Here is a 57,024-nt window from a genome sequence, read left to right as displayed (position 1 = left end):
CTTCGTCGACGGCCGCAAATCCTATGACGTGATGAAGCCGTTCGAAGGCGTCATCGGCAATCTCGATCGCCGCATGATCGCCACCGAAAGCGCATGGATGCGCGAGGAATTGTCCAAATATCAGAGCGCGGCCCCGTGCGAGGTGTGCCACGGCGCCCGCCTCAAGCCCGAGGCGCTGGCGGTCAAGATCGCCGGCGAGGACATCAGCATGTCCACCCGCCGCGCGGTCGGCCCCGCGCTCGCCTTCTTCCGCGCGATGCCCGACAAGCTGAACGAGCAGCAGACCCAGATCGCCACCCCGATCCTGAAGGAGATCGTCGAGCGGCTCGGCTTCCTCGACAATGTCGGGCTCGATTATCTCAACCTCGATCGCACCTCGGGCACGCTGAGCGGCGGCGAGAGCCAGCGCATCCGCCTCGCCTCGCAGATCGGCAGCGGCCTGTCGGGCGTCCTCTACGTCCTCGATGAGCCGTCGATCGGCCTGCACCAGCGCGACAATGATCGCCTCCTCGTCACCCTCCGTCGCCTGCGCGATCTCGGCAACACCGTGATCGTGGTGGAGCATGATGAGGATGCGATCCGCACCGCCGATCATATCGTCGATATGGGGCCGGGCGCGGGCGTCCACGGCGGGCAGATCATCGCGCAAGGCAGCCTCGACGACATTCTCGCCAACGAAGAAAGCCTGACCGGCGACTATCTCTCCGGCCGCCGCGCGGTCGCGGTGCCCGCCAAGCGCCGCAAGGGATCGGGCAAGAAGGTCACCGTCCACGGCGCGAAAGCGAACAATTTGAAGGACGTGACGGCCAGCATCCCGCTCGGCACCTTCACCTGCATCACCGGCGTTTCCGGGTCGGGCAAGTCGAGCTTCACGATCGACACGCTCTATGCGTCGGCCGCGCGCCAGCTCAACGGCGCCCGCGTCATCGCCGGTGCGCATGAAAAGGTCAGCGGGCTGCAGCATTGCGACAAGGTGATCGACATCGATCAGTCGCCGATCGGCCGCACCCCGCGCTCCAACCCCGCCACCTATACCGGCGCCTTCACCCAGATCCGCGACTGGTTTGCGGGCCTCCCCGAAAGCCAGGCGCGCGGCTACAAGCCCGGCCGTTTTTCTTTCAACGTCAAGGGCGGCCGCTGCGAAGCGTGCCAGGGCGATGGCGTCCTCAAGATCGAGATGCACTTCCTGCCCGACGTCTATGTGACATGCGACGTCTGCCACGGCGCCCGCTACAACCGCGAAACGCTCGAGGTGAAGTTCAAGGATAAGTCGATCGCCGACGTCCTCGACATGACGGTCGAGGATGCGGTCGAGTTCTTCAAGGCCGTCCCCCCGATCCGCGACAAGATGGCGATGCTGGCGGAGGTCGGCCTCGGCTACGTCAAGGTCGGCCAGCAGGCGACGACCCTGTCGGGCGGCGAGGCCCAGCGCGTCAAACTCGCCAAGGAATTGTCGCGTCGCGCGACCGGCAACACCCTCTACATCCTCGACGAACCCACGACCGGCCTGCATTTCGAGGATGTCCGCAAACTCCTCGAAGTCCTCCACGCCCTCGTCGAACAGGGCAATACGGTGGTCGTGATCGAGCATAATCTGGAGGTCATCAAGACCGCCGACTGGATCCTCGACCTCGGCCCCGACGGCGGCGTCCGCGGCGGCGAGATTGTCGCCGAGGGCACGCCGGAGACGGTGGCGAAGGAGCCGCGCAGTTATACGGGGCGGTATCTGGCGCCGTTGCTGGGGCTGGGGGATCGGGTAGCGGCGGAATGAGCGTTTATTTTGTGGCGCATACATTCACGGACTTGAGTCAGTTCGGTGTACCGGATCCCGTTTAGAACCACATTGTGGGCGATATGCTAATCGCCCACCTCTGCAGTGCCATCTTTTTGACCTTCTTTCGGCATCCAGCGAGATAGATTGGCAATTCCGCTAGGTAGTATTGTCTCCGGTAGAGATGGCTTGAAGTCCGTTGAAAGATATTCCTTAAGATGATCTTTCATCATATCCATCTTTAGATTCAGACGCCTATAATATCTTTCGTCTTTAGACATAAGAATATCACTATCAATAGACAGGGATATATCTTTAGCAATAATGCTGATTTTTGTCAGTGACAATCTTTGACGACTTATTCTGACCATTTCTAAAATAAGCATCTTAGCCACGTAGTAGCTTGCTGCAATAATTGCTCCCGCAATCGCTACATATGGCGCACGCGACACTGCGAGAGCGAGTAAATTTATATCTTCAGAACCTGTAATTTTCGTTGTCAAATCCGCCGATCCACGAACCAGCAATATGAACATTACAGCGATCAAAATTACAGGGATGACGCTTAGAAGCGCGAACATTTTAAAATCTTTTGACCCTTGCTTTGAAAAGCTTGACAACTCGCTAGGAAAAAGATCGATATTTGCTTCTAACTCGGAAAGTACCTTTTCTTTCTTGGTAATACTCATCGCTAGATCTGATCTAATTTTTGTGGATCGTGTAATATAAGATTTCATTTCCTCCACACGCGACTCGCTATCCGATATCGCTCTCTCTATTTCTCCAGATTTCGCTATGAGTTCGGTGCGTTGAGATTCTAGACTCTTTACCTTTACCTGTTCTCGCGAAACTGCTGATTTGAACAAGGTGATATCCTGCGTCAGAGCACCACGCTGCGCCTCTAAAGCAGCGACTGACTTTCGCTTTTCCTCCAAATCGGCCTTTTGCTTATCAATACTCGCAATTGCATTATCTTTAATTTCTTCCACTCGCTCGATATATCGAACGAAATCACCCGCCATCTTCAATTCAAATCCGTAAATTCCAACAGATTTGATGTGAGGGGTAGTAAAATAGGCCTTTGGTGGCTTGAATGCGACCAAACTCGCTACACCATATACCGGTATATTCAGCGACTGGTCTTTTACTGATGCCTTGCCCTCGTGCCTCACACCATCAACACCATCCCAGAAATACTCAAATTCCGAGCTCTCTATAAATCCTTCTACAATTATATAGATATCAAATATAAAAAGACTCTCTTCGAATTTGAAATGAAAAAACTTATTTTGGCTTTTAACTGCCTGCTGATCTACGGCATTTTGAAGTAACTTTGCTGTCTTTCGCTCTGGTCGCGAAATCAGGCGGAAGGGCACCTCCTCTACGGGCGGCATCGGTAAATCCGATATTGCCTGCGTACCCTTAGAGGGAGGTTGAGTTGTTGCCATCAAGGTATCCTCACCTAGCTTGTCTAGAACGTAACTAACACGAAACTAGCAAATCATAGCGCAGAGGACGATCCCTTTTTGTTCTTGACAGCACAATGGTTCGATACAGATCGGTGTTACCGGCAACTAGGGAGATCGATTTAGGGAAATCAATTGCGCCACTTACCGCAGCAATTCCCCCACTAACGACGGCTTCTTCGCGATCATCGCCAGCAGCACCTGAGCAGGACCGGTCGGGCGGCGGCGGCCATGTTCCCAGTTGAGCAAGGTGCCCTTGGCGACCCCGATGCTCTTGGCGAACGCGCCTTGCGACAGGCCGGTGCTGGCGCGGATCGCGGCGACATCGACACTGGGCACCGCGATCTCGCGCACCTGCGCGCCCGCCTCGCGCCCCTCGGCGAAGGCCAGAGCCTCGGTCAGCCCCTGCTTGATGCTGTCAAAGCCACTCATCGTCATACTCCATAATACGCCAGCAGCGCCTTGCCGAGCAGCACAAGCTCGGCCTGTTCGGCGCGGTTCAGATTGTCCTTCTCATTCTTGGCGAACACCGTGACGAGAAAGATCGGCATATGCGTGCCGCCGAACACATAGACCGTGCGATAACCGCCGCTCTTGCCACCGCCTTCGCGCGCGATGCGGATCTTGCGCAATCCGCCGCCCAGCGAGACGCCCGCCTCGGGATTGGCCGCGATGATATCGACCAGAGCCGCCCGATCCTCGTCGGACATGATCGCCTTCGCGCGCCGCAGAAACTCGGGCAATTCCACGACGGTCTGCAGGGTCGTCATATCACCTAAATATATGTCATTGGCATATACGTCAATGGCGCATATATGATGTTCCTTATTTGTTCTTGACATTAAGAACCAAATAGGTTATTCATCCTCACATGACCATACATCCGCACATTGCCGTCGATGCATCTGCTCCGGCTGAGCCGCCCGCCGATCTCACCGATTTCGTGCCGGTCCCTGTGTCCGAACGGCATGACGGGTGGACGCCCGACAAGCAGCGCACGTTCATCGAGGTGCTGGCCGATACGGGATCGGTGCCGGCGGCCGCGAAGGCTGTCGGGATGGGGGTGGAGGGGGCGTATCGGCTGCGCAGGCGCGCCGATGCGGCCGGCTTCGCCGAAGCCTGGGATGCGGCCTATGGCATGATGACCCGGCGGCTGACCGACGCCGCCTTCGCCCGCGCGATCCACGGCGTCACTAACCCGGTCTATCATGCGGGCGAAGTGGTGGGGGAGCGCGTCCAATATGACGAGCGGCTCACCCGCTTCCTCCTCGAGCGCCACGATCCGCATGGCTATGGCCGGTTGATGGGTTGCGATCCGCGCTGGGTGGAGGCGCGCGACGTGCTGCAACCGCGCATCCGCAAGCTGCCCCACCTCCTCGCCCGCCTGTTCGGCCTTGCTGGCGATCCCCGGCCCGAGGATGCCGCCCCGCTCGGCCTCGCGCCCCCGCCGAAGACGCGCCGCCGCTGATCCGAAAAGACCCCGCTCCTCCCTTTGATCTTGGGCGGGGTCCGGGGTGGGGTCAGCCAGAAGCCCCACCCCAAACCCCTCATTTTCCACCGAAAAAGCAAAGGCCACAAAAGCCACAACCATTGTGGCCTTCGCCCTAAAACCCTCTCCCGCTCAGGGAGAGGGGGGACCGCCGCGAAGCGGTGGTGGGTGAGGGCACGCTAGAGGCGCACGCTACCCCCGCACCTCACCGCATCGCATAATATTCGTAATGCGTTTCCTCGCCCTGGACCCAGCCGAAGCCCAGCGCGACCACTTCGTTGAGCCACGCATTCGGCCCGTCGACCGGCGCTTCGAACATCGCGGTGGTGCGCCAGCTGCGGTCGATATCGGGGGAGGGATCGAGCAGGGTGCGGCTGTTGGTGCCGATATATTGCTGGACGATCATGTCGCCGTTGTCCGCGACCATTTCGGCCTTCATGTCGATGTGGAAGGGGAAGCCCATCGGCCCCTTCCCCATCCGGTGCGCGCCCCATGCGAAGCCGACCGGCCATTCGGCGGTGAGCGGCCCCTCCGTCCGGCACCCGGCCTCGGCGATCGAGAGGTAGCGTTTGGCGACTTGGCTCTCGATCTTGATCCGCTCGCCCAGCGTCCCTGATGCGACCATGTGATAGACCGGGTCGACCGCGATCGCATCGCCGTCCGGCGCGGTCTTGCGGCCCAGCAGTTCGTGGACGGTATAGACCAGGTCGTCGCCGCGCACCTCCACCGTCGCGGCCGCGACCACGTCGTTCAGCCAGTCGTGCGCGCCGTCCTCGCCGCCCGCATCGGCTTCGAAGCCCACCCCGATCCGCCACGCGCCCTCGCCATAACGCTTCGCGCGCCGCCCGATATATTTCATCAGGATCGGGGTGCCCCCTGCGGTCCGCAGCGTGATCAGTCCTTCGACCCAGGCGAGGCCCGGCTGCCTGTCGCTCTCCACCTGCCATTCGGTCGCGAGGCCGGGGACGATATCGGCGGTCAGCCGATCCCCCGCCGCCCCGCCGCCGATCGGCCGCGCGACGCTGCGCCGCCCCATCGGCCCGTCATGCGCCAACGTCTCGCGCGCCATGCCCTTCGCCGTCAGCACGAACAAAGGCCGCGCCGGAAAGCTGTTCCCCATCCCAGTCATCACTCTCTCCACGTTCTTGTTTTAAATCTCGCGCGCGACCGGCCTTTCCGGATCGGCGATCCATTCGCTCCACGACCCCGGATAGAGCCGCGCTCCGCCCAAGTCCGCGACCTCCATCGCCAGCAGATTGTGGCACGCGGTCACGCCCGACCCGCACTGCATCACGCTGTCCGCCGGGGCGGCATCGCCCAGCACCGCGCCCCATTCCGCGGCGAGTTGCTCCGCCGGCTTGAACCGCCCGTCGGGCAGGAGATTGTCCTTGAAGAACCGATTGGCCGATCCCGGAATATGCCCCGCCACCGGATCCAGCGGATTCGCTTCCCCCCGCCACCGCTCAGGAGTGCGCGCATCGACGACGAGGAACTTTGGCGCCGCGATGTTGGCCAGCACCGTGTCCGCATCGACGGTCGCCAGCGCCGGCCCCTTCGCCACGAAATCGCCCGGCGCGGCATCGCCGGTCCCGCTCTCCAGCGGCCCGGTCCACGCCTGCAGCCCGCCGTTCAGCACCGCCACCTTGTCATGCCCCGCCCAGCGCAGCAGCCACCACAGCCGCGCCGCATAAGGCCCGCCCTGCGCATCATACGCCATGACCTGCTGTCCGTTATGGAGACCGATCCCCCGCATCGTCGCGGCGAACACCTCCGGATCGGGCAGCGGATGCCGCCCGTTTGTCCCGCTAGGCGGTCCGGACAGATCGGCGTCGAGGTGCAGATAATGCGCGCCGGGGATATGCCCCTGCGCAAAGGCGCGCCGCCCCGCCCCGGGATCGCCAAGGTCGAACGAGCAATCGACGATCAGCATGTCCGGCGTGATCGCATCCGCCTCGATCAGCTTGGTAAAACTCATGCGTCGCGCCCCCGCGATCCGTGCGCTTTGCGTGGGTAGGGCGGCTCGCCGATATAGGGGCGCGGGAACGGCCCTTCGTGGAACTGACGCGTGGCCTTGCGGCGGATGATCCGCCAGTCGTCCCCGACGCGGATCAGATCGTCCTGATAGCGCAGGCCCAGCAGCAGGCTGTCGATCGGGCTGTCCGCCGCCTCGCGATGATAGCCCAGCACCCAGCTTTCGACGAAGGCGGTGTCGCCCGCCATCTCGACATATTGGTTGCCCTTGAAATGCATCGTCGCCTCATAAGCGGGCAGGCTTTCGACGAGGCCCTGGATGTAATCCTCGAGCCCCCCCTCCTCCATCGTGCCGACGATCACGCAATCGGGGTGGAAGACAGTGCGCAGCAGATCGACGTCGATCGCGTCCACCGCATAGGCATAGCGGCTGTAGATATCCTTGATCAGCTCGCGATCGCGCAGCCAGGCGACCGTGGCGGCGATGTCATCGGCGGGGGGTGGGGGGCTGCTCCGGAACTGCATCGCCTGCCGGATGCGGTTTCTCTCCATCGCGCTCCCCTCCCCCTCCGCCGGGCGTCAGCCCTTATAGTCTTTCAGCTCGTTGCCCGTCAGGCGTACCACATGGATCATATTCGTCGAGCCCGGCGTACCGAAGGGTACGCCCGCGACCAGGACGATGCGCTCGCCCGCCTTGGCGAGGCCGTGGCGCAGCGCCATGCGCTTGGCCTTCGCCACCATCTCTTCAAAGCTCGCGACATCGCGGGTGCGGACGGCGTGGCTGCCCCAGAGCAGGCCCATGCGCCGCGCGGTGGCGAGCTTGGGCGTCAGCACCATCAGCGGCACCGACGGGCGTTCGCGCGAGATGCGGCGTGCGGTGGAGCCGGACAAGGTGAAGCACAGGATCGCGGCGGCCGACACGGTGTCGACAATCTTCGCCGCCGCTTCGGCCAGCGCGTCGGCGGTGGTGGCGTCGGGCTGGGTATCGGTGAAGTGGAGGCGCGCGGCATAGCCGGGATCGCTTTCGACCGACATCGCGATCGCGTTCATCATCGAAACCGCTTCTTCGGGCCACGCGCCGCTCGCGGACTCGGCCGACAGCATCACCGCGTCGGCGCCGTCATAGATGGCGGTCGCGACGTCGGAAACTTCGGCGCGCGTGGGGCTGGGCGACACGATCATCGATTCGAGCATCTGCGTCGCGACGACCACGGGGCGGCCGATCCGGCGCGCGGTCTCGACGATGCGCTTCTGCATCGGGGGCACGCGTTCTGGCGGCAGTTCGACGCCCAGATCGCCGCGCGCGACCATCACCGCATCGGCCAGTTCGAGGATTTCCTCGAGCCGCTCGACCGCCGCGGGCTTTTCGATCTTGGCGAGCAAAGCCGCCTTGCCGCCGATCAGGCGCCGCGCCTCGGCGACGTCCTCGGGCCGCTGCACGAAGCTGAGCGCGATCCAGTCGGCGCCCTGCTCCACCGCGAAGGTCAGGTCGCGACGGTCCTTTTCGGTGAGCGCGGCCATCGGCACGATCACGTCGGGGACGTTCAGACCCTTGTTGTTCGACAGCGCGCCGCCGACCTCGACGCGGGTTTCGACATGATCGTGACGTGCGGTGATGACGCGCAGCACCAGCTTGCCGTCGTCGAGCAGCAGGCGGGCGCCCGGCTCCAGCGCTTCGAAGATTTCGCGATGCGGCAGTTCGACGCGGTTCTGCGTGCCCGGCGTCGGATCGCGATCGAGGATGAACTTCTGCCCGGTGACGAGCTGAACCTTGCCGTCTTCGAACTTGCCGACGCGCAGCTTCGGGCCCTGCAGATCGAACAGGATCGTCGTCGCGCGGCCGAGTTCCTTTTCCATAGCGCGGATCGCCTGGATGATCGGAACCTTATCCTCATGCGCGCCGTGGCTCATGTTGATGCGGAAGGCGTCGGCGCCTGCGAAGAAGAGCTTGCGGATCATCTCGGGCGACCCGCTGGCGGGTCCGAGCGTCGCGAGCACGCGCACTTTACGTTGGCGGGGAGGAATCTGATCCACCTGAAGGCGTCCTATCGTTGTCGACCGGAGCTTGCGCGGTTTAGCCGCTATCGCGGCGAACGCAACCGGCAAGCCCCCATCTTTGAAACCGGTGTCAGAAGATTTCTGTGAGGAAGTCCTGCATCAGCCGCCACGACCGCGCATCGACGACCGGGCTGTACATCTCCGGCCGCTTCGGATTGGTGAAGGCGTGGACGGTGTGGCCATAGGCATGGATCTGCCAGTCGACCTTCGCTTCGGTCAGTTCGGTGGCGAGCGCCAGCACCGCTTCGGGTGGGCAGAGCGGATCGTCCCAGCCGTGGAGCATCAGCACCTTCGCTGTCATCTCCGCATTGGCGAAGGGCGGCGCATCATAGACGCCGTGGAACGCCGCGACGCCCAGCACCTCGGCGCCGCCGCGCGCGAGATCGAGCACGCATTTGCCGCCGAAGCAGAAGCCGATCGCGGCGGCCTTGGCATCATCGACCTGTTCGAGTTCGCGCGCGATCTTCAGGCTGGCGAACATGCGGTCCTTGAGGAGACCGCGATCCTCGTTGAGCACCGCCATCGCGGCCGAAGCCTCCTCGGCATTGGTCGGCTTCACGTCGACGCCGTAGATGTCGACCGAGAAGCCGACATAGCCGAGCGCGGCGAGCTGCGCCGCCTTGTCATCCTCGAACGGGGTGCGGCCCATAAAGCTGGGCGCGACCAGCACGAGCGGGCGCGGACCGCCGATCGCATCGTCCCAGCTTGCCTGCGCTTCGAAGCGCAAGCCGCCCTGATCGAAGGCGATGGTCTGGCTGACGATGGTCATGGATGTCCTTTCAACTGTGTCAGTGTCTCATGCGCTGCGAAATATGACGCGATCAAGCGTGACATGCAGGCGGGACCGCGACTAAGAGCCGCGCCAAGGCTTCGAATCCCAACGCAGGAGACCGCATTGCCCACGCTCGTCCTCGTCCGCCACGGCCAATCGTCGTGGAACCTCGAAAACCGCTTCACGGGATGGTGGGACGTCAACCTGACCGAGCAGGGCATCGCCGAGGCGAAGGCCGCGGGCGAGCTGATGGCCGCCAAGGGCCTCGACTTCGATCAATGCTATACCAGCTTCCAGACCCGCGCGATCAAGACGCTGAACCTCGCGCTGGAGGCGATGGGGCGGCTGTGGCTGCCGGTCGAAAAGGACTGGCGCCTGAACGAGCGGCATTATGGCGGCCTGACCGGCCTCAACAAGGCCGAGACCGCCGCCAAGCATGGCGACGATCAGGTCAAGGTGTGGCGCCGCAGCTTCGACATTCCGCCGCCGGTGCTGGAAGCGGGCGGCGAGTTCGATCTGGCGGCCGATCGCCGCTATGCGGGCATCCCGATCCCGAACACCGAAAGCCTGAAGGACACGATCGCGCGCGTCCTTCCTTACTGGGAAGAACGGATCGCACCCGATCTGCGCGCCGGCAAGCGCGTGATCATCTCCGCGCACGGCAATTCGCTGCGCGCGCTGGTGAAGCATCTGTCGAACATTCCCGACAGCGAGATCACCGAACTGGAGATCCCGACCGGCCAGCCGATCGTCTATGATCTTGCCGACGATCTGACCGCCAAGGATCGCTATTATCTGTCGGAGCGCTGATCAGCGTCCGCTTTGGGGGAAGAGGATATGACCGCGCCGCTGGTGGGCATCATCATGGGCAGCCGTTCCGATTGGGAAACGATGCGCCATGCCGCCGAAACGCTCGACGCATTGGGCGTGCCGCACGAGACGCTGGTCGTCTCGGCACACCGCACGCCCGATCGCCTCTACGATTACGCCAAATCGGCGGTGGGGCGCGGCATCAAGGTGATCGTCGCGGGTGCGGGCGGCGCGGCGCATCTGCCGGGCATGACCGCAGCGATGACGCGGCTGCCCGTGCTGGGCGTACCGGTGGAATCCAAGGCGCTGAAGGGCATGGATAGCCTGCTGTCGATCGTGCAGATGCCCGGCGGCATCCCCGTCGGCACGCTGGCGATCGGCAAGGCCGGCGCGATCAATGCGGGCCTGATGTCCGCCGCGATCCTCGCCAACAACGACCGTGCCCTCGCCGATCGGCTCGACGCATGGCGCGCCAAGCAGACCGCCGACGTCGCGGTCGAGCCGTTCGACTGACCTTGCGTACGATTCCCCCCGGCTCGACCATCGGCGTCATCGGCGGCGGCCAGCTTGGGCGGATGCTCGCGATCGCGGCGGCTAACCTCGGCTATCGGACCGCGATCTACGCCCCCGAAGCGAGCGGCCCTGCGGCCGAAGTCGCGTGGCGCTGGATTCAGGGCGGTTATGACGATGCGGCGGCGGTGGCCGCTTTCGCCGCCAGCGTCGATGTGCTGACCTACGAGTTCGAGAACGTCCCGGTCGCGCCGCTGGAGGCGCTGAACCCGATGCCGCATCCGCGTGCATTGGCGGTGGCGCAGGATCGCGCTGCGGAGAAGGCGTTCGTCGAGGGGCTGGGCGGGCGCCCGGCGCCTTGGGCAGTGGTCGACGATCGCGCCAGGCTGGATGCGGCGCTAGCCAAGATCGGCGCGCCGGCGATCCTGAAGACGCGCCGCTTCGGTTATGACGGCAAGGGACAGGCACGGCTCAAGAACGAAGGCGATGCCGACGCCGCCTGGGCCACGATCGGCGAACAGCCGGCGGTGCTGGAAGGTTTCGTCCGCTTCGATCGCGAATTCTCCCTGCTGATTGCGCGCGGGCAGGATGGCGCGATCGCGATGTGGGATCCGGTGCTCAACCGGCATGATGACGGCATCCTCGCGCTCTCGATCGTGCCCGCCGGGATCGCGCCCGATACGGTGAAGCAGGCCGAGGCGCTGGCGCGCGCGATCGTCGAGGCGCTCGATTATGTCGGGGTGCTGGCGATCGAGTTTTTCGACACGCACGAGGGCCCGGTGTTCAACGAAATGGCGCCGCGCGTCCACAATAGCGGGCATTGGACGATCGAGGGCGCGGTCACCTCGCAGTTCGAAAACCATATCCGCGCGATCTGCGGCCTGCCGCTGGGATCGACCGCGCTTGCCGCCCCGCGCGTCGAGATGCGCAACCTGATCGGCGCGCAAGCCGACGAATGGCCGACGATCCTCGCCGATCCGGCGGCGCACCTGCACCTCTACGGCAAGGGCCAGGGCCGCCCCGGCCGCAAGATGGGGCATGTGACGAAGCTGGTGTTCTAAAACCCTCTCCCTGCAGGGGAGAGGGGGGACCGCGCCGAAGGCGTGGTGGGTGAGGGCACGCAGACACGGACGGGGCGGTACGAGGGACAACGTGCCCTCACCCTTCCGCCGCTTCGCGGCTCCCTCCCTCTCCCCTGCAGGGAGAGGGTTAAGTCAGCCCCGCTTCACGCCGCTCATCGTCGCCTTGCCGAAGGCGCCGAGCATCACGACGCCCTCCAGCTTGCCATCATTGACGATCGCCTTGCCGACGAGGGTCATCTTCATCGGCTTGGTCGTCGGCATCTTCCATGTCAGGCGATGGCCCTCAATCCGGCCGTCCTGCACCTCAAGCTCTCCGACGTCGGCGATGTTGGTGCCCGAGAAAGTGTCCCCGTCACGCACGATCGTGAACACCGATTCCTGCGTGCCGAACGAGGCGACGGTAACACAGTCCCAGATACCCTCGATCGGATCGCTCACTTGTCGCCCCCTGGCAGTGTGGTTGCTTCGACCGGCAGTTTGAGCTGATCGAGCTGCGGGCGCACCTTAGCGGCATCGCCGACGACCACCCACAGAAGTTCGTCGGGCTTGATCTGCGCGCGGATCGAGGCGTCAAGATCGGCGGCGGTCATCGCGCGATAGCGATCGGCGAGGTGATCGTAATAATCGTCCGCGCGCTTGGCGTAGAAATTGCGCTGCATGCCGCCCAGCACGTCGGCGCCGGTTTCGAAGCTGCCCGGCAGTTCGCGGATCTTGCCATCGATCGTGCGATCGCGCTCCGCCTGCGTCACACCCTTCGGCCCCAGGAAGGCGCGCGTGTCGGCAAGGATCGCGGCAATCGAATCCCCCGAACGATCGGACTGGACCGGCGCATAGAGGAAGAAGGGCATGCGTTCATCGACACGGTTGACGATCGACGAGACGCCGTAGGCCCAGCCCTTCGTCTCGCGCAGATCCGAATTGAGCCGCGACAGGAAATCGCCGCCCAGCACGTCGTTCGCGGCGAGCAGGGTGGAAATCTCGTCCGTGCCCTTGGCGGCGATCACCTGCCCGCCGAGGATCAGGGTCTGCGGCGAACCGGGGCGATCGACCAGCAGGATGCGCGGCTTGGGTGCGGGCACCGGCGCGGTATCGGCCTTGCTGCCCGCCGGCCCCTGCCCCTTCCAGTCGCCCAGCCCGGCGTTGAGCGCGGTGACGACGCGATCGAGCGGCAGATCGGACACGACGAAGGCGGTGCCCTTGTCCGGACGCAGCCAGGCGTCATGGAACGCGCGCAGATCGGCGGGCGTCAGCGTCTTCACCACCGCCGGATCGCCCGTGCCGCTGAACGGCACGCCATAACCGTGCGCCGGCCCGTACAGCAGCGGCGGCAGGATGCGCGTCGCGATGCCCTGCGGCCGGGTGAGTTCGGATGCGATGCGGGTCAGCTGCTGGTTGCGCAGGCGATCGACCTCTTCGGGCGCGAAGGCGGGGTTGCGCAGCATATCGGCATAGAGCGCGAGCGCGGGGGTGAGATTGGCGCTGAGCGCGGTCAGCGACATGCTGGTCCGGTCCATCGCCGCGCCCGCGCCGATCGACGCGCCGAGCCGCTCCTGCGCGATCGCGATCTCTTCCGAATTGAGGCTGGTCGTCCCCTCATCGAGCAAGGACAGCATCAGCGACTGGGTGCCCAGCTTCGCCTTGGGATCGGCGGCATTGCCCGCATCGAAGGCGAAGGAGACGCGCGTGACCGGCACGGTATCGCGATGCGCGTAGAGCAGCTTCATCCCGTTCGCGAGCGTGGCACGCTCGACCTTGGGGAAGTGCAGGTCGGCATCCTTGCCGATCGGCGGCATGGGAATGCGCTTCTTGTTCTCGGCCATCTGCGCGGGCTTCGCGGCGGCGACCGGGGGCGCCTTGGCAGGGGCGGGCTTCGCCTCCTCATAGCCGGCGCGCTGGCCGGGCTTGATCACGATCGTGAGAGGCGGGCGCTGCATCCACTTGCGCGCGACGGCCGTCACCTGTTCGGGCGTGGCGGCGGCATAAGCGGCAAGCTCCGCCTTGTAGTGCGCCGGATCGTTCGCATAGACCGCGCCCTCGGCCAGGCGCGACGCCTTGCCACCCAGACCCCCGACAACCTCGAGCCCGCCGATCTTGTCGGTCACTTCCTGCGTCGCGACACGGCTGACTTCATCTGCATTCGGCCCCTTGGCGAGCAGATCGGCGATCAGTTCGTCGAGCCGCTTCGACACCGTCGCGGGATCGACGCCGGGGCGGACATCGGCGCTGACGATCAGCATGCCGACATCCTCCATCGCCTGAATGCCCGCCGAGACGCTGACCGCCAGCTTCTCCCGCCGCACCAGCGCATTATCGAGGCGCGAGGCGTTGAGCCCGCCCAGCACGGTCGCCGCGACATCGAGCGGGACGATATCCTTGTCGGTGATGCCGGGCACCGCCCACAGCCGCATGATCCGTGTGGTCGCGACCTGATCGGTCATCTCGATCGTCTTGGGCGCGCTGAGCGTCGGCACACTGACCGTGGGATGCGTCACATCCGGCCCCCGCGCGATATCGCCGAAATATTTCTCCATCAGCGGCTTTGCGGTTGCCGCGTCGATATCGCCCGCCAGCACCACCACCGCATTGTTCGGCCCATATTTGGCGCGGAACCACGCCTTCACATCGTCGAGGCTGGCGGCGTCCAGATCGGCCATCGAGCCGATCGTCGAGTGATGATAGGGATGCCCCTCCGGGAACAGCCCCTCCATCATCGCATAGCGCGACATGCCATAAGGCTGGTTGTCGCCCTCGCGCTTCTCGTTCTGGACGACGCCGCGCTGGTTATCGAGTATCTTCTGATCGATCGCGCCGAGCAGATGGCCCATGCGATCGCTTTCGAGCCACAGGGTGCGTTCCAGCCCCGCGGTCGGAACCGTTTCGAAATAGTTGGTGCGTTCGAAACTGGTCGTGCCGTTCATGTCGGTCGCGCCGATCACCTGAAGCGGTTCGAAGAAGTCGCCCGGCGAATTTTCCGATCCGTTGAACATCAGATGTTCGAAGAGGTGCGCGAAGCCCGTCTTGCCCGCCGGCTCATCCTTCGACCCGACATGATACCAGACCGAGACGGCGACGATCGGCGCCTTGCGATCGGTGTGGACGATCACGCGCAACCCGTTCGCCAGCGTGAAGCTGTCATAAGGGATGTCGACACGCGCGACGAGATCGGGAAGCTTGGCGGTAGGCGCGATCTGCGCCTGGGTCAACGCCAGAGCAGGCGTCGAGGCCAGCAAGGCGATTAGCGTGAGGGTGCGCGATTTCGAAAGGAACAAGCGGGCTCTCCGCAAATGGACTAAGTGTCGAGAATAGCGTTGTTCGCCGCGACGGCAATCTTTGCGCCGATCGGGCTTGTGTTGCCGAAAAGTCACACCATATCGGGCCTATAAGCAACAGGGTGTCACGAATGAACCTCGAGAAATTCACCGACCGCGCCAGGGGCTTCCTCCAGTCGGCGCAGACCGTCGCGATCCGGATGAGCCATCAGCGGATTTCGCCTGAACATCTGCTGAAAGCCTTGCTCGAAGACGAACAGGGCATGGCATCGGGCCTGATCGACAAGGCCGGTGGCGACGCCAAGCGCGCGCTGAGCGAGACCGATGCCGCGCTCGCGAAGATCCCGGCCGTCAGCGGTTCGGGCGCGCAGCAGACCCCAGGCATCGACAATGATCTGGTCCGCGTGCTCGATCAGGCCGAACAGATCGCGCAGAAGGCCGGCGACAGCTTCGTCACGGTCGAACGGCTGCTCGTCGCACTCGCGCTCAGCCTCAACACCGCCGCCGGCAAGGCGCTGCAGGCTGCGAACGCGAAGCCCGAGGCGATCAATGCCGCGATCAACGATCTGCGCGGCGGCCGCACCGCCGACACCGCGGGCGCGGAAGACCGCTATGACGCGCTGAAGAAGTTCGCGCGCGATCTGACGCAGGCGGCGCGCGACGGCAAGCTCGACCCCGTGATCGGCCGCGACGAGGAAATCCGCCGCACGATCCAGATCCTCGCCCGCCGCACCAAGAACAACCCCGTCCTGATCGGCGAGCCCGGCACCGGCAAGACCGCGATCGCGGAAGGCCTTGCGCTGCGCATCGCCAATGGCGACGTGCCCGATGGCCTGAAGGACCGCAAGCTGATGGCGCTCGACATGGGCAGCCTGATCGCGGGCGCGAAATATCGCGGCGAGTTCGAGGAACGGCTGAAGGGAGTGCTCGACGAGGTGAAGGGCGCCGAGGGCGACATCATCCTGTTCATCGACGAGATGCACACGCTGGTCGGCGCGGGCAAATCCGAAGGCGCGATGGATGCGGGCAACCTGCTGAAGCCTGCGCTGGCACGTGGCGAACTGCACTGCATCGGCGCGACCACGCTCGACGAATATCGCAAATATGTCGAGAAGGATCCGGCGCTCCAGCGGCGGTTCCAGCCCGTCTTCGTGGGCGAGCCGACGGTCGAGGACACCGTTTCGATCCTGCGCGGCCTCAAGGACAAGTACGAACTGCACCACGGCGTGCGGATCACCGATGGCGCGCTGGTGTCCGCCGCGACGCTCAGCAACCGCTACATCACCGACCGTTTCCTGCCCGACAAGGCGATCGACCTGATGGACGAGGCCGCGTCGCGGCTGCGCATGGAGGTCGAATCCAAGCCCGAGGAGATCGAGGCGCTCGATCGGCGGATCATCCGCATGAAGATCGAGCGTGAGGCGCTGAAGAAGGAGACCGACATGGCGTCGGCCGACCGGCTGCAGACGCTCGAAACCGACCTGGCCGATCTGGAGGAGCAGTCGGCGGCGCTGACGACGCGCTGGACCGCCGAGAAGGACAAGATCAACGCCGAGGCGAAGATCAAGGAACAGCTCGACGCCGCGCGCAACGCGCTCGATCAGGCGCAGCGCCAGGGCGATCTCGCCCGCGCCGGTGAGCTGAGCTACGGCACGATCCCCGGCCTCGAAAAGCAGCTTGCCGAAGCGCAGGCCGCGTCCGAGGGCGCGATGCTACGCGAGGAGGTGACGGCGGAGGATATCGCCTCGGTCGTCAGCCGCTGGACCGGCATTCCCGTCGACAAGATGCTGGAGGGTGAGCGCGAAAAGCTGCTCAACATGGAGGCCGAACTCGGCAAGCGCGTGATCGGGCAGAAGGACGCGGTCGAGGCCGTCGCCCGCGCCGTCCGCCGTTCACGCGCGGGCCTGCAGGATCCGAACCGGCCGCTGGGCAGCTTCCTGTTCCTGGGGCCGACGGGCGTCGGCAAGACCGAGCTGACCAAGGCGTTGGCCGGTTTCCTGTTCGACGACGACAGCGCGATGGTGCGCATCGACATGAGCGAGTTCATGGAGAAGCACAGCGTCGCCCGCCTGATCGGCGCCCCTCCCGGCTATGTTGGCTATGAGGAAGGCGGCGTGCTGACCGAGGCTGTCCGCCGGCGTCCCTATCAGGTCGTCCTGTTCGACGAGGTCGAAAAGGCGCATGGTGACGTGTTCAACATCCTGCTGCAGGTGCTGGACGACGGGCGGCTGACCGACGGGCAGGGTCGCACGGTCGATTTCTCGAACACCCTGATCATCCTGACGTCGAATCTGGGCAGCCAGTATCTGGCGAACCTTTCCGACGATCAGGCGGTCGAGAGCGTCGAGGATCAGGTGATGGAGGTGGTGCGGGCGCATTTCCGCCCCGAATTCCTCAATCGCCTGGACGAGATCATCCTGTTCCACCGTCTGGCGGCCGGCCATATGGGGCCGATCGTCGACATCCAGGTGGGCCGCGTCGCCAAGCTGCTGAAGGATCGCAAGATCCGGCTGGAGCTGACCGACGGCGCGCGGGCGTGGTTGGGGCGGGTCGGTTACGATCCGGTCTATGGCGCGCGGCCGTTGAAGCGTGCGGTGCAGAAATATCTGCAGGATCCGCTGGCCGACGCGATCCTGCGCGGCGAGGTGCCCGACGGATCGTCCCTGACGATCGATGAGGGCGATGGGAAACTGGAACTGAAGACGGCATAAAAATGAGGCCGGGGATCAAACCCCGGCCTCACTTTTTTTCAGGAAGCGGCGATCAACTGCCCGGAACGATGAAGGTGCGCGACCGCTCGACCAGATCGCTCGCATCATTCTGCTGTGCGGCTTCGATCTTGTCCCATTCCGCATTGGTGCGGCAGGTCTTGCGCTTCTTCACCAGCGAGCCGGTTTCGGCCTGGCTGACGCAGCGCACATAATCGGGCGACTTACGATCCTTCACCTTCGGCGCGTCTTCCGCGAAAGCCGCCGAGGAAGCGGTGGCGACGAGCAACGCGATACCAACGAAAACTTTCATCTGACTTACCCCGTTTCGGATGGCTTACTATATGACATCGCCAAACGCCCATCAACGGATCGCCGCCGGATTGCTTGGGTTTAACGGGTGACATTGGGGACGAGATGACTTCGCAAACGGTTGATATCGCCACCCTGGGCCGACAGGCTGCCATCTTGCTGTCGCAGCGGCGCTACGAACCCGCGGCGGACGCCTATGTCGCGCTGCTGGCGGCCCGCCCCGACAGTGCGAACGACTGGTTCAACTATGGCTATGTGCTGCGTTGCCTGCGGCGATTCGAGCCGGCGCTGGATGCCTATGCGCGCGCGCTGACGCTCCGCGTCCAGCAGCCCGAGGAGGTGCATGTCAACCGCGCAGCGATCCTGTCCGATCATCTGCAGCGCGATGCCGAGGCGGTCGTCGAACTCGAAGCCGCATTGCGCGCCAACCCCCGCTACGTGATCGCCTTGCTCAATCTCGGCCATATCCATGAGGATCATGGACGCCGGGCGGAGGCGCGCGCTGCCTATGCCCGTGTCCTCGCGCTCGATCCGCTCAACGGCCGCGCGCTCGCGCGGACCGCGGCGATCGACCAGTTCGAGCAGGCGCCCGAACGCGCGGTGGCATCGCTGCGCAAGGCGCTGCAGCACCGGCTGCACCCCGAGGATGCGGCCGAGATCGGCTTCGCGCTGGGCAATGCGCTCGATGCCGCCGGCCAGTATGAAGAGGCATGGGCGGCGCTGCGATCGGCCAATGATGGCGCGCGCCGGCTGCGTCCGCCTGCTGAAGCCTATTCGAAGGCGGCGCACGACCGCCTGATCGATGCGTTGATCGCGACGAAGCTGCCCCCCGCGCTGTCGGCGGGAGAGGATGCGCCGCCCTTGTTCATCTGCGGCATGTTCCGATCGGGATCGACGCTGGCCGAACAGGTGCTCGCGCGCCATCGCGATGTCGCGGCCGGCGGCGAACTGGAGGCGCTGCCCGCGATCGTCGCGCAGCGCCTGTCGCCCTATCCCGACACGCTTACCACCGCGACGCCGGATCTGCTCGCCGAACTGCGCGACCAATATCTGCGCGAGGTTGCACCGTTGCGCGCGGGCGCAGGCATCGTCACCGACAAGCGGCCCGACAATTTCCTACATATCGGGCTGATCAAGACGCTGTTCCCCACTGCAAAGATCATCCACACGCGGCGCGATCCGATCGACACGTTGGTGTCGATCTACGCGCTGAACTTCGCCGACGGGGTCGCCTATGGCAACGATCTGGGCGACATCGTCCATTATATCCGCGCCTATCGCCGGCTGATGGCGCATTGGGCGACGCTCTATCCCGACGATATTTTCGATCTCGATTATGATCGGCTGGTTGCCGATCCGCAGCCGGTGGTCGAAGGACTTCTGGCATTTTGCGACCTCGACTGGGACGAAGCCTGTCTGTCGCAGAAGCCCAGCGAAGCATCGGTTCGGACGGCGAGCAGCTGGCAGGTTCGTCAGCCGCTCCACAACCGATCGTCGGGCCGGTGGCGCAATTATGCGCCCTTCCTCGCCGAAGTTAAGGCGGCGCTGGACTAGACGACCGGCGTGTCGGCGGCTTCGAAGAAGGCGGCCAGAAGTTGCTGTTCGTCGGTAGTGAGATAGGGATTCCAGACGTCGAGGATCAGGACGATCCGTATCTCGTCGCTGTCGTTCCACGCCTCATGTTCGATCGTATCGTCGAAGGCGAAGGCTTCGCCAACCCGCCATTCGCGCGTCTCCCCGCCGACGCGGAAGCGGCAGCCACCCGGCACGACGAGCGGTAGATGGATGATCGCGCGGGTGTTGGTGACGCCGGTATGCGGCGGGATATGCGCGCCGGGGCGCAGGATCGAGAAGAAGGCGGAAGGCGCCTTGCCGGGAATGTTGGTCTGCGGGATCGCCGCCAACGCCGCCGCCGTTTCGGGGCATGCCGCGCACACCGGATCGTTGCGCACGCCATATTCCCACAGGAAGCATGCGCTCCAGTCGAGCGAGCCATCGAGGCCCGACCATTTGGTTTCGGGCGAACCGGCATCCATCTGAACATAAGGCCGGATCATCGGCCCCGCGCCGCGCAACATCGCGATCGCCTCCGCCGCGATCGCGTCGGTCCGCGCCTCGAAATCGGCCAGCCAGGGAAAGTGGCTGCGATCAAAGAATTCGTCGGCGGGCAGGAAGGGATAATGCAGCCCAGCACACTGGTTCGTGTAGATGCGGCGACGGCCCAGGCTGTGATCGACGCAGGCGCGGAAGCGGCGCGCGGCGTCGCCCATCGTCTCGACCTTGTCGCCCACCAGTGCATCGAGGCGCGCATCGATCCGGCGATTATGGGCGGAGAGGAAAGCCTCACCCCGGCGCTGTGCATCGATCACGATCGGCGGCTTTTGTTCGACCGCGTGGGCAAGCTGCACCACCGCGCTCCACCCGATCGCCGCCGCAACGGCATCGCCCTGCCGTTCGTGCAGTTCGGCGAGGCGTAGCTGCGCCATGAAATTGCGACGATCAATCGTCAGCGCCTGCTCAAGTGCGCCTTGTTCGCCCGCATCGTCATTCAGCGCGCGGCACGCCGTCGCCACGTTGATCCACAAAGCAGGCTGATCGCGATCGCGCGTGGCCGCCGCCTGAAACAGCCGCCGGGCGCCAGCCGGATCGCCCCCGCGCAACGCCGCCATGCCGCAGGCGTTGAGGATCATCGGATTGTCGGGTGCCAGCGCCAGCGCCTGATCGAGCAGGCGCCGTTCGGCCACTGCGTCGCCCGCATCGCGCGCACGCGCGGCCGAAGTAAGAAGGTCGTCGACGGTCATGGAATCAGGCTTCATGCGGGAGGACGGTCGTGGCGGCGGCGGCGAACGGCGGCTTGCCTCGCGATGCCCAAGGTTGCACAGCTAGGCCATGATCAGCATTTCCAGCCTTGGCTTTCCGCTTACCCCGGAATGGCTCGCCCATCGTTATGATCCCGATCATGACGCCTTCCAGTTCGTCGTCACCGATCGCGCGCAGAGACAATCCGTCCCCTTCCTGACCGACGAGAATATGCCGCAGGCCGGCGAGCCTCTGGTTGCGTCGAAAGCCGACATTGCCGTGTCCGCGCCGGCGGCGCCGCTGCATTTCATATTCCATTCGGCTTACTGTTGCTCGACCCTGCTGGTCAATGCGCTGGACCAGCGCGGATCGGCGTCCGGACTTAAGGAGCCGGTGATCCTGAACGACATCGTCGGCTGGCGGCATCGTGGCGCGCAGCCCGAACGGATCGGCGAAATCCTCGATCGATCGCTGACCCTGCTGGCGCGCCCGTTCGAGGAAGGCGAGGCAATGATCGTCAAGCCGTCCAACATCGTGAACGGCCTGGCCAGTGCGATGATGTCGATGCGGCCCGATGCCAAGGCGATCCTGCTTCATGCCCCGCTCGGCGCGTTCATCGGATCGATCGCGCGCAAAGGAATGTGGGGGCGGCTCTGGGTTCGCGAACTGCTGTCGCGCCAGCTGGTCGAGGGGATGGTGCGGCTGGGCTTCGAACAGCGCGATTATCTGCTCCACACCGATCTGCAGGCGGCCGCGGTCGGCTGGCTCGCGCAGCAGGCTTTGTTCGCGGAGATGGTGCGCCGCTGGCCCGATCGGGTGCGGACGCTCAACAGCGATTTGCTGACCGCGCGGCCGGTCGAGGCGCTCGAAGCGTGCAAACAGTTCCTCGGCCTCGGTGGTGTGGTCGACTATCCGGCGGTGGTCGGGGATGTGTTCGGTCGCAATTCTAAGGACGGCAGCGCCTTTGCCACCGGTCAGCGCGAGGCTGATCGGGTCGAGGCGCAGGCGCTACATGGCGACGAAATCGGCAAGGTGACCGAATGGGCGCTCGCCATCGCCAAATCTGCCGGCGTTCCGATGGATCTCGACGGCGCTCTGCTGCGCTGAGAATTTCCGGTCGCGGGCATCACCCGGCCGCTTCCGACAATCAGGCATAAAAAAGGGAGGCTCTCTTTCGAGAGCCTCCCCATTTTTTGACCGTCGAAGTTCGGATTAGAACTTCAGGCGGGCGGTCGCCGAGTAACGGCGGCCGATCGCGTCGTAGGTCGACGGATAGGTGTTACCGCTGTTGTACGAGGTCGAACCCGTCGTGCCACCGACGATCGGCGGCTTCTTGTCGAACAGGTTGATCGCCGACAGCGTCACTTCGAGGTTGTCCGTCACGCTGACGCGCGTGGTCAGATCGAAGATGCTGTACGCCTTGATGCGGTTGAAGTCGTAGGTGTTGCCGGCCAGCGGGCTCGGGCCCGTGACGGTGCCGCTGAAGATCCGGCGGTTCGCAGCGGTGAAGCCACGAGCCAGGAAGTCAGAGGCCGCTCCTTCATACTCGACCTTGTCGATCCAGCGCCACAGGAGCGACAGGTCCACGCTGTCGAACGACAGGGTCGTGCGCTGCGTGAACGAATATTCCGGCTGGATCGAGGCGCAGTTGGCGCTGTAGTAGCCAACGCAATCACGCGCATAGGCGGTCGACGACGCCTGGAAGGTCTGCTTGTGCGTCCAGTTACCCTGGAAGTTCAGGCCGAGCTTCACGACATCGAAGTCGTACGAGTAGTTCAGCGCGAGATCGATACCGTCGGTCTTCAGGCGGCCGTTGTTGGTCAGCGGGCCGGGGAGACCGAGGATCGGGTTGGTCGCGGTCGACGTGCCGCTCAGACGGCCGTTGGCGGCGTTACGACGGATGCCGGTGCAGGCAGCCGAGGTGGCCGACGAAGCCGTGATGTTGCCGAAGCACGCATTGATGATGTCGGCCGGGGTGGCCGCCGTGATCGCGTTCTTCACGTCGATGTTGTAGTAGTCGACCGTCAGCGTGAAGTTCGGGAGGAACTCACGCGGCTGCAGCACGACACCGATGGTGTAGCTGTTCGCCTTTTCCGGCTGCAGGTTCGGGTTGCCGCCGCCCGTGACGTTGGCCTGGCCAGCGCTCGGGTTCTGGATCGCACCGATCGAGCCGACCGGCGCACCCTGCGCGAGACAGATCGCACGCAGATTGGCGTTGGTGGTCGGCGCCGCACCGGCGCACGGATCGACCAGCAGGTTGGTCAGGCCCGTGACGACCGGCGCGAACAGTTCGCCGATGTTCGGGGCGCGAACCGCGCGCTGATAGTTACCGCGGATCTTGAGCGCTTCGACCGGAGCCCAGGTGCCAGCGAACTTGTAGGTCGTGGCGCTGAACTTCGGGCTGCCTGCGGTGTCGACCTTGTACTTCGAATAGCGAACGCCGGCTTCGACGGTCAGCTCATGGAAGAAGGGCTTGTCGGCAACGAGCGGGGCGATCAATTCGCCGAACGCTTCGCGGACGTCGTAGCCGCCGTTCAGCGGGAGGATCGCGCCGCCGGCGCCACCGAGTTCACCCGGGACGAGCGCCAGGATGTCGGGGATACGCTGCGCCGTGTAGTTGCGATATTCGCCACCCACCGCGAACGCGACAGGCTCCGAAGCCGCCGGCGAGGTGAAGCCGAAGTCACCGCTGAGCACACCGTGGACCTGCGAAAGCTCGGTCTTGTTGGTGATCGTGCTCTGGCCGTTCAGGAACGCGGCCTGCGCCGGCGTGATCGTGCCGAACAGGTTCAGCGGAACGCAGTTGTTGGCCGTGTTCAGGCAGGTCGTGGTGTTGGTCGCGTTCAGCGCCTGCTGGACGCGCGAGTTGAGAACGTAGCCCGACTGAGTCTGGGTGTTCTCCGATTCACCATGCGAGCCGTAGATGTCGAACGTCAGGCTGTCGGTGATGTTGACCTTCGCACCGACGTTGATGTCGAACTGCTGCGTGATGTATTCGCTGATGCGCGGACCGACTTCGACCGTGCGGCGATAAACCGCCGGAAGCGGGATCGTCGCGGTCGGGCAGGCCGCGGCCGAAATGCCGGCGAAGCCGCAGAGCTGGTTGCGGATGCCGACCGGCAGATACGGGTTGTTGCCCGGAATGGTCAGCGGAACGCCGAAGATGCCCGACGGCGCGATGATCGTCGAAACCTTGTTCTTCGAGAACATGCCGCGCGAATAGACTTCAACCGAGTCCGAAATCTCGTAGCGCGCCTTGCCGAACATGTTGAAGCGTTCGAACGGGGTGCGGAAGATGTTGTACGGGTTGAAGTTGAAGCCCTGATAGAAGGGCACCAGCGACGTGCCGTCCGGGCTGATCTGGAAATCGGCCGTGTCGGTCGAGATGCCGGTCGGGGTCGAGGTGAACGACGAACCGGCGGCGACACCGTTGGTGGTGCCGATGCCGAAGATGCCGGCATCACGGTCGCCCTGATAGATCGGGTCGGCCTGCTGATAGCCCAGGCTCAGGATCGCGTTGCCCTTGCCGTCGTCGAAGTTGGCGCCCAGCGTGACGTCGACGCGGACCTGGTTGCCGTCACCCTTTTCGGTGATGCCGCTCTGAACCTGCAGGTCCATGCCCGAGAAGTCGGGGCGGGTGACGAAGTTGACGACGCCCGAGATCGCGTCCGCACCATAGGTGGTCGACGCACCGCCGGTCAGCACGTCGACGCGCTGAACCAGGGCAACCGGGATGTTGTTAAGGTCGACCGCGCCGTTGAAGTCGGCGGGGATGACGCGCTGACCGTCCAGAAGGACGATGTTACGCTGGAAGCCCAGGCCGCGCAGGTTGACCAGCGACGTACCGTTGTTGCCGTTGTTGACGTTCGAACCGATGCTCGGAACCACACCCGGAATGTCACGGATGAGCTGTTCGGCGTTCGTGGTCTGGCGCAGCGAGATTTCGTTCTCGCCGACGCTCGCGACCGGGGTCGAGGCCGTCAGGTTCGGGTTGCGAATGAGCGAGCCGGTGACGACGATGACGTCGCTTTCAGCTGCGGTCGTATCTTCGGCCGGCGTGGTCTGCGCGAACGCAGGCGTAGCGACCATCGACAGCGCGATCGACGCGGCGCTAACGCCGAGCCCGAACCGGGCGGTCTTCTTGAAGTTATTCGTCACTTTCCAGTCCCTTTTCTGGAGTGAGCGGAGCTGAAACGCCCCCCTGCTCAACCTTTCCGGGATCGGGTTTGGCGCTGGCACACCTCGCCCACCCCTTTCAGGCATGGCAACAGATGTGCAAGAAATGGGATCGGGCTGTAAAGCGGGCGTTCATGTGGGGAGCGTGTTGGACCGTAGTTGTCGCCTTTTTGCAACAGTCACGAAATCTCATTGCTACACTTGCGCCCGAATGGGTCATAATATTTCAAATCGAGGGAGATTGCTTTGCAGAACCGCGCCAAATTCGTGCTTTCGGCCTGCGTTGCCGCGCTGCTCACGCCCGCCGTCGTCGCAGCGCCCGAACCTCGCCGGCCCGAGATGTTCGACAAGCTGGTCGCCTGTCGCACGATCACCGACCCTACCCAGCGCCTCGCCTGCTATGATGCGCAGGTCGTCGCCCTCGATACCGCGGAAAAGAACGATGATCTGGTGATCATGGACCGCAAGCAGGTTCAGGAAACGCGGCGCTCGCTGTTCGGTTTCACACTCCCCAAATTCTCGCTGGGCGGCAAGAAACTCGACGAGAAGGACGACACGACCGAAATCGAATCGACCGTTCAGTCGGTGCGGCGCGCCGGCAACGGCTGGTCCTTCACCCTCGCCAACGATGCTGGCACCTGGGAAACACCGGACGGCCTCGGGACGGCTCCCAAGGTGGGCGACAAGATCCGAATCAAGAAGGCGATGATGGGCAGCTATCTGGGTTCAGTCGGCTTCAACCGCGGCGTCCGCTTCCGCCGCGTTCAGTAGGCCTCAGGCAGCAATCCTCACCGCATCGGCCCGGCGAGCGGCGCCGGGTCGATGCGGGCATCGCGCCATTTCATCGCCCAGTGAAGGTGCGGGCCGGTGGCGCGGCCCGTCATCCCGATCGCGCCGACAATCTGTCCGCGCCGCACGACATCGCCCGGCCGAACGCCGATCCGCGACAGGTGCAGGAACGCGCTATTCAGCCCCATGCCGTGATCGATCATCAGCAGATTGCCCTCCAGCGAGAAGGGCGCGTCTGCGGCGAGAACCACCACGCCATCGGCGGGCGCCGCGACCGGCGTGCCTGTGGGCCGCGCGACATCGACCCCGCCGTGGAACGCCCCCGGCTCCCCCGCATAGATGCGCTGCGATCCGAAAACGCCGCTGATCCGCCCGGTGGCAGGCCAGGCGAGCGCCTGACGCCAGCCCTGCGCGCCCGTATCGGTGGCGCGGGCGGCAATGATCCGATCGAGCTCGATCTTGCGGCGGGCGAGAAATTCGGGGGTCGGTGTCGTCCCGCGCGGCAAGGTGGGCAGCGACTCGATCTTCCACGCATGCGGCGCGACCGACAGAGCGAGTTGGCGCCGGCTCCCGTCCGCCATCGTCGCGACCAGCGATGCCGCCATCGGCGCATCGCGATCGAAGCCGATCAGGAAGCGGCGATCCGATGCGAAGGGCACCGACTTGCCATCGAGGCTGAGCGCCACCGTGCCCGCCGGCACCGTTCCGAAGGCGAGCCCGCCCTGCTCGATCCGGCCGCTCAGCGCGAAATCGGCGTTGGTCGCGGCGATGATCGACGGAGCACGCGGGGGCGCCAGCGCTGCAGAGGGCGGCGGAGGCGGCGGCACGCTGGGCGCGACGCATCCGCCAAGCAGCATCAGGCCGGTAAGCGCGCCCGCCCGAAGGCGGATCAAGCGCGGCGTTCCGCAGCGGTCGCTTCCTCGGCCGAGGCATAGGCTTCCTGCCGCGCCACGCTCCAATATTTCAGATTGTCGAGCGCGACCGGCGCGCCGCTGATCGCGCAAACGACATGATCGCCGGGCACCAGCACGCGAAAGCCGTTGGCGAGATAGTGCAGCTTGGCCTGGCGGCTGTGGGACATCAGCATCGAAAACTCCTCGGCCGCCGATATAGCGACGGCGACATGATTAGAACAGGTCGGGCTGCGCCGGGGCGGGCGCGGACGGGGCTTTCCCGCCGCGATCGGTGCGCACATCGACCGCACCGTCGGCGAAGTGGAGCGTCAGCGCCCCCGCCGCCCGCGCCGCATCCGCATTGGCCACCACGCCGCCGCCGCGCTTTTCGACGCGGACATAGCCGAGCCGCAGCGGGCGATCGGGATGGAGGCTTTCGGCGAGGCGCCAGATCCGGTCGAGCCGATCCTGCCGCTCGTCGATCCGGCGCTTAACCAGTTGCGGGTCGAGGCGGATTGCTTCGAAGCGATCGGTGGCTCGGGCCAGCCTTTGCGCGAGCAAGGCCGGCCGAAGCGCGCCTGCTGCATGCGCCAGATCGCCGCGCGCGATCGCGATCCGCCGTTCGAGGCCGCGCCCCACCCTTTCGCCCAGATCGTCGACCTGCTGGCGCCGCGCGTCGAGCAATTGCGCCGGGCCGGGCAGCAATCGCGCGATCGCTTCGAACCGTTCGCCCGCCCGCTCTTGATAACGGGCGAGCAGCCGTCCGGCGCGCGCACCCAGTTCGCGGATGTGATGGGCCAGATCGGCGCGCACTGGCACCGCGATCTCGGCCGCCGCGGTCGGCGTCGGCGCGCGCAGATCGGCCGCGAAATCGCACAACGTCGTATCGGTCTCATGCCCCACGGCCGAGATGATCGGGATCGGGGATTCGGCGACGGCGCGAACCACTGCCTCCTCATTGAAGGTCCACAAATCCTCGATCGATCCGCCGCCACGCGCGACGATCAGCAGGTCGGGGCGCGGGATCGGCCCGTCGGGTGCTAGCGCGCCGAAACCGCGCACCGCATTGGCCACCTGCGTCGCAGCCCCCTCGCCCTGCACCAGCACCGGCCACAATATCACACGCGTTGGGCAGCGATCCTCGAGTCGGTGGAGGATGTCGCGGATCACCGCGCCCGTCGGCGACGTCACCACCCCGATCACGCGCGGCAGGAAGGGGAGCGGACGCTTGCGCTCCTGATCGAACAACCCTTCGGCCGCCAGTGCACGGCGGCGCTGATCGAGCAACGCCATCAGCGCGCCCGCACCGGCAATCTCCATCCGATCGATCACGATCTGATATTTGGACCGGCCCGGATAGGTGGTGAGCCGCCCCGTCGCGATCACCTCGATCCCGTCTTCGGGGCGGAAACGCAGCAGGTTCGCCTGCCCCTTCCAGATCACTCCGTCGATGACGGCGCCGTCATCCTTCAGCGCCAGATAGCAATGGCCCGACGCGACCCGCTTGAACCCCGAGATCTCGCCGCGCACGCGGACATGGCCGAACTGGCTTTCCACCGATCGCTTCAACGCGCCCGACAGTTCGGACACGCTTTGCGCAGGCGCGTTGTCGCCCGGCAACTCCTCGGCTAACAGGCGGCCTTCGCCCGAACCGGGCCTGTCGAGGGGAATGTCGTTCATGATCGTCCTGCTGCTCGGATCGGGGGGCCGCGAACATGCGCTCGCCTGGAAGCTGGCGCAATCCGAACGGCTGACCAAGCTCTACGCGGCGCCCGGCAATCCGGGGATAGAAGAGGTCGCCGAATGTGTCGACCTGGACCCGACACATATCGAATCGGTCCTCGCCTTCGCGCGCGACGAGAATGTCGGGTTGGTCGTGATCGGCCCCGAAGCGCCTTTGGTCGTCGGCCTCGCCGATCTGCTGCACGCGAACGGCATCCTGTGCTTCGGGCCGACCAAGGCGGCCGCGCAGCTCGAAGGGTCCAAGGGGTTTACCAAGGATCTGTGCGCTCGCGAAAATATCCCGACCGCCGCCTATAAGCGTTTCGCCAATGTGGATTCTGCAAAGGCTGCGTTGCCCGACTTCGGTTTGCCCGTTGTCATCAAGGCGGATGGCCTGGCGGCGGGCAAGGGCGTCGTGATCGCCGAAACATCGGCAGATGCCGAGGCGGCATTGGAAGATATGTTCGACGGCGGCTTCGGCGCAGCGGGCGCCGAAGTGGTGATCGAGGAATTCCTGACCGGCGAGGAGGCGAGCTTCTTCGCGCTGACCGACGGCAAGACGGTAGTCCCCTTCGGATCGGCGCAGGATCACAAGCGCGTCGGCGACGGCGATGTCGGCCCGAACACCGGCGGCATGGGCGCCTACAGCCCCGCGCCCGTCCTGACCCCCGAACTCGAAGCCCGCGCGATGGCCGAGATCGTCGAGCCGACCGTCCGCGCGATGGCGGCGGCGGGCATGCCTTATGCCGGCGTCCTCTATGCCGGGCTGATGCTGACAGCCGATGGCCCCAAGCTGATCGAATATAATGCCCGCTTCGGCGATCCCGAATGCCAGGTGCTGATGATGCGGCTAGAGGATGACATCCTGCCGATCCTGCTCGCGGTCGCCGAGGGCAAATTGGCGGAGATCGCGCGGCCCAGCCTGTCGCCCAATACCGCGCTGACCGTGGTGATGGCGGCGAACGGCTATCCCGGCACCCCGGCGAAGGGCGGGCATATCCGCAATATCGTCGAGGCCGAGGAGAAGGGCGCCAAGATATTCCACGCCGGCACCTATAAGGGCGCGGGCGGGCTGGTGGCGAACGGCGGACGCGTGCTGAACGTCACCGCGATCGAGGGCGATATCGGCCGCGCGCGCGATGCCGCTTATGCCGCGGTCGATGCACTCGATTTCCCCAGCGGATTCTGCCGGCGCGATATCGGCTGGCGCGAAATGGCACGGCAGCGGAACGGTTGAGCCGCCGGATCATTTGAGAGGAGACGGGGTGTCAGCACGATTGTCGGCACTCCGGCCGAGACCAAGAAGGGCATAATATGTCGAACACCACCCTCATCATCATCGCGATCGCGATCGTGCTGGTGATCGCCGTCATCTTCCTGCTGACCCGCAAGCCCACCGCGCAGGTGCCGCCGGCTGCGGCCACCAAGCCGGTCACGCCGGTCGCCAAGCCCGCCGAACCCGCGCATAGCGGCATCGCCGACAGCGCCGCCGCCGCGGTGCTCGACGTCGCCGGCCCCGTCGTCGGCGTCGATCTGAATCCCGATGGCAATCCCGACGACCTGACCCGCATCAAGGGCCTCGGCCCCAAGGCGCAGGCGATGCTGAACAGCATCGGCATCCACCGTTATTCGCAGCTCGCCGCGCTCGATCCCGCGCAGGCCGGCGAAGTCGACGCGCGCATGGGCAATTTCAAAGGCCGCATCCATCGCGACCAGTGGGTCGATCAGGCACGCTTCCTGGAACAGGACGACACGATCGGCTTCGAAGCCAAATACGGCAAGTTGGGCTAACCACGCCGTCTCTCGGCCAGGGCGGCGGCCTTGATCGCCGCCTCCACCCTGTCGCCGATCGCCAGCCCCAGCATATCCCAGGATTTGCGCGTGATGCTGGCGAGCAGGCGGGGCCCGTCCTCGCTTTCCCCCAAGCTCAGCACCACACGCATCTGCGCGGTGCGGGTGCGTTCGGCGCCGACGATCCGGGCGGTCAGGCGGTTGAGCGCGCTGTCGATCGCTTTGTCCTTCGACAAAGTGACGTCGGTCGCGCGGATGCGCAGCCGCACCGTCGGCGCGCCATCCCAGCGGCCCGGCACCTGCAGCAGGGTTTCGCCGATCCGGCAGGTGGTGATGTCATAATCGGCATCGTGCCCGACCGGTTCGGCCTTCAGGATCACCAGAGCATCGCCGGCGCGGGCGAGCGGCAGCGACAGATCGGACAGGATCGCATTCGCCTCCCCCGCCGCGATCACCGCGCCTTCATCGATCAGCACGATATTGTCGGCAAGCCGCTCGACCTCGTCGCGGTCGTGGCTGACCAGCAGGATCGGCAGGGTCAGCCGATCTCGCAGCTCGGCGATCATCGCGATCACATCAAGCTTCATCTCGCCGTCCAGCCCGGTCAGCGGCTCATCCATCAGCAGGAACGCCGGGCAGCCCAGCAAAGCGCGCCCGATCGCGACACGCCGTGCCTCTCCACCCGACAAGGTGCGCGGCTTGCGATCGAGCAGCGGGCGCAGACCCAGCAGATCGACCAGCGCGTCGAAGCCGATCGGGGGCACGCGATCCCCCGCCAGCCGCGCGCCATATTCGAGATTGCGACCGACGCTGAGATGCGGGAACAGCCGCCCGTCCTGAAAGATGTAGCCGCAGCGCCGTTCCTCGATCGGGATCGCGATCCCGCCCGCGCGATCGTAGAGCGTGCGTCCGCCCACCGCGATCCGCCCGCTGTCGGGCAGGGCGATTCCGGCGATCATGTCCATCAACGTCGTCTTGCCCGCGCCCGACGGCCCCAGCACCGCCGTCAGCCCCGCGCCCGCGCGGAAATCGAACGCGAAACGCTTGCCGCCCAGCATCCGGCCGATCGCGACGTCAAAGCTCATGCCGCACGCCTCTTCACGAGCCATTCGGCGAGGACGAGTGCACCCAGCGACAGGATGATCGACACGATCGACAGGCGCATCACCTCCGCCTCCGTCCCCGGCATCTGCAGCAGGCTGTAGATCGCGATCGGCAGGGTGCGGGTTTCGCCGGGAATGTTCGATACGAAGGTGATCGTCGCGCCGAACTCACCAAGGCTGCGTGCGAAGGCCAAAGCGGTGCCTGCCGCGATGCCGGGCGTCACCATCGGCAGCGTTATCGTGCGGAACACATGCCAGCGCCCGCCGCCCAGGCTGCGCGCCGCATGTTCGATGCGCGGATCGAGCGCCTCGATCGACAGGCGGATTGTGCGCACCATCAGCGGCAAGCCCATCACCGCCGCCGCGATCGCCGCCCCCGTCCAGTGGAACAGCACCGACAGGCCGAACCATTCGCGCAGCGGCGCCCCGATCGGCCCGTGCGGCAGGAAGGCTTCGAGCAGCAGATAGCCGGTCACGACGGGGGGCAGCACCAACGGTAGATGGACCAGCCCGTCGACCAGCATCTTGCCCGGAAATTCGACCCGCGCGAGCAGCAGCGCCAGCGCGATGCCGATCGGCAGACTCGCGATGACGCCGACGACCGCGACCTGAACGGTCAGCCAAATCGCCTCGGCCCCGTCCGGCCCGATCCCCAGCATATCCAGCACCATCATCACGCCGATCATGGCCTAGGCCAGGAAAGCTGTCATCGTCCTAACAGGCCCGAAAAGAGCCAATCCACCAAAATGGCGGAGAAGCCCGGAATTCCGCCAAAGTCGCCCCGCCGCAATTGCGAAGGTGAAACGAGTTTCTGACGTTATTGAAGCCAATGTCAGGAAAAATGTTGCTCGATATCAACGGCTTCGCACCATATTTTTGCTGCATAGCAAAAAAATGCTTGATCCAATCCGTTCGCAGGTGCACAAAGAAACTGCCTTTCAGGCATCCTCTCCTAAAACTTTCCAGGCCGGTCCTTCGGGATCGGCCCTTTTTTTGTTTGGGGTTTTTTGATTAGCCCTCAGACGCCGGGCGCCGAGCATCCGCTCGGCTTGACTTCGCGCCAATAAGGCGCGGCGGCCGTTCGGCCTTGCGAAACGCTGCGCATTCCGAGGTCGAGCTCATCGTCGGAGCCGCAGGCTCCGCAAGCGCAAACGCGCGCCCGAGCTCCGTGCTCGCCAGCGCCCCGCGCTGGCTGCGCCGAAGCTTATTGCGAGGAAAGCCAAGGGCGGCGGATGCCGCCCGCCCGGCGCCTGAGGGCTAAAACAAACTAGGCAGCGCCTAGAATGAAGGCGCGGACCTGCGGGTAGATCTGGTTATCCCACTTCTTGCCCGAAAAGACGCCATAATGGCCGACGCCGGGCTGCAGATAGTGCCGCTTCATGTGCGGGCGCAGCGAGGAGCAGAGATCATGCGCCGCCGCGGTCTGGCCGACCGAACAGATATCGTCGCGCTCGCCCTCGACCGTGAGCAAGGCGGTGCGGCGGATCTTCGAGCAATCGACCCGGCGGCCGCGATATTCGAGTTCGCCCTTGGCCAGCAAAACGCGCTGGAACACGCGATCGACCGTTTCGAGATAATATTCCGCCGCCATGTCGAGCACTGCGAAATATTCGTCGTAAAAGTCGCGGATCACCTCCGCCTGCTCCTCCTCGCCATCGGCGAGATGCTGGTAGAGTGCGCGCAGCTTGTCGCCATGCCGGCCAAGATTCATCGACATGAAGGCAGTCAGCTGCAGGAAGCCCGGATAGACGCGCCGCCCCGCCCCCGCATAGCGCCAGGGAACATGCGTGATCAGGTTGTCGGCGAACCAGTCGAGCGGCTTGCTGGTCGCCAGATCGTTGACCGTGGTGGGATTGACCCGCACGTCGACCGGGCCGCCCATCAGGGTCAGGCTCCGCGGGGTGCAGGGATGCTTGTCCTCGGCCATCAGCGCAGTCGCCGCCAGCGCCTGGACGCAGGGCTGGCACACGGCGAGCATATGCGCCCCCGGCCCCAGTTCCTCCATGAACATGATCACATGGTCGAGATATTCGTCGAAGCCGAACTGGCCGGCGGACAGGGGGATGTCGCGGGCGTTCTTCCAGTCGGTAATATAGACGTCATGGTCGCGCAGCATCGTCGAGACGGTGTTGCGCAGGAGCGTTGCGAAGTGGCCCGACAGTGCGGCGATGATCAGCACCTTGGGCTGTTCGGTCATCACATCCCCGCCCTTCACGAAGCGGACGAGATTGCCGAAGGGGGTCGAGTGGACGACCTCCTCCCGCACCGGCACTTCGCGGTTGCCCGACAGGACCGAATCAATCTTGTACGACGGGCGATTGTGGGTCAGCCGCGTGTTCGCCGCCATGTCGAGCGCCGCGAACCAACTGCGCGCCAGCGGCGCTTCGGCCCAGTTGCCCAGCGCCGGCCGCGTGGCGAGCCCCGCCGACGCGACCATGCGCATCGGCTCCATGATGTCGCTGAGACCCTGATAAAACTGATACAGCATCGAACGAATGCGCCCCCGCCATCGGTCCGGCCCGGCCGCATCGAGAGACTCGCGACGGGATCACCACCTGCATAATCCATTATATGCTGCAGTGCGCCATAAATGTTTGCTTCGAGGCGACGAAGCGGTAGGACACAATAAGGCACGGAGGGGAATGGGGCGATGGCGAAGGCAGTCCTGACCATATCGAGCAAGAATTACTCGTCCTGGTCGCTGCGCGGCTGGCTGCTGTGCAAGCTCGGCGGGCTCGACATCACCGAGGAACGCGTGCCGATCGACGCCCCCGGACAGCGCGCCGAACTGCTGCTGCTGTCGCCGTCGGTGCTGGTGCCGCGGCTGACGCGCGACGATGTGAGCGTGTGGGATACGCTGGCGATCGCCGAATATCTCAACGAATGCTTCCCCGAAGCCGGCCTCTATCCGGCCGATCCCAAGACACGCGCGCATTGCCGCAGCGTTTCGGGCGAGATTCATTCGGGCTTCCACAATCTGCGATCGGCGCTGCCGATGAACCTGAAGGCGCGCCACGACAGCTTCCGCCTGTTCGCGGGCGCAAAGCCCGACATCGATCGCGTCCAGGCGATCTGGCGCGAATGCCTGTCAGCTTATGGCGGCCCCTGGCTGTTCGGCGACAAGCCGACCGTCGCCGACGCGATGTTCGCGCCGGTGGCGACGCGCTTCCAGACCTATGCGATCCCGCTGGACGCGCCGAGCCGCGCCTATAGCGCGACCGTGCTCGGCTGGGACTTCGTCCAGGAATGGACCGCCGCCGCGCTTGCCGAGCCCGAGGAAATGGAAGAACTCGACGCCGAGTTCTAGGGTTTAAGCCTTCTCATCCGGCATCAGCGGGACGAGGCCCGATGCGAAGGCCATCCGCACCGCCTCCGCCACGCTGCGCACGCCCAGTTTCTCCATCAGGTGCGCGCGATAGATTTCCACGGTGCGCGGGCTGATATCGAGCTGATAGGCGATCACCTTGTTCGCCCGTCCTTCGACCAGCCCCATCAGCACGTCGCGTTCGCGCGGCGTGAGTTTTTCGATCTGCTCGCGCGCCGCCCGCGCGACCCGTTCGGTCCGCTCGCGATCCTCGATCCGGCCGAAGGCGGTTTCGATCGCGGTGGTCAGCGTGTCCGCGCTCGACGGCTTTTCGAGGAAGTCGCTCGCCCCTGCCTTCATCGCCTCGACCGCGCGCGAGATGTCCCCGAAGCCGGTGAGCACGATCGTTTCGAACCGCCCGTCGAGCGCCCGCACCTGATGCAGCACGTCGAGCCCGTTCATGCCCGGCAAGGCGAGATCGAGCAGCAGGCATCCCGAAGGCAATGTCGGCAATTTGGCGATAAAGGCTTCGCCCGACGCGAAGCTGACCACTTCGACATCGAGCCGCGTCTTGACCACCAGCGCCACCGAGGCGCTGAAGCCCTCATCGTCATCGACCAGATAGATGCAGCGTGTCATCAGGCAGTCCCCCCAACGGACCCAGCGACCGGCAATGTGAACTGAAAGACGCTGCCCCCCCCATCGGCCGGCAGCACCGATAAGGTGCCGCCATGCGCCTCGACGATGCGGCGCGAAATCGACAGGCCGAAACCCATCCCCTCCCGCTTCGTGGTGGCGAAGGGGCGAAACAGCTGTTCGTACATGGTCGGATCGATACCCGGACCATGATCCCGCACGGACAGGACGAGCATAGCATCGTCACGCATGGCTGAAGAAACTATCAGGTCGCGGCCCGCACCGCCATCCGCGGCCATCGCGTCCGCGCCGTTGCGGATCAGGTTCACCAAAACCTGCTGTATCTGCAGCCGATCACACATCACCTCGCGGTTACTCGCCTCGAACGCATAACGGATGCGGATGTCGCGCGATCCACGGTTGATCATGGCGAGTGCGGTCGCCTCCTCCGCCAGCGGGGCGATCCGCTCCGGCCGCATGTCGATTTCGCCGCGGGTGATGAAGGCGCGCAGGCGGCGGATGATCTCGCCCGCGCGGCTCGCCTGCTCGCTCGCATGGCGTATCGCCTCGATCGCGGGGCGATGGCGTTCGTCTTCGGCTAGCATGATGTCGGCAGCGCCCAGGAAATTGACGATCGCGGCGAGCGGCTGGTTGATCTCATGCGCCAGCGCGGCGGCGAGTTCGCCCATCATCCCGGCGCGCGAAACCTGATCGAGTTGCGAGCGCAGACGGACGAGGCGGGCTTCGGCGTCGATCGCGGGGCGCATGTCGCGCGCAGAGATCACGAACATCTGCCGATCGTCGACCGTCGTTTCGCTGACCGTGGCGAGAACGGGCACATCCTCGCCATCCAACCGGCAGACGGTGATGCGACCCGGCCAGCGCCGTTCGTCACCCACCAGTTCGGCCATGCTCTGCGCCTTTTCGCGCCCATCGGCGGGGCGCGCGTCTATATCGAAGATGTGCATCCCGATCAGCGCGCCCGGTTCGCAACCATAGAGCACGTCGGCGGCGGCGCTGGCTGATCGGATCACGCCCTCCTCGTCGCACACCACCAGCGCGTCGGGCATGGTGGCCAGAATGGCGCGCATTTCCGCCTCGGCCGCTCGCAGGGCATGTTCGCCGACGACGCGATCGGTGACGTCGAGATAGGTTCCGATCACCCGCAGCGCATTGCCATCGTCATCGTAGATGATCCGCGCCCAGCTTTCGGCGTGGCGGGCGACGCCCTCCTCATCCTCGAATGGCATGTTGAAATGGACGCGCACCTGCCGCTGTTCGATCGCGCGGCCCAGAATGTCGGCGACCTGGTGGCTGAGGCGGCGGGGATTGCCATCACGACCAAGGCTGCCGCGAAACAGTGTCTGATCCCCGGTTGACCAGCGCAGATGCCCGGCGACCAGATCATATTCGTAGATGAAGATGCCCTGCACCGCGACGGCGGTGGCCAGCCGCGCCTCGGTGATCGCAATCGCCTGATCGCGCAGTTGCACCGCGGATTCGGCCGCGCGACGGGCGGTGATGTCGGTCAGCGCGATCACAGTTGCCGGCCCCTGATCGGACACGGCCACCGGCCTGCCACGGCTCAGAATGACCAGCTCATGCCCGTCGCGGTGCAGCTCGATCCGTTCCTCCTCGATTCCATCCCCATTGGGCACCGAAACGCAGGCGAGCAATTCGTCGCGCCGCTGGCCGACGGCGTCTTCCGCGCTCCAGCCGTAGATTTCGGTGCAGCCATGCGACCAGTAACGGATCACCCCGCCCTGATCGACGACCAGCACCGGCGCCAGATCGATCGTATCGACCAGCGCATCGCGCTCCGCCCGGTTACGCGCGGATCGTTCGGCCGCGCGGCCGACGATCGCGGTGGCGATCGCAACATTGAGCACCACGACGGCGGCATCGATCATCGCGGGGTGCAGCTTCGCCATCCGCGCCGCCGCGTGGAGCAATATCTGCGCGAACGCGACCATCAGGATGATGCCGGGCAGATGCCACCCCTCGATCGCGGCGGTTTCGGCATCGATCGCGAAATAGCCGGGCCAGCCGTCGCCATGCCGCCAGATCAGGATGGCGCCCGCCAGCGTCGACGCGATCAGCGCCCCCGGCACCGACAGGAGCAGAGTGCGTGGGCCGAGTTCGGCCGCCTCGATACCGATGAGGTGCCCGATCGCGATCGTCGCCGAGAACAGCAGCGCGATCGTCGCCAGCACCACCGCGACCTTGGCGGGCCAGCCCCCCCGGCCGCTGTCGGGCCACGAAGCCGCCGCCAGCATCAGCAGGATCAGCGTCACCGCGATCCGCGTCGTCGCCAGCCGGGGCGGATCGGGCGAGGGAAACAGCGTGTTGAGGAAATGATCGACCGGCGACGCAATCTGAACGATCGGTGCGATCGCGGGCAGGCAGGCGAACAGCGCGCCGAGGATGGTCAGAAGCCGCGCGGCCAGCGGCGCGCCCATCAATCGAGCGATCAGGCCCGCCGACAGCGCCACGGCCGATGCCGCGACGATCGGCGGCATCGCAAGCCGGCTTACTCCAAGCGTCGTAAGGCGAGGCTCACCCGCCATCCAGCCGATGAGGACAGTCGCGCCGAGCAGCAGGCAAACGCCGCTCGCCGCGGCGGCCAACCGCGCGGCCATAAGGCTGCGACCCGGATTCTGAGACCCGCTGCCCGTCTCCCCCTCCAACAGGCCATTGTCGTTAGCGCAAGTGTATCACGGAGCACATAAGTGGGGGAAGCCGGATAATCTTATGAAAATGCTCCGGATTTTCTGCTCGCCTAGCTACTTTTCGCCATTGCGACGATGCGTTCGGCTTCAGCAAGGTGCAGCCGTTCGACCATTTCGCCGCCGACCCTGATTGCGCCCTTGCCGGCATTTTCGGGCGCAGCGAAGCCCGCAATCGCAGCCTCGGCCCAGGCAATCTCCTCCTCCGAGGGGCCGAACAGGCGATTGGCGGGCTCGACCTGCTTGGGGTGGATCAGGCTCTTGCCATCGAAGCCGAAGATCTTCGCCTGGCGGCACTGCGCCTCCAGCCCCTCCTGATCGTCGAGGACATTATAGACGCCGTCGATCACGCCGACGCCATGCCCCTTCGCCGCCGCGACGGCGAGGCCCATCATGCCCAGGAAGGGCGCGCGATCGACCGTCAGCTTGGCGCCCATTTCCTTGGCGAGATCGTTCGTGCCCAGCACCCAGCAGGCGGGACGCGCCGCCGAAGCTTCGGCAATCGCATCGAGCCGGAAGATCGCGCGGGTCGTTTCGATCATCGACCAGAAGCCCATCGCCGGCGCGGAGGACAAAGCCGCATGATAGCGGCCGACTTCCTCGGCGCTCGACACCTTGGGCGCGAGCACCGCGTCTGCGCCCGAACCTGCGGCGGCGGCCAAATCGGCCGCGCCCCATTCGGTATCGAGCGCGTTGACGCGGATCACCAGTTCGCGCGTCCCGAAGCCGCCCGCCTTCACCGCCGCGACCGCATTGGCGCGCGCTTCGGCCTTCATGTCGGGCGCCACCGCATCCTCGAGATCGAGGATCACGACGTCGCAATCGAGGCTTTTGGCTTTCTCGATCGCGCGCAGGTTCGATGCGGGCATGTAGAGCGCGCTGCGGCGCGGGCGGATGGTCATCGGGCGGCTCCCTTAAAGGTCGCCGCCCGAATGAGATGTTAGCCTTGCCGGGTCAATGCCGGGATCAATGCCAAGGTCAATGGACGAAGCGCGCCACGACTTCGCGATAGGACCGGCTGACCTTCACCTGTGCCCCCGAATCGAGCACCAGGAAACATTCGCCGTTGGTGTGCGGTTTCACCTGCTTGACCAGATCGAGATTGACGATGGTCGAGCGGTGGACGCGCTGAAAACGGCGCGGATCGAGCCGCTTTTCCAGATCCTTCATCGTTTCGCGCAGGATCAGCGTGTTATCGCCCGTGTAGATGCACATATAATCGCCGGCGGCATCGATCCGTTCGATCGTGTCGACATCGACGCGGAAGATCTTGCCGCGATCCTTGATGTTGATCAGCTTTTCGAAGCGGTTGGCGGCGGGCGCATCGTCCGCGCTGTCGGCCAGAGTCTCGACCGCGTCGGGCGCGACCTCGGCCAGCACTTCCTTGAGGCGACCGGCCTCCTCATGCCCCTTCTTCTCGGCGAGGCGCTGGCGCACGCGATCGAGCGTCGCGGCGAGCCGCTGTTCGTCGACGGGCTTGAGCAGATAATCGACCGCCTGCGCTTCGAACGCGCGGATCGCATGATCCTGATAGGCGGTCACGAAGACGAAGAGCGGGGGTTCGACCTCCATGAGGCCCTGGATCACCGAAAAACCGTCAAAGCCCGGCATCTGGATGTCGAGGAAGACGAGATCGGGCTTGTGCGTTTTGATCGCTCTGATGGCTTCACGGCCATTCAGGCAGGTCTCGATGATTTCGACATCCTCGTGCGGTTGAAGCCTCAGTTGCAGGCCCTGGATGGCCAGCGGCTCGTCATCGACGAGAATGGTTCTGATCGTCATGCAACGTCCCTAAGCTGTTCACGCGTCTGGAGGGGGATGTCGATGAGGACACCGAACCCTTCCTCCCGATCCGTTTGGACCTCAAAACGATGGTCCGCACCATAAGCCTGCGCCAGTCTGTCGCGAATGTTCGCCAGTCCGACGCCGGTTGAATAGCTGGGTCTGGCCGTCAGATCGTTCAAGCCCGGCCCAGTATCACTGACCGTAACGATCAGCCTGCGATCGGGTTCAATTCCTGCGACACGCGCCTCGACATTGATGTCCGCGCCGTCTTCCATCGGCGTCACGGCATATTTGATCGCATTCTCGACGAGCGGCTGGAGCAGCAGCGAGGGCAGCCGCGCCTCGGCCGCCGCAGGATCGACCTCGAAATGGGCGCGCAGCCGATCCTCGAACCGCATCTTTTCGATATCGAGGTAGAGTTTCAGCGTCTCGACCTCCTGCGCGAGGCTCACCGTCCCCGAAGGTTCGTTGGCCAGCGTATAGCGCAAAAAGGAGCTGAGGCGCGACAGCATCGTGTTCGCGCGCTGCGTCTCCTTCAGCAGCACCAAGGTCGAGATCGAATTGAGCGTGTTGAACAGGAAATGCGGGTTGAGCTGATAGCGCAGCATCGCCAGCTGCGCCGACGACGCCTGATTTTCCAGCCGCTCGACACGATCCGATTGTTCTTCGAGCAGCAGGTAGAAATTGATGCCGTAATAGAGCGACGACCAGGCCGCGAGCAGCGCGAAATCGAGCAGGATCGCGCCGAAGAACTGGACCCCCTCCGGCATCTCGCGCGGGCGATAGAAGGTCGCATGCGCCCAGGTCTCGATCGACGAGAACATCGCGGAGGCGAACACCAGCAGGACGATCGATACGCCCCAGGTGATGATCGGCTTCTGCCGGATCAACCGTCGATAGGCGGACGCCATCAGCAGGGTCAGCGAATAGCCGGTCGCCGTGGTCAGCGCGGTCGGCACGATGAACAACAGGCCCATATTGTTCGCGATGCCGCCCAGGGTGCGGAGCACGAAATAACCGGTCCAGCCAGCCGACTGGAGCGTCCAGAACGCCTTGTTCTTGTCGGCGAAGAAGGGCTGCTTGCTGGGGGTAAGGAGCGACATCGGGTCGTTTCTTAACCGATGCTACCGCTCCTGTCAGCCAAGCGCGGCCTTGAGTTTGTCGCGATCCAACGCGCCTTCCCACCGGGCGACCACGATCGTGGCAACGGCATTGCCGACGAAATTGGTGAGGCTGCGGCATTCGGACATGAAGCGATCAACGCCCAGAATGAGCGCCATGCCCGCCACCGGCACCGACGGCACGATCGACAAGGTGGCGGCCAAAGTAATGAACCCCGCGCCCGTCACCCCCGCCGCGCCCTTCGACGAAATCATCGCGACGAGCAGCAGGCTGATCTGCTGCCCCAGCGTCAAATCGACGTCGCACGCCTGCGCGATGAAGAGCGCCGCGAGCGTCATGTAGATGTTGGTGCCGTCGAGGTTGAACGAATAGCCGGTCGGCACGACCAGCCCGACGACGGGCTTCGATGCGCCCGCGCGCTCCATCTTCTCCAGCAGCAGCGGCAGCGCGCTTTCGGATGAGGAGGTGCCCAGCACCAGCAGCAGTTCGTCCTTCAGATAGGCGATCAGCTTCAGGATCGAGAAGCCCGAAGCGGCGGCGACCGCGCCCAGGATCACGATCACGAAGAACAAGGACGTCAGGTAGAAGCAGGCGACCAGCCCGCCCAGATTGACGAGTGTGCCCAGCCCGAACTTGCCGATCGTGAACGCCATCGCGCCGAACGCGCCGATCGGCGCCGCCTTCATCAGGATCGCGACAAGGCGGAACACCACCTGCGCAAGCCGTTCGAACAGATCGAGGATCGGCGCCCCAACCTCCCCCGACAGCGACAGCGCGATCCCGAACAGGATCGCGACGAACAGCACCTGCAATATGTCGCCGTCGGCAATCGCGGAGACCAGCGTGGTCGGAATGATCCCCGTCAGGAAGCCGACCATCGTCTGATCATGCGCCTTGGCCGCATAATCGGCGACATGGCTGGCATCGAGGCTGGCGGGCGCGATGTGGAGGCCCGCGCCCGGCTGGACGAGATTGGCAACGACGAGGCCGACGATCAGCGCCAGCGTCGACATCACCAGGAAATAGCCGAAGGTCTTGCCCGCGACGCGGCCGAGATCGCCCAGATGGCCGAGCCCCGCAATGCCGGTCACGACGGTCAGGAAGATGACCGGCGCGATGATCATCTTCACCAGCTTGATGAAGGCGTCGCCCAGCGGCTTCAGGCTGGCGCCGACATCGGGCGCGAAATGGCCGAGCGCGATGCCCAGAGCGATCGCCACCAGCACCTGCGCATAAAGCGAGCGATAGAAAGGCGGCCGCACGGGTGGCGGAGCGTCGGTGTCGATCTTCATTGCTGCTTGATGACGCGGCGATCTACCGCTGTCACCATCCTTCGTCGTTGCAGAAGGCCGCAACGAACCCAGCGAACCCGACCTGCAAAAAGTTTCCTATAGGAAACTTTCGGCTCAACGCGCCGCGTAGCGCAGAGCGAACCAGAGCGTGCGCGGGGTCGCGCGTTCGATGAGGCCATCGGTCGATCGTGTCGCTTCGATCCGCGCATTGCCGAGATTCTCGGCACGCAGCTCTGCCGTGAAGCCGCGTCCGATCGGCACGCCGATCACGGCGTCGACCGTCACCGCATCGTCGAGAGTCAGGCGGTTGAGATCATCCTCAAACTGCTTGCCGACATAGCGCACCGTCGTCGCCGCGCGGAAACCGGCGCGCCGCCATTCGAGCGTCGCACTCCCCTGATCGCGCGGGGTCTGCGCCGGGCGCATGCCATCGAGCGCGAGCGCCGCGCCCTTGCCGCGCACCTTCGCCGATGTGTGCGACCAGCTGATCATGCCATGCCATTCGCGCCAGCTCGCCTCGGCATCCAGCTCGATCCCGCGCGATCGGATCGCGTCGAGATTCTGGCGCTGGCGCGTGTTCGCCGCGACCGTGACGTTGGCGATCGCATCCTCAAGCCGGTTTTCGAACACGGTCACGCCCATCCGCCAGCCGGGCAGCGGATGGAAATCGAAACCGCCGTCGATGCCCTTCACCCGTTCGGGCTGAAGCGCGGCATTGGCCTGCGTGCTGTCATTTCCCGCGCGGAACGGACGGTACAGTTCGTTGAGGGTCGGCAGGCGCCAGCCGGTATAGGCCGCGCCCCGCACCGTCAGCGCGCCCAGCGGCGACCAGGCGATGCCCCCGCGCGCGGTCGTCTCGTCGCCCGATCGATCGGCGAAGGGGCGGCCATTGGCGGTGGGCAGGCCGGTGACCGGGGAAAACTCGCTGATATAGCCATGATCGATCGACCAGTGATCGAACCGTCCGCTGGCGGTCAGCACCAGCTTGGGATCGGCCTCGAAACTCGCATCGGCGAAGGCGCCCAGCACATCCTGCCGCCCGCCGGCGCGCCGATCGACGCCGGTGGCCAGCACCGTCTCCTGCGTGCGCCCCGTCACGCGCCGCGCATCGCCACCGAGGCGCAACGTCAGCTGGTCACCCAGCGGCGGACGGATTTCGAAGCGCCCGCCATAGCCGGTCGCCGGCACGCGATATTGATCGAGCGAGCGGTTGACCGTGGTGCGCACCGCATTGGCGGCGGCGAAACCGCTGGAGAATTCGCGCAGTTGCAGCCAGCTCGCCGCCTCCCACGCCCAATCGCCGCGCCCGACGAGGCGCAGGCTGCTGTCCACCGCAAGATTACCGTTGCCGGTGCCCGGCAGACCGCGATCGCGCCGATCAACCAGTACGCTGCCATTGGCCTGCAGCTCGGTCGTCTCGCCCAGCGACATCACCGCGCGCGCCGACGCCCGGCTCTGGCGATAGCGCGCGGCCCGATCGACGATCCCGCGCTGCTGCTCGATGATCGGAATGAAGCCGTCGCCCTGCGCATGGCCCGCCGACAATATCGCATAGCCGCCCGCCAGCTTCAGGCCGACCGTGGCATCGGCATCGATCGAATCGCGACTGCCATAAGCGATCGAGGCGCTGACCGGCCCGATCTGATCGGGCCTCGCACTCGTCAGCTCGATCGTGCCCGCCAGTGCGCCCGGCCCGGATGCGCCGGTGCCGCCGCCGCGCGTAACGCGGATATGGCCGATCCGCGCGGGATCGAGTGCCGCCCAGCCGATCCACCCGCCGAAGGGATCGACCATCGGCACGCCATCCAGCAGCACGAGCGCGCGCGTCGAGGCGTTGCCGCCAAGCCCGCGCAAAGTCGCGCCCTGGCTGGTCGGGTGCGCCGAGCGCGAATCCGACCGGCGAAACTGCTGGAAGCCCGCGGCGTCGCGCAGAATGTCTTCCATCCGTCCGCTCGCGCTCGTCTCGATCCGGTTGCGATCGATCGAGACGACATCGAACGCCGCATCGCCCTTGGTCGCGCCGAGCCCTTGGCCGGTGACGACGATCTCCTGCGCGGCCAGCAGCGCCGCCAACGTGGCACTCATGCCTCAGCCCTCAACAATGTCAGCATCGCCTTGCCGTGAACCCGTTCGACCACCGATTCGAAGCCGGGAACCGTGACGGCCTCACCCTTGGCGGTTTCGATGCTCACCCAGCCGCCCGGCGCGACGCCGATCTTCGGCAGGATCTTCTGCGCCAGCCCGGTGCCATAAGGCGGATCGATCAGGACGAGATCGTAGGAACCACCGGTAAAGCTTTCCGCCGCGATCGCGCGCACTTCGGCCTTCGCCTCGGCATCGGCGCCGATCTTGGCGATATTGGCTTTCAGAGCATCCACCGCAGCGCGATCGCGCTCGACGAAGGTGCAGTGCGCGGCACCGCGCGACAATGCCTCAAGGCCCAACGCGCCGGTTCCCGCACAGACATCGGCGACGCGCAGCCCTTCGAAACTGCCGACCCGGCTCGCGAGCATCGAAAACAGGGCCTCGCGTGTTCGGTCGGCGGTCGGGCGGGTCGCTTTTCCTTCGGGCGCGATCAGCGATCGGCCGCGCCATTCCCCTGCGATGATTCTCATTTATCCAGCGTTTTCCTGAAAGCGACCAGATCGTGCTGGCGGATTTCGACCACCTCGCCCACCGGCAGATCGGCAAGCGGGAACGGGCCGTAGGCGGTGCGGATCAACCGCGAGACGCGCAGGCCCAGATGCTCCAGCACCCGGCGCACTTCGCGATTCTTGCCTTCCTTCAACTTCATTTCGATCCAGGTGTTGGCACCCGTCCGCCGTTCCAGATTGGCGTCGATCGCGCCATAGCGGACGCCGTCGATCTCGATCCCCTCGATCAGATCCTCGAGCTGTTCCTGGGTGACGTTGCCGAAGGCGCGCGCGCGATAGCTGCGCTGAACCCCGGTGGAGGGCAGTTCGAGCTGGCGCTTGAACTCGCCATCGGTCGTTAGCAGCAACAGCCCCTCGGTGTTGAGATCGAGCCGCCCGACCGGCATCACCCGCGGCAGGCCGGCGGGCAGCTTGTCATAGATGGTCGGTCGCCCCTTGGGATCGCGCTCTGCGGTCAGCAGCCCGGCGGGCTTGTGATAGAGGAACAACCGGGTCGGACGCGGCGCCTCGACCTGCTTGCCGTCCACCGTCACACCGTTGAGCGAGGTCAGCAGGGTCGCGGGCGTATCGATCACCTCGCCGTTGATCGCGACGCGACCCTCAGCGATCATCCGTTCGATCTCACGGCGCGACGCGACGCCCGAACGCGCGAGCAGCTTCGCGATACGCTGCGGTTCCTTCGATCCCTTCGCGGCGGCTGCGGCGCGCGCGGGATGCGGATTGGCCGATGCGGCCTGCACGCCCCGCGCCTGCCGACGGCCCAGCTTCGGACGGGGGGCGGAACGGGTCGACGAACTCGGCGGCTTGGCTGGCGGTCTGGGGGGCATGGCGGCCCTTTAGCCGCTCTGTGCCCTATGCGCCAGATTAGAGACTTTCGTCGTTCCGCGTCTCGATGCAGCCGAGCCAGCCGAGGCCGCGATAGGTTTCGTAGCCCGGCGTCTCGGCAAAGGCGATCAGCGCGCCGTCCTGTTGATAATAGCCGCTGCTGCGACCATCGAGGCGCAGCGGATAATGGCTGCCGAACGCGCCATGATCGCCGCCCGCAATCACACGGTGATTGGCATCGAGCAGCATCAGCTTCGACGCGCGCCGCTCAGCCGGGGTCAGCCCGATGCCATCTAGCACCGCCGACGCCTGCGGTTCCCAATCGAAGAAGATGCCCAGCGCGCCGATCGTGTTGCCGCGCGTCCGCCCTTCGGCGCGCACGGCGGTGGAGTAGGTCGCGACCTGCGCATTGCCCAGGGTCGGATTGGTGGTGATGTCGCACACGCGGAATTCGTCGCCACTTGCGGTGGTCAGCGCGTGGCGGAACCACGCCTCCTGCGAGACATCGAGATTGTGGGCGAGCGGATAGCGATCGGGCCGGCCGGTCGCGATCACGCGACCGTCGCGGTCTGCGACCCACAGGTCGAGATAGACGGTGTAGGAGCGCAGGATCGTCGCCAGCCGTTCGCGCGCATGCTGAACGCTGTCGCGAGTCGGCGCCTGAAGCACATCGACGATCGCGCTGTCGGTCGCCCACCAACGCACGTCGCACGAGCGTTCGTAAAGGTTGCGATCGATGATCTCGACCGCCGATCGCGCAAGATCGGTGTGGCGGGTGCCCTTGAAGTCGACGAGCATCTGCGTGCCCGCATTGCTGAGCGAGGCGATGTTCGCGGTGATCGCCTGGCGCAGTTCGCCGCCGATATGGCTGATCGAGGTGGCCAGCACGCCCAGTTCCTGCGCGACGACCGAAAAGGCGCGCCCCGCCTCCCCCGCGCGCGCCGCTTCCAGGCGCGCATTGATCGCCAGCATGCCGGTCTGCTTCATCACCCGATCGATACGATCGACCTTTTCCTCGGTGACGCGCGAAACCTCATAGGCCAGCCGTAATATCTCGTCCTGCACAGCGACGTTCTCCCCAACGGCCCCCTGCGGCGTCCTCGTCCAAGAAAATTGCGGCATTGACTGCTCTGGGGTTCAACATGTCCGTCACAATGGTAAACCAAGGGTAACCATGATGGTCGAAATCAGCAGAAAACCGGCTTTTTGAGACCGAATCCACGGAGCGCATCGATGACCGAGCCCAATGGCCTGCCTTCGACCATCGTCGAAGCCCCTCGAACGACGCTCACGGACCTGTTCAAGGCCGAACCCGACCGCCTCTCGCGACTCGCCTTCGAAGAATCGGGCATCCTGTTCGATTTCGCGAAAACCCATCTCGATGCCGGTCTGGTGAAGGCCTTCACCGATCTCGCCATCGCGCGCGGACTGGCTGCGAAGCGCGATGCCTTGTTCTCCGGCGCGACGATCAACGTCACCGAAGGCCGCGCCGCCGAACATAGCGCTGAGCGCGGACAGGGATCGCCCGAAAGCGTCGCGCGCGCCCGCGGACTGCAGGCGCGGATGCGCGCCCTGATCGACGCGATCGAGGCCGAGGCGCTCGGGCCAATCCGCCACGTCCTCCACGTCGGCATCGGCGGATCGGCGCTGGGGCCGGACCTGCTGATCGACGCGCTGGGCCGCGACACCGATCGGTACGACGTCGCCGTCGTCTCGAACGTCGACGGCGCGGCGCTGGAGGAAGTGTTCGAAAGCTTCGATCCGACCGCGACCCTGCTCGTGGTCGCGTCCAAGACCTTCACCACCACCGAGACGATGATGAACGCGCGTTCGGTGCTGTCGTGGATGGAGGAAGGCGGGGTCGAGGATCCCTACGCGCAGGTCGTGGCCCTCACCGCCAGCCCGGACAAGGCGCTCGAATGGGGTGTCGACGAGACGCGCATCCTGCCTTTCTCCGAAAGCGTCGGCGGCCGTTACTCGCTCTGGTCGTCGATCGGCTTTCCCGCCGCACTTGGTCTGGGCTGGGATGCGTTCGAGGATCTGCTGGAGGGCGCGGCGGCGATGGACCGCCATTTCCGCCTCGCCCCGCTGGAAAAGAACGCGCCCGTTCTGGCCGCCTTCGTCGATCAATATTATTCGGCGGTGCGCGGCGCCGAGACCCGCGCCGTCTTCGCCTATGACGAGCGGCTGCGCCTCCTCCCCTCCTATCTCCAGCAGCTGGAGATGGAATCGAACGGCAAGAGCGTGAAGGCCGACGGTTCGCCCGTCGACGGCCCGACCGCGGCGATCACCTGGGGCGGGGTTGGCACCGATGCGCAACATGCCGTGTTTCAGCTGCTCCACCAGGGCACCCGCCTCGTCCCCGTCGAGTTCATCGCGGTGTCGGAGCCGGGCCATGCGCTCGACGACGGGCATCATCGCGCTTTGCTGATCAACTGCTTCGCGCAGGGTGCGGCGCTGATGGCGGGCAAGGCGAATGACGATCCGGCACGCGCCTATTCGGGCGATCGGCCGTCGACCACGGTCCTGATCGACCAGTTGACCCCCGCGCGCCTCGGCGCCCTGCTCGCTTTCTACGAGCATCGCACCTTCGTGAACGCCGTGCTGCTGGGCATCAACCCGTTCGACCAGTTCGGGGTCGAACTGGGCAAGGAGATTGCCAAGTCGATCGAGAGCGAAGGCACCGACCGCTTCGACGCCTCCACCCGCGCGCTGATCCAGCGGGCGTTCGGGTAACGTCAGATCCTCCCCCGGAAGGGGAGGATTATTGGGTGGCCGCGTCCTTCAGCGCCATCGCTGCCGCCTGCCCGGCATCGCTCTGCGGGGCGAGTTGGGCGGCGCGGGTCCAGGCGGCCTTGGCGTCGTCCAGATTGCCACCAAGTGCTGCGATATTGCCCGCTTCATAGGCGACCGGCGCGTCCTGCGGCGCGAGTTCGGCGGCCTTGCGGATCGCCTCGACCGCGCCGGGCAGATCCTTCTGGCGCCGGTTGAGCGTGGCCAGCAGCAGCCAGCCCAGCGGATCGCGCGGCACCAGCCGGGTCGCCTCCACCAGATCGACCTTGGCGCCCGCCATATCGTTCGCGGCGACACCGGCGCGCGCGCGATCGAGGTGGACTTCGCCCTCCATCTCCGCGCTCATCGATTTGAGGCGGAGCGCGCGATCGAGCGAGTTGCGCGCGCGCACCGGTTCATCGGCGGCCAGCGCCGCATTGCCCGCCTGCATCCACAGGATCGCCGCCATCCGATCATGGCGCAGTTCGGCATCCTTGCCGGCATCTTCGAAAGTGGAGGCTGCCGGCGCCCATTGTTCCAGCCCGGCCTGCGCAAGGCCGAGGCATTGACGCGCGGGCAGATCGCCCTTGTCGGCGATCCACGCCTTCGCCGTATCGACCGCCTTGGCAGGATCGGCCTTGGCCAGCGCCGCGCATTCGGGGCCTGTCATGGCTTTGGGCGCGGGCTTGGGGGCTTCGACCGTCGCAGCGGCCAGCAACAAAAGGGGAAGCATCGTCACTCCAGAAGCGCCCCGACCGTCGCGATCAGCAATGCGATATCGGCATCGCGCGACAGGCGGTGATCGCCATCCTTGATCAGGATCGTCTGCACGTCGGCTGAACGCAGCGCCCGCGACAGGCGCAGCGCGATCGACACCGGCACCACATCGTCCATCTGCCCATGCAGCAGCCGCACCGGCCCGGAAAAGTTGATCTCGTCGTTCAGCAGCAGGTTCGCCTGCCCCGATTGCCAGAAGCCGTGGGTGGTGACGTGCGGCTCGCCATAATCGCCCGGCTCCTCGATCCGCCCGTCGGCGGCAAGCAAAGCGCGCTTGTCATCGTCGAAATCCCAATCGGTGAAGTCGGGCGCGGCGGCGATCCCGACCAACGCCTGCACGCGCCCCAGCCGAAGCGCCGCCAGCAAGGCCAGCCATCCGCCCATCGACGATCCGACGATCACCAGCGGCCCTGTCGGTGCGAAGGCATCGACCGCGTCGAGCACATCGCCCAGCCACAGATCGAGCGTGCCATCTTCGAAATCGCCCTCGCTCGCGCCGCAGCCGACATAATCGAGCCGCAGCATCGCGCGGCCCGTCCGCCCCGCCCAGGCATCGAGCGCGGTCGCCTTGCCGCCTTCCATGTCCGAACGATAGCCGGGCAGGAACACGATCGTCGGCCCGCGCCCCGGTCGATAGCGATAGGCGAGCGCGGGCTTGTCCGGACGGGTAAGATAAGCGGTCATCGCGAGGGGCTTACTCCACCCCCGCGCGCAAGTCAGCGGCGCGACTCGCTTTGCTTCACAGGAACATGGGCGGGAGCCGCCATGCGCGATCATAGCAGGCGAGCGGATCGCGATCGGCCGCCACGGCCGGGTCGACGGGCCGGATCGCCGCAGGCACGCGATCGATCGGGGCGAGATAGGAGCCCTTGGGATAAGCGCCGAAGGTTTCATCCCATGCGCGCGAAAAGCCGCAATGCGGAACCGGCGACGTCGGGAAAGTGACCGCGCGGGCGATCTCGCACAGGCCGGTGATGCTGCCGATCGCGAGCAGGCGCAGCAGCATAGCGCGCCGCTCCTTCGGCATATCCATGCCCGCCAGCCGATCACCGAGATGCACGGCGAGGATCGCGAGCGCCGGGATCGATGCGCGCATCGCAAAGTCGATCGACCAGCCGATCTGCACCAATGGCGCCACCGCAAGGCACAGGCCGACGATCAGCAGCGTCACCCCGCCGAAACGCGCGCGCCATGCCCAGCCGGCGATCAGGAAAGGCACCGCCTCGACCAGTTCGAACAGGACGTAATTGCCCAGCGGGATCGGATAGAAACGCACGCCCACGGCGTCAGGCGCGGCGGCGAGATAGAGCAGGGCCGGCAAGGCCAGCAACGTCGCCGGGATGACCGCGCCCAGATCGCGCCATCCGATCCGCCGCGCGAGCAGCGCATGGAACGCAAAAGGCAGCGCCCCGATCGTCCCGAAGGGCGACCACAGCGCGACCAGCGGCAAGGTCGCGAACAGCACGCCGCTGCGCAGCCTGCCGCTCCGCCACAGCAAATAAGCAAGCGCGGGCACCCAGCCCGCCAGCGCATGTTGCGGCACCCAGAAGATCAGGGTGATCGTCGACGAGAACTGGCTGAAACCCCACCCTTCGAGATGCGCGGTCGGCGCGAAGCCGCCGATATGGCCGCGCAGAAGCTGTCCGACGATGTCCAGCCCGCTGAAACCCAGAAAGACCGCCAGTGCGATCATCCGGGCCCGGCCGCTTTCGAACAGGGTCGACCCGATCGCGAGGAGCAGCCCGATCAACAGCCCGTTCTGCGCGAGCAAGGCGACATCGCCCGCCCCCTGCCCGCCCGCCTTCGCCGCGAGCCCGGGCACGAAATACATGCCGAGCGGCGCGCGCAGCAGATCGCCGCCCGCATAGACGAACGGCCACGGATGGATCGCCATATCGCGCAGCACCGCATCACGGACCTGCCAGTCGACATTGGCGTAGAAGAAGCGCCCCTCGCCCCCCAGCGCGCAAAGCAGCAGCGCAATCGCGATGCACAGACCGACGCGGCGCCATGCAATACGCCCAAGGTCTTCGCGCGCAATCGCCCGAACCAGCAGGGCGACGGCCACGGCTGCGGCGAGGTACAAAGCGGGCTGCGCAAAGCCCAGAAAGCGCAGCAAAAGGACCAGATCGAGCGCCAGCCAGCCGAGCAAGGCCGCCAGCAACCACGCCACCGACATCCCGCGCGGCATGACGCGCGCAGGGGCGATGTCGGCCGCCACGATCGGATGGGCATGGATGCTCATCCGATCATCCTTAACCGCCGGGGGTTAAGGCGCGGTTCGCATCGCGCCGGTCAGAATCGCAGCCGTTGCGTGATCGTCGGCCTCTTGTGCCCCGCGCAGATCGAACGGACGGCGGCCCAGGCGGCGGGATTCAGCGCCGGGCGCACTTTTGCCTTCCGCGCCGCCGCTTCCGCAAAGGCGCGCTGGCGATCGTCGGGGGCCGGGTGGCTCGCGAAATAGGCGAAGACGCCGGGCTCGCTCCGCCGCTCCTTCGCCGCGCGGGCGAAGAATCCGGCGGTGGCGAGCGGGCTGATATGCGCCGCCCGCATCGCCCATCGCGCATAATCGTCCGCCTCCGCCTCGGCAGATCGGCTGTAGCGCGCCTCGAGCAGCGCCTGCGCATAGTCGGACGATCCACCCGTCGTCCCGATCAGCAGCCCCAGCCCGAACCGGCGCACGAGCGCGACCATCACATGACGTTTTTCGACATGGCCGATTTCGTGCCCCAGCACGCCGGCCAGTTCGTCGGGCGACTTCGCCTCGTCGATCAGCTTGCGGAAGATCAGGATCTGCCCGCCCGGCAGGGCGACCGCGTTGACGATCGGCACGTCGACCACCTTGACCCGCATCGGATCGCCCGGTGGCGACAGGCGGCGCGCCAGATCGTCGAGCGCGGCCTGGCCCGCCGGCGTGACGCAGGCGTCGTCGGCGAAATCGCCGGTCATCGCATCGCCCAGCTTGCGCTCCCACGATCGCGGGACCGATCGCGCGGCAAGTTCAGCGCCCCAGATCGTCGCGACCACCGTCAGTGCGCTCAGCACCGCCAGCACGATCGCCGCGCGCCACAGGCCGATCCGATCGAGCCAGCCGCCGAGGCGCGGCGGCTGCGGCAATGCCGCGATCAGCGCGGGCGGCGCATCCTCGATCCCCAGCCGCCAGCCCGGCACGTCCCGTCGCCCGAGCAGCAGCCCCGACGCGTCGATCCGCTCCAGATCGGCGAGCGCGACCGTAACGTGCCCCTCGATCACCAACCGGCCGTCGAGGAGGAGGACGTTCACCTCATGCCGGATCGCCGACTGGCCATCGTAGAGCCAGCCGCGCGATCGCGCGTCAGAAGGCGCCGACATCGAACGCGTCGAGCAGCCCTTCGCCCTGCCGCGGCGCCGCCGTGGGCGACTGGGTCATTTCCGCCAGCGTCACTTCCCCGCTCGCCGCCATGTGACGGATGAAGAAGGCCCAGTTGCGATAGGAGATGAAGACCAGGCCGATCCCCAGCGTCACGATCACCAGCCCGGCATGGCCGAGGATCAGCTTGAACCAGTCGATGGTGCGCGCATCGAAATGGAAGCGCAGCTTGCCCAGCAACAGATGGCCGACACCTTCGCGGAAGAAGGCCGCGTAAAAGGCCAGCGCGATCACCCCGATCGCGAGATAGGCGGCGACCACCCCCGCGACGAGCATGATGCCGACCTTCGCCGGATCGGCAGGCGCGGCTCCGCCCATGCTCATCGCCGCGGTGCCGACCACGCCAACGCAGCCGACAACCGGCAGCAGATAGAAGAGCATGAAGCGGCCGAAGATCGGCCCCTGGCTCGCATAGCTTTCGAAACGATGCGGGCCGAAGCTCATCGATCCCCAGCGTTCGTTCCACAGGCTGATCATCGACCAGGGGATGAGCAGGCCGGCCGCAAGGCTGCCGACCACCGTCTTCCAGAAATAGGAGATGCCATAGCGCCAGCCCTGCACGTCGCTGCCGCCGCGAATACCGTGCCAGTAGGTGCGGCTCAGCCGGTAGCGCAGCCCGCGAAAACGCGCGACGCCGATCAGGTAGAGGAGCACGACATAGGCACCCATGCCGATCAGGAAGGCCGCGCCCGGATGGCCACGGACAATCAGCGCCTGCAGGCCGAACTGGAGGACCAGCACGGGCGGGCCGATCAGCAGGATCGCGAACAGGAAGCCGACGAACAATTCCTTGCCGGTGCCGGTCCATTCGAGCGGATCGCCGATGAAATCGGTGCGGCTCCACAGATAGCGCCGCTCGCGCGCCTTCGCCCAGAAACGATAGATGCCCAGCGTCACGATCATCAGCAGCAAATTGGTCAGCGCGATCGGCGCGAACTCACGCCAATTGCCATTGAACACGAAGGCGCCCGAAGCGCCCTGATCCTCATCCATGTCGTCCATCCCCATGCCCCGCGACAGCAGGGACAGGGAAGGACGGTGCTTCGTCAAGGAAAATTGGCGCCGATCCGGGCGTTTGCGCCGGATCGGTTGCGCCTTATTTCATCAGCACCAGTTCTTCGGCCATCGACGGGTGGAGCGCGATCGTTTGATCGAACTGCGCCTTGGTCAGCCCCGCCTTCACCGCGATCGCCGCCGCCTGCAGGATTTCGGGCGCATCGGGGCTGATCATGTGGATGCCCAGCACCACGTCGGTCTCCGAATGGACGACCAGTTTGTAGAGCGATCGTTCGTTCTTCCCCGCCAGCACGTTGCGCATCGGGCGGAAATCGGAGGTGAAGACCTTCACCGTGCCATATTGCTCGCGCGCCTTATGTTCGGTCAGGCCCACGCCCGCCATCGGCGGATTGGAGAAGACCGCGCTGGGGATCATGTCATAATCGACGCGGTGCGGATTGTTGCCGAACACGGTGTCGGCAAAGGCCTGCCCCTCGCGGATCGCCACCGGGGTCAGCTGGACGCGGTTGGTGACGTCGCCCACCGCATAGATGCTCGGCACGCTCGACCGATTATCCTCGTCGACGACGATCGCGCCCTTGTCGTCGATCTCCACGCCGACATCTTCGAGGCCCAGCCCCTTGATCTTGGGGGTGCGGCCGATCGCATAGAGCAGCAGATCGGTGTCGCACTGTTCATGATCCTTGAAGTGGACGCACAGCGAGCCGTCATCCTTCTTCACGACCTCCTTGAACTCGGCGTTGAAGATGAACTCGATCCCCTTCTGGGTGGAAATCTGGAACAGACGGTCGCGGATCTGCTCGTCATAGCCGCGCAGGATCTGGTCGGAGCGATTGACCACCGTCACCTTGGCGCCCAGCGCGTGAAAGATGCCGGCAAATTCGTTGGCGATATAGCCCGCGCCCGCGATCACGACCCGCTTGGGGAAGGTTTCGAGGTGGAAGACCTCGTTCGAGGTGATGCCATGTTCGGCGCCCGGACAGCTCGGCACCACCGGCCATGCGCCGGTCGCGATCAGGATCTTGCCGGCGGTCACCTTCTTGCCGCTCGCCAGCGTCACCTCGTTCGGGCCGCTGATCGTCGCGCGTTCGTGGAAGGTTTCGACGCCATTGTTGTTGAGGGTGTTCTGGTAAAGCCCCTCGAGCCGATCGACATCGGCGTTGACGTTGTCGCGCAACACCTTCCAGTCGAAGCTCGTCTCGCCCAGCGTCCAGCCGTAGCGCGCGGCATCGTGCAGATCCTCGGCGAAGTGCGAACCGTAAACGAGCATCTTCTTGGGCACGCAGCCGCGGATGACGCAGGTGCCACCGACGCGATGCTCCTCGGCCACCGCGACCTTCGCGCCATGTGCCGCCGCAACGCGCGATGCGCGCACGCCGCCCGATCCCGCGCCGATCACGAACAGGTCAAAGTCAAAATCGGCCATCGGGGCGCCTCTCAGAAATCAGTATCGGAGGCGATATGGCGACCGCCGGATGATCGTGCAAACCGATCGTGATGATCAGACTGATCGCCGCGATCGTTTACTCGCCGCTTATTGTGCGACCCAGTCCGCCACGTCGGACGCGATCGCATTGCTCGCGCGGTTGAGCGCGGCGACGACATCGGCCGCATCCTCCGACGCAACCGGCGCGGTCGCCTCAAACCGGCGGGTGCGGATCTGATCCGATCCTTCACGCGCAACGGTGGCGTCGTAGATCGCCAGCACCTTGCCCTGCCCGCCCAGCAGCTGGAACGCGACGAGCGAGCCGCCGAGCCGGGTCGCCGGCGTGATCGAGATGTTGCGACTGTCGGGAACGAACCGCCCCGTCTTCGCCTCGATCGTTTCGGCCAGCACATTGCGGAACAGGCGCGCGGGTTCGTCGGCCCAGGCTGTCTTGGGCAGATAGGCGAAGGCGTCGTTGGATCGCACCGCCACCCGCTGATTGCGCAGCGGCGTCGGCGCGGTGATCAGCCCGACGCTGATCGTCTCCTTGTCGGTCACGGTCTTGGCGGTGTTCGCCGGCACCCGCGCGTCCGACGACAGGCTCATCAGCTTTGCGGGCGGATCTTCGCCGAAGCTGATGCAGCCGGAGAGCGGCAGCGCCAAAGCCAGCGCGAGGGGAAGGAACTTGCGCATCATCACCTCACTTACCCGGCTTATAGTCGGGGAGTTTGCTGTTGCCGCCGATCAGCGCGCCGGCACCGCCCTTTTCGAGCTTGCCCGAAATCGCGCCGAGCGATTCGGACATTTCGGCCAGATTGCGGACGAGCTGGTTGATGTTCGGCACCGTCTGGGTCGAGAAGGATTTCAGGCCCGGCCGCGCATCGGTGATCGCCATATCGAGCGTCTCGATCGTGTGCTGCGCCGATTGCGTCGCCTTGTTCAGGTTCTGCATCGCCGGGCCGACATCGCGGTTCATCACATTGTTGGTGCTTTCCGCCAGCGTCGCGATCTGCCCGGCGGCCACGCCCACCTGCTGCACCGCCGTCTTGGTTTCGGCGAGCGCGGCGGCGATTTCCGGCCCGCGATTGGCCAGATCGTTCGAAAGGCGATCGACGTTGCCCAGGATGCCGGTGATCGACTTCTGATTCTTGTCGTTGAGCAGCAGGGTCAGCCGCTCGGTCAGCGCCGACAGACGCTGGAGCAGTTCGGGTGCCGACGACAGCAATTCGCCCAGCGCGCCCGGCTTGGTCGGGATCACCGGCACACCATAAGGCCCGGCCTGCGTGATCGGCGGCGCGCCCTTGATCGCGCCGTCCAGGTTGATCTGGCTGACGCCGGTGAAGCCGACACCCGCAATCGTCGCGGTCGTGCCCTGCAGGATCGGCGCCTCGTTCTGAACACTGATCCGCACGCGCACGAATTCGGGGCTTTCGGGCATCAGCTGGATCTTTTCGACCTTGCCGACGGGCACGCCCGAAAAGTTGACCGCCGATCCCTTCGCCAGCCCGTCGATCGAGCTTTTGAAGAAGATATCGAACTTCTGCTCGCTGACGGCCGTGAAGTTGGCGAGCCAGACGGTGAAGGCGAGAAGGGCGACCAGCATCGCAAGCACGACGCCGCCGACCAGCACATGGTTCGACCGGGTTTCCATCAGTGCGTCATCCCCGATTTCCCCTTGCTCATCTGCGCTTCCGCCCGTGCGACGGTGTCGGCCGCGGCGCGTCCGCGCGGCCCGTTGAAATATTCCTGTATCCAGGGATGATCCAACGCCAATAATTCCGGGATCGT

General features: G+C 65.3%; 51 protein-coding genes (2 of these 51 only partly in view). 13 read left to right on the top strand and 38 right to left on the bottom strand.

Annotated features, from left to right (window positions below; genetic code table 11):
* Positions 1–1,771: the 3' portion of an excinuclease ABC subunit UvrA gene (uvrA, locus tag EOD43_RS02230; protein WP_127740686.1), read on the top strand. The gene continues 1,145 nt to the left of window position 1, outside the view; 1,771 of the gene's 2,916 nt are visible here — the last part of the coding sequence; its start codon lies beyond the left edge, outside the window; its stop codon occupies positions 1,769–1,771.
* An 86-nt stretch (positions 1,772–1,857) separates the two neighbouring features.
* Here the strand turns inward: uvrA and EOD43_RS02225 are convergent, their stop codons facing one another.
* The 3 genes from EOD43_RS02225 to EOD43_RS02215 form a co-directional block, all read right to left on the bottom strand.
* Positions 1,858–3,219: a hypothetical protein gene (locus EOD43_RS02225; RefSeq protein WP_127740684.1), complete on the bottom strand. Its 1,362-nt coding sequence runs from the start codon at positions 3,217–3,219 to the stop codon at positions 1,858–1,860.
* Between the two features lie 162 nt (positions 3,220–3,381).
* The gene (locus EOD43_RS02220; RefSeq protein WP_127740682.1) at positions 3,382–3,669 is read right to left on the bottom strand and encodes a helix-turn-helix domain-containing protein; all 288 of its coding nucleotides are present in this window, start codon (positions 3,667–3,669) and stop codon (positions 3,382–3,384) included.
* A 2-nt stretch (positions 3,670–3,671) separates the two neighbouring features.
* Positions 3,672–4,007 carry a type II toxin-antitoxin system RelE/ParE family toxin gene (locus EOD43_RS02215; protein ID WP_127740680.1) on the bottom strand — a complete coding sequence of 112 codons (336 nt, stop codon included), beginning with the start codon at positions 4,005–4,007 and terminating at the stop codon, positions 3,672–3,674.
* A gap of 101 nt (positions 4,008–4,108) precedes the next feature.
* Between EOD43_RS02215 and EOD43_RS02210 the strand changes: the two genes are divergently transcribed.
* The gene (locus tag EOD43_RS02210) at positions 4,109–4,705 is read left to right on the top strand and encodes a hypothetical protein (RefSeq protein ID WP_127740678.1); all 597 of its coding nucleotides are present in this window, start codon (positions 4,109–4,111) and stop codon (positions 4,703–4,705) included.
* 226 nt (positions 4,706–4,931) lie between these two features.
* On the opposite strand, the gene EOD43_RS02205 is transcribed toward EOD43_RS02210, so the two are convergent.
* The 5 genes from EOD43_RS02205 to EOD43_RS02185 form a co-directional block, all read right to left on the bottom strand.
* Complete coding sequence (locus tag EOD43_RS02205) at positions 4,932–5,855, bottom strand: DUF3237 domain-containing protein (protein WP_127740676.1); 924 nt, start codon at positions 5,853–5,855, stop codon at positions 4,932–4,934.
* A gap of 21 nt (positions 5,856–5,876) precedes the next feature.
* Positions 5,877–6,701: a sulfurtransferase gene (locus tag EOD43_RS02200; RefSeq protein ID WP_127740674.1), complete on the bottom strand. Its 825-nt coding sequence runs from the start codon at positions 6,699–6,701 to the stop codon at positions 5,877–5,879.
* Complete coding sequence (locus EOD43_RS02195) at positions 6,698–7,249, bottom strand: nuclear transport factor 2 family protein (protein ID WP_127740672.1); 552 nt, start codon at positions 7,247–7,249, stop codon at positions 6,698–6,700. Before EOD43_RS02195 ends, EOD43_RS02200 begins: the two co-directional genes overlap by 4 nt.
* A gap of 27 nt (positions 7,250–7,276) precedes the next feature.
* The gene (gene pyk, locus EOD43_RS02190) at positions 7,277–8,731 is read right to left on the bottom strand and encodes a pyruvate kinase (RefSeq protein WP_127740670.1); all 1,455 of its coding nucleotides are present in this window, start codon (positions 8,729–8,731) and stop codon (positions 7,277–7,279) included.
* A 94-nt stretch (positions 8,732–8,825) separates the two neighbouring features.
* On the bottom strand, positions 8,826–9,524 hold the full coding sequence (locus tag EOD43_RS02185) for a dienelactone hydrolase family protein (protein WP_127740668.1): 699 nt from the start codon (positions 9,522–9,524) through the stop codon (positions 8,826–8,828).
* Positions 9,525–9,650: 126 nt separating this feature from the next.
* Here EOD43_RS02185 and gpmA point away from each other — a divergent pair, with 126 nt between their 5' ends.
* Genes gpmA through EOD43_RS02170 form a run of 3 tightly spaced genes read left to right on the top strand, consistent with a single transcriptional unit; the run spans position 9,651 to position 11,908 of the window.
* On the top strand, positions 9,651–10,337 hold the full coding sequence (gpmA, locus tag EOD43_RS02180; protein ID WP_127740666.1) for a 2,3-diphosphoglycerate-dependent phosphoglycerate mutase: 687 nt from the start codon (positions 9,651–9,653) through the stop codon (positions 10,335–10,337).
* Between the two features lie 27 nt (positions 10,338–10,364).
* On the top strand, positions 10,365–10,850 hold the full coding sequence (gene purE / locus EOD43_RS02175) for a 5-(carboxyamino)imidazole ribonucleotide mutase (protein ID WP_127740664.1): 486 nt from the start codon (positions 10,365–10,367) through the stop codon (positions 10,848–10,850).
* A 2-nt stretch (positions 10,851–10,852) separates the two neighbouring features.
* A complete protein-coding gene (locus tag EOD43_RS02170; RefSeq protein ID WP_127740662.1) occupies positions 10,853–11,908 on the top strand; it encodes a 5-(carboxyamino)imidazole ribonucleotide synthase in 1,056 nt (351 codons plus the stop codon).
* 153 nt (positions 11,909–12,061) lie between these two features.
* On the opposite strand, the gene EOD43_RS02165 is transcribed toward EOD43_RS02170, so the two are convergent.
* Both EOD43_RS02165 and EOD43_RS02160 read right to left on the bottom strand, forming a co-directional pair.
* Complete coding sequence (locus tag EOD43_RS02165) at positions 12,062–12,367, bottom strand: hypothetical protein (protein WP_127740660.1); 306 nt, start codon at positions 12,365–12,367, stop codon at positions 12,062–12,064.
* Positions 12,364–15,198 (bottom strand): M16 family metallopeptidase, encoded by a 2,835-nt coding sequence (locus tag EOD43_RS02160; protein ID WP_127740658.1) that lies wholly within the window; start codon positions 15,196–15,198, stop codon positions 12,364–12,366. The genes EOD43_RS02165 and EOD43_RS02160 overlap by 4 nt, the downstream gene beginning before the upstream one ends.
* A gap of 131 nt (positions 15,199–15,329) precedes the next feature.
* On the opposite strand from EOD43_RS02160, the gene clpB reads away from it, so the two are divergent.
* Positions 15,330–17,909, top strand: coding sequence for an ATP-dependent chaperone ClpB (gene clpB / locus EOD43_RS02155; protein WP_127740656.1), 2,580 nt, complete (start codon positions 15,330–15,332; stop codon positions 17,907–17,909).
* 52 nt (positions 17,910–17,961) lie between these two features.
* Here clpB and EOD43_RS02150 read toward each other — a convergent pair whose 3' ends face one another.
* A complete protein-coding gene (locus EOD43_RS02150) occupies positions 17,962–18,219 on the bottom strand; it encodes a hypothetical protein (RefSeq protein WP_127740654.1) in 258 nt (85 codons plus the stop codon).
* 104 nt (positions 18,220–18,323) lie between these two features.
* Here EOD43_RS02150 and EOD43_RS02145 point away from each other — a divergent pair, with 104 nt between their 5' ends.
* The gene (locus EOD43_RS02145) at positions 18,324–19,772 is read left to right on the top strand and encodes a tetratricopeptide repeat-containing sulfotransferase family protein (protein WP_127740652.1); all 1,449 of its coding nucleotides are present in this window, start codon (positions 18,324–18,326) and stop codon (positions 19,770–19,772) included.
* Here the strand turns inward: EOD43_RS02145 and EOD43_RS02140 are convergent.
* The gene (locus EOD43_RS02140; RefSeq protein ID WP_206363476.1) at positions 19,769–21,019 is read right to left on the bottom strand and encodes an aspartyl/asparaginyl beta-hydroxylase domain-containing protein; all 1,251 of its coding nucleotides are present in this window, start codon (positions 21,017–21,019) and stop codon (positions 19,769–19,771) included. The two genes, EOD43_RS02145 and EOD43_RS02140, sit on opposite strands and share 4 nt — an antisense overlap.
* An 88-nt stretch (positions 21,020–21,107) precedes the next feature.
* Between EOD43_RS02140 and EOD43_RS02135 the strand changes: the two genes are divergently transcribed.
* A complete protein-coding gene (locus EOD43_RS02135) occupies positions 21,108–22,124 on the top strand; it encodes a hypothetical protein (RefSeq protein ID WP_127740648.1) in 1,017 nt (338 codons plus the stop codon).
* Between the two features lie 105 nt (positions 22,125–22,229).
* Here EOD43_RS02135 and EOD43_RS02130 read toward each other — a convergent pair whose 3' ends face one another.
* Positions 22,230–25,106, bottom strand: coding sequence for a TonB-dependent receptor domain-containing protein (locus tag EOD43_RS02130; protein WP_206363533.1), 2,877 nt, complete (start codon positions 25,104–25,106; stop codon positions 22,230–22,232).
* A 333-nt stretch (positions 25,107–25,439) separates the two neighbouring features.
* Between EOD43_RS02130 and EOD43_RS02125 the strand changes: the two genes are divergently transcribed.
* Positions 25,440–25,964 carry a hypothetical protein gene (locus tag EOD43_RS02125; RefSeq protein WP_127740644.1) on the top strand — a complete coding sequence of 175 codons (525 nt, stop codon included), beginning with the start codon at positions 25,440–25,442 and terminating at the stop codon, positions 25,962–25,964.
* Positions 25,965–25,981: 17 nt separating this feature from the next.
* Here the strand turns inward: EOD43_RS02125 and EOD43_RS02120 are convergent, their stop codons facing one another.
* The 3 genes from EOD43_RS02120 to xseA are packed head-to-tail and all read right to left on the bottom strand — an operon-like array spanning position 25,982 to position 28,555.
* Positions 25,982–26,839 (bottom strand): M23 family metallopeptidase, encoded by an 858-nt coding sequence (locus tag EOD43_RS02120; RefSeq protein ID WP_127744580.1) that lies wholly within the window; start codon positions 26,837–26,839, stop codon positions 25,982–25,984.
* Between the two features lie 32 nt (positions 26,840–26,871).
* Entirely contained in the window at positions 26,872–27,069 is a 198-nt protein-coding gene (locus EOD43_RS02115) for a DUF2093 domain-containing protein (RefSeq protein ID WP_127740642.1), read from the bottom strand.
* Between the two features lie 40 nt (positions 27,070–27,109).
* Positions 27,110–28,555 carry an exodeoxyribonuclease VII large subunit gene (gene xseA / locus EOD43_RS02110; RefSeq protein ID WP_127740641.1) on the bottom strand — a complete coding sequence of 482 codons (1,446 nt, stop codon included), beginning with the start codon at positions 28,553–28,555 and terminating at the stop codon, positions 27,110–27,112.
* Between xseA and purD the strand changes: the two genes are divergently transcribed.
* Both purD and EOD43_RS02100 read left to right on the top strand, forming a co-directional pair.
* Positions 28,554–29,834: a phosphoribosylamine--glycine ligase gene (purD, locus tag EOD43_RS02105; RefSeq protein ID WP_127740639.1), complete on the top strand. Its 1,281-nt coding sequence runs from the start codon at positions 28,554–28,556 to the stop codon at positions 29,832–29,834. The genes xseA and purD overlap by 2 nt on opposite strands.
* A 77-nt stretch (positions 29,835–29,911) precedes the next feature.
* On the top strand, positions 29,912–30,388 hold the full coding sequence (locus EOD43_RS02100; protein WP_127740637.1) for a hypothetical protein: 477 nt from the start codon (positions 29,912–29,914) through the stop codon (positions 30,386–30,388).
* On the opposite strand, the gene modC is transcribed toward EOD43_RS02100, so the two are convergent.
* From modC to EOD43_RS02085, 3 genes are all read right to left on the bottom strand, one after another.
* On the bottom strand, positions 30,385–31,473 hold the full coding sequence (modC, locus tag EOD43_RS02095; protein ID WP_164857057.1) for a molybdenum ABC transporter ATP-binding protein: 1,089 nt from the start codon (positions 31,471–31,473) through the stop codon (positions 30,385–30,387). The genes EOD43_RS02100 and modC overlap by 4 nt on opposite strands.
* Positions 31,470–32,165: a molybdate ABC transporter permease subunit gene (gene modB / locus EOD43_RS02090; RefSeq protein WP_240653045.1), complete on the bottom strand. Its 696-nt coding sequence runs from the start codon at positions 32,163–32,165 to the stop codon at positions 31,470–31,472. The genes modC and modB overlap by 4 nt, the downstream gene beginning before the upstream one ends.
* A 593-nt stretch (positions 32,166–32,758) precedes the next feature.
* On the bottom strand, positions 32,759–33,979 hold the full coding sequence (locus EOD43_RS02085; RefSeq protein ID WP_127740633.1) for a polyhydroxyalkanoate depolymerase: 1,221 nt from the start codon (positions 33,977–33,979) through the stop codon (positions 32,759–32,761).
* Positions 33,980–34,141: 162 nt separating this feature from the next.
* On the opposite strand from EOD43_RS02085, the gene EOD43_RS02080 reads away from it, so the two are divergent.
* On the top strand, positions 34,142–34,798 hold the full coding sequence (locus tag EOD43_RS02080; RefSeq protein ID WP_127740631.1) for a glutathione S-transferase: 657 nt from the start codon (positions 34,142–34,144) through the stop codon (positions 34,796–34,798).
* 3 nt (positions 34,799–34,801) lie between these two features.
* Here EOD43_RS02080 and EOD43_RS02075 read toward each other — a convergent pair whose 3' ends face one another.
* The 10 genes from EOD43_RS02075 to EOD43_RS02030 all read right to left on the bottom strand — a co-directional run bounded on the left by EOD43_RS02075 (position 34,802) and on the right by EOD43_RS02030 (position 46,900).
* Positions 34,802–35,434, bottom strand: a complete 633-nt coding sequence (locus EOD43_RS02075) for a response regulator transcription factor (RefSeq protein WP_206363475.1) — start codon at positions 35,432–35,434, stop codon at positions 34,802–34,804.
* Positions 35,434–38,070: a PAS domain S-box protein gene (locus tag EOD43_RS02070; protein ID WP_127740627.1), complete on the bottom strand. Its 2,637-nt coding sequence runs from the start codon at positions 38,068–38,070 to the stop codon at positions 35,434–35,436. The genes EOD43_RS02075 and EOD43_RS02070 overlap by 1 nt, the downstream gene beginning before the upstream one ends.
* A 140-nt stretch (positions 38,071–38,210) precedes the next feature.
* Positions 38,211–39,059, bottom strand: coding sequence for an HpcH/HpaI aldolase/citrate lyase family protein (locus EOD43_RS02065; protein ID WP_127740625.1), 849 nt, complete (start codon positions 39,057–39,059; stop codon positions 38,211–38,213).
* 76 nt (positions 39,060–39,135) lie between these two features.
* Positions 39,136–39,939 carry a LytR/AlgR family response regulator transcription factor gene (locus tag EOD43_RS02060; RefSeq protein WP_127740623.1) on the bottom strand — a complete coding sequence of 268 codons (804 nt, stop codon included), beginning with the start codon at positions 39,937–39,939 and terminating at the stop codon, positions 39,136–39,138.
* Positions 39,936–41,045 carry a sensor histidine kinase gene (locus EOD43_RS02055; RefSeq protein WP_127740621.1) on the bottom strand — a complete coding sequence of 370 codons (1,110 nt, stop codon included), beginning with the start codon at positions 41,043–41,045 and terminating at the stop codon, positions 39,936–39,938. Before EOD43_RS02055 ends, EOD43_RS02060 begins: the two co-directional genes overlap by 4 nt.
* A 33-nt stretch (positions 41,046–41,078) precedes the next feature.
* On the bottom strand, positions 41,079–42,356 hold the full coding sequence (locus EOD43_RS02050; RefSeq protein WP_127740619.1) for a dicarboxylate/amino acid:cation symporter: 1,278 nt from the start codon (positions 42,354–42,356) through the stop codon (positions 41,079–41,081).
* A gap of 114 nt (positions 42,357–42,470) precedes the next feature.
* The gene (locus EOD43_RS02045; protein ID WP_127740617.1) at positions 42,471–44,441 is read right to left on the bottom strand and encodes a TonB-dependent receptor; all 1,971 of its coding nucleotides are present in this window, start codon (positions 44,439–44,441) and stop codon (positions 42,471–42,473) included.
* On the bottom strand, positions 44,438–44,971 hold the full coding sequence (rsmD, locus tag EOD43_RS02040; RefSeq protein WP_127740615.1) for a 16S rRNA (guanine(966)-N(2))-methyltransferase RsmD: 534 nt from the start codon (positions 44,969–44,971) through the stop codon (positions 44,438–44,440). Before rsmD ends, EOD43_RS02045 begins: the two co-directional genes overlap by 4 nt.
* Positions 44,968–45,837 (bottom strand): pseudouridine synthase, encoded by an 870-nt coding sequence (locus tag EOD43_RS02035; RefSeq protein WP_127740613.1) that lies wholly within the window; start codon positions 45,835–45,837, stop codon positions 44,968–44,970. Before EOD43_RS02035 ends, rsmD begins: the two co-directional genes overlap by 4 nt.
* Positions 45,838–45,874: 37 nt before the next feature.
* Complete coding sequence (locus tag EOD43_RS02030; RefSeq protein ID WP_127740611.1) at positions 45,875–46,900, bottom strand: cache domain-containing protein; 1,026 nt, start codon at positions 46,898–46,900, stop codon at positions 45,875–45,877.
* A 168-nt stretch (positions 46,901–47,068) separates the two neighbouring features.
* Here EOD43_RS02030 and pgi point away from each other — a divergent pair, with 168 nt between their 5' ends.
* Positions 47,069–48,571 carry a glucose-6-phosphate isomerase gene (pgi, locus tag EOD43_RS02025; RefSeq protein ID WP_127740610.1) on the top strand — a complete coding sequence of 501 codons (1,503 nt, stop codon included), beginning with the start codon at positions 47,069–47,071 and terminating at the stop codon, positions 48,569–48,571.
* A gap of 28 nt (positions 48,572–48,599) precedes the next feature.
* Here the strand turns inward: pgi and EOD43_RS02020 are convergent, their stop codons facing one another.
* From EOD43_RS02020 to EOD43_RS01980, 9 genes are all read right to left on the bottom strand, one after another.
* Positions 48,600–49,340, bottom strand: coding sequence for a tetratricopeptide repeat protein (locus tag EOD43_RS02020; protein ID WP_127740608.1), 741 nt, complete (start codon positions 49,338–49,340; stop codon positions 48,600–48,602).
* Between the two features lie 2 nt (positions 49,341–49,342).
* Positions 49,343–50,068, bottom strand: coding sequence for an alpha/beta hydrolase family protein (locus tag EOD43_RS02015; protein ID WP_127740606.1), 726 nt, complete (start codon positions 50,066–50,068; stop codon positions 49,343–49,345).
* Between the two features lie 55 nt (positions 50,069–50,123).
* Complete coding sequence (locus EOD43_RS02010; RefSeq protein ID WP_127740604.1) at positions 50,124–51,629, bottom strand: hypothetical protein; 1,506 nt, start codon at positions 51,627–51,629, stop codon at positions 50,124–50,126.
* Between the two features lie 50 nt (positions 51,630–51,679).
* A complete protein-coding gene (locus tag EOD43_RS02005; RefSeq protein WP_127740602.1) occupies positions 51,680–52,735 on the bottom strand; it encodes a M48 family metallopeptidase in 1,056 nt (351 codons plus the stop codon).
* The gene (locus EOD43_RS02000) at positions 52,719–53,795 is read right to left on the bottom strand and encodes a YjgN family protein (protein WP_338068981.1); all 1,077 of its coding nucleotides are present in this window, start codon (positions 53,793–53,795) and stop codon (positions 52,719–52,721) included. The genes EOD43_RS02005 and EOD43_RS02000 overlap by 17 nt, the downstream gene beginning before the upstream one ends.
* 94 nt (positions 53,796–53,889) lie before the next feature.
* Positions 53,890–55,236 carry a glutathione-disulfide reductase gene (gene gor / locus EOD43_RS01995; RefSeq protein WP_127740600.1) on the bottom strand — a complete coding sequence of 449 codons (1,347 nt, stop codon included), beginning with the start codon at positions 55,234–55,236 and terminating at the stop codon, positions 53,890–53,892.
* Between the two features lie 108 nt (positions 55,237–55,344).
* Entirely contained in the window at positions 55,345–55,932 is a 588-nt protein-coding gene (locus EOD43_RS01990; RefSeq protein ID WP_127740598.1) for an ABC-type transport auxiliary lipoprotein family protein, read from the bottom strand.
* Positions 55,933–55,936: 4 nt separating this feature from the next.
* Complete coding sequence (locus tag EOD43_RS01985; RefSeq protein WP_127740596.1) at positions 55,937–56,887, bottom strand: MlaD family protein; 951 nt, start codon at positions 56,885–56,887, stop codon at positions 55,937–55,939.
* Positions 56,887–57,024: the end of an ABC transporter ATP-binding protein gene (locus tag EOD43_RS01980; protein WP_127740594.1), read on the bottom strand. It continues 681 nt past the right edge of the window; the window shows 138 of its 819 coding nt (coding positions 682–819); its start codon lies beyond the right edge, outside the window; the stop codon is at positions 56,887–56,889. Before EOD43_RS01980 ends, EOD43_RS01985 begins: the two co-directional genes overlap by 1 nt.

The organism is Sphingomonas crocodyli (genome assembly GCF_004005865.1).
GTDB lineage: Bacteria > Pseudomonadota > Alphaproteobacteria > Sphingomonadales > Sphingomonadaceae > Rhizorhabdus > Rhizorhabdus crocodyli.
This window is presented reverse-complemented; position numbering and strand designations above follow the sequence as displayed.

What these genes read in the sequence shown, in the direction of transcription:
- EOD43_RS02225 (WP_127740684.1), bottom strand. Translation starts at nt 3,219, where the DNA reads ATGGCAACAACTCAACCTCCCTCTAAGGGTACGCAGGCAATATCGGAT.
- EOD43_RS02220 (WP_127740682.1), bottom strand. Translation starts at nt 3,669, where the DNA reads ATGAGTGGCTTTGACAGCATCAAGCAGGGGCTGACCGAGGCTCTGGCC.
- EOD43_RS02215 (WP_127740680.1), bottom strand. Translation starts at nt 4,007, where the DNA reads ATGACGACCCTGCAGACCGTCGTGGAATTGCCCGAGTTTCTGCGGCGC.
- EOD43_RS02210 (WP_127740678.1), top strand. Translation starts at nt 4,109, where the DNA reads ATGACCATACATCCGCACATTGCCGTCGATGCATCTGCTCCGGCTGAG.
- EOD43_RS02205 (WP_127740676.1), bottom strand. Translation starts at nt 5,855, where the DNA reads ATGACTGGGATGGGGAACAGCTTTCCGGCGCGGCCTTTGTTCGTGCTG.
- EOD43_RS02200 (WP_127740674.1), bottom strand. Translation starts at nt 6,701, where the DNA reads ATGAGTTTTACCAAGCTGATCGAGGCGGATGCGATCACGCCGGACATG.
- EOD43_RS02195 (WP_127740672.1), bottom strand. Translation starts at nt 7,249, where the DNA reads ATGGAGAGAAACCGCATCCGGCAGGCGATGCAGTTCCGGAGCAGCCCC.
- EOD43_RS02185 (WP_127740668.1), bottom strand. Translation starts at nt 9,524, where the DNA reads ATGACCATCGTCAGCCAGACCATCGCCTTCGATCAGGGCGGCTTGCGC.
- purE (WP_127740664.1), top strand. Translation starts at nt 10,365, where the DNA reads ATGACCGCGCCGCTGGTGGGCATCATCATGGGCAGCCGTTCCGATTGG.
- clpB (WP_127740656.1), top strand. Translation starts at nt 15,330, where the DNA reads ATGAACCTCGAGAAATTCACCGACCGCGCCAGGGGCTTCCTCCAGTCG.
- EOD43_RS02150 (WP_127740654.1), bottom strand. Translation starts at nt 18,219, where the DNA reads ATGAAAGTTTTCGTTGGTATCGCGTTGCTCGTCGCCACCGCTTCCTCG.
- EOD43_RS02145 (WP_127740652.1), top strand. Translation starts at nt 18,324, where the DNA reads ATGACTTCGCAAACGGTTGATATCGCCACCCTGGGCCGACAGGCTGCC.
- EOD43_RS02140 (WP_206363476.1), bottom strand. Translation starts at nt 21,019, where the DNA reads ATGACCGTCGACGACCTTCTTACTTCGGCCGCGCGTGCGCGCGATGCG.
- EOD43_RS02135 (WP_127740648.1), top strand. Translation starts at nt 21,108, where the DNA reads ATGATCAGCATTTCCAGCCTTGGCTTTCCGCTTACCCCGGAATGGCTC.
- EOD43_RS02130 (WP_206363533.1), bottom strand. Translation starts at nt 25,106, where the DNA reads ATGGTCGCTACGCCTGCGTTCGCGCAGACCACGCCGGCCGAAGATACG.
- EOD43_RS02120 (WP_127744580.1), bottom strand. Translation starts at nt 26,839, where the DNA reads ATGCTGCTTGGCGGATGCGTCGCGCCCAGCGTGCCGCCGCCTCCGCCG.
- EOD43_RS02115 (WP_127740642.1), bottom strand. Translation starts at nt 27,069, where the DNA reads ATGCTGATGTCCCACAGCCGCCAGGCCAAGCTGCACTATCTCGCCAAC.
- purD (WP_127740639.1), top strand. Translation starts at nt 28,554, where the DNA reads ATGATCGTCCTGCTGCTCGGATCGGGGGGCCGCGAACATGCGCTCGCC.
- xseA (WP_127740641.1), bottom strand. Translation starts at nt 28,555, where the DNA reads ATGAACGACATTCCCCTCGACAGGCCCGGTTCGGGCGAAGGCCGCCTG.
- EOD43_RS02100 (WP_127740637.1), top strand. Translation starts at nt 29,912, where the DNA reads ATGTCGAACACCACCCTCATCATCATCGCGATCGCGATCGTGCTGGTG.
- modC (WP_164857057.1), bottom strand. Translation starts at nt 31,473, where the DNA reads ATGAGCTTTGACGTCGCGATCGGCCGGATGCTGGGCGGCAAGCGTTTC.
- modB (WP_240653045.1), bottom strand. Translation starts at nt 32,165, where the DNA reads ATGATGGTGCTGGATATGCTGGGGATCGGGCCGGACGGGGCCGAGGCG.
- EOD43_RS02085 (WP_127740633.1), bottom strand. Translation starts at nt 33,979, where the DNA reads ATGCTGTATCAGTTTTATCAGGGTCTCAGCGACATCATGGAGCCGATG.
- EOD43_RS02080 (WP_127740631.1), top strand. Translation starts at nt 34,142, where the DNA reads ATGGCGAAGGCAGTCCTGACCATATCGAGCAAGAATTACTCGTCCTGG.
- EOD43_RS02075 (WP_206363475.1), bottom strand. Translation starts at nt 35,434, where the DNA reads ATGACACGCTGCATCTATCTGGTCGATGACGATGAGGGCTTCAGCGCC.
- EOD43_RS02070 (WP_127740627.1), bottom strand. Translation starts at nt 38,070, where the DNA reads ATGGCCGCGCGGTTGGCCGCCGCGGCGAGCGGCGTTTGCCTGCTGCTC.
- EOD43_RS02065 (WP_127740625.1), bottom strand. Translation starts at nt 39,059, where the DNA reads ATGACCATCCGCCCGCGCCGCAGCGCGCTCTACATGCCCGCATCGAAC.
- EOD43_RS02060 (WP_127740623.1), bottom strand. Translation starts at nt 39,939, where the DNA reads ATGACGATCAGAACCATTCTCGTCGATGACGAGCCGCTGGCCATCCAG.
- EOD43_RS02055 (WP_127740621.1), bottom strand. Translation starts at nt 41,045, where the DNA reads ATGTCGCTCCTTACCCCCAGCAAGCAGCCCTTCTTCGCCGACAAGAAC.
- EOD43_RS02050 (WP_127740619.1), bottom strand. Translation starts at nt 42,356, where the DNA reads ATGAAGATCGACACCGACGCTCCGCCACCCGTGCGGCCGCCTTTCTAT.
- EOD43_RS02045 (WP_127740617.1), bottom strand. Translation starts at nt 44,441, where the DNA reads ATGAGTGCCACGTTGGCGGCGCTGCTGGCCGCGCAGGAGATCGTCGTC.
- rsmD (WP_127740615.1), bottom strand. Translation starts at nt 44,971, where the DNA reads ATGAGAATCATCGCAGGGGAATGGCGCGGCCGATCGCTGATCGCGCCC.
- EOD43_RS02035 (WP_127740613.1), bottom strand. Translation starts at nt 45,837, where the DNA reads ATGCCCCCCAGACCGCCAGCCAAGCCGCCGAGTTCGTCGACCCGTTCC.
- pgi (WP_127740610.1), top strand. Translation starts at nt 47,069, where the DNA reads ATGACCGAGCCCAATGGCCTGCCTTCGACCATCGTCGAAGCCCCTCGA.
- EOD43_RS02020 (WP_127740608.1), bottom strand. Translation starts at nt 49,340, where the DNA reads ATGCTTCCCCTTTTGTTGCTGGCCGCTGCGACGGTCGAAGCCCCCAAG.
- EOD43_RS02015 (WP_127740606.1), bottom strand. Translation starts at nt 50,068, where the DNA reads ATGACCGCTTATCTTACCCGTCCGGACAAGCCCGCGCTCGCCTATCGC.
- EOD43_RS02010 (WP_127740604.1), bottom strand. Translation starts at nt 51,629, where the DNA reads ATGAGCATCCATGCCCATCCGATCGTGGCGGCCGACATCGCCCCTGCG.
- EOD43_RS02005 (WP_127740602.1), bottom strand. Translation starts at nt 52,735, where the DNA reads ATGTCGGCGCCTTCTGACGCGCGATCGCGCGGCTGGCTCTACGATGGC.
- EOD43_RS02000 (WP_338068981.1), bottom strand. Translation starts at nt 53,795, where the DNA reads ATGGACGACATGGATGAGGATCAGGGCGCTTCGGGCGCCTTCGTGTTC.
- gor (WP_127740600.1), bottom strand. Translation starts at nt 55,236, where the DNA reads ATGGCCGATTTTGACTTTGACCTGTTCGTGATCGGCGCGGGATCGGGC.
- EOD43_RS01990 (WP_127740598.1), bottom strand. Translation starts at nt 55,932, where the DNA reads ATGATGCGCAAGTTCCTTCCCCTCGCGCTGGCTTTGGCGCTGCCGCTC.
- EOD43_RS01985 (WP_127740596.1), bottom strand. Translation starts at nt 56,887, where the DNA reads ATGGAAACCCGGTCGAACCATGTGCTGGTCGGCGGCGTCGTGCTTGCG.